The sequence below is a fragment of the Dyadobacter sandarakinus genome (assembly GCF_016894445.1).
Taxonomy (GTDB): Bacteria; Bacteroidota; Bacteroidia; order Cytophagales; family Spirosomataceae; genus Dyadobacter; species Dyadobacter sandarakinus.
The window spans coordinates 5,103,364-5,161,034 of the sequence record NZ_CP056775.1 but is presented as its reverse complement, the minus strand read 5'-3'; the positions used below and the strand labels follow the sequence as shown (position 1 = coordinate 5,161,034).

At 47.3% G+C, this 57,671-nt stretch carries 52 protein-coding genes, 1 tRNA gene and 1 pseudogene (2 of these 54 only partly in view); 38 read left to right on the top strand and 16 right to left on the bottom strand.

The annotated features are described in order from the left end of the window. Together HWI92_RS21295 and HWI92_RS21290 are read left to right on the top strand one after the other, a co-directional pair. Window positions 1-311, top strand: the end of a protein-coding gene (locus tag HWI92_RS21295) for a M4 family metallopeptidase (protein WP_204659042.1). The gene continues 4,171 nt to the left of window position 1, outside the view; 311 of the gene's 4,482 nt are visible here — the last part of the coding sequence; its start codon lies off the left edge, out of view; it ends in the stop codon at window positions 309-311. After that, window positions 308-721, top strand: coding sequence for a T9SS type A sorting domain-containing protein (locus HWI92_RS21290; protein ID WP_204659040.1), 414 nt, complete (start codon window positions 308-310; stop codon window positions 719-721). The genes HWI92_RS21295 and HWI92_RS21290 overlap by 4 nt, the downstream gene beginning before the upstream one ends. Before the next feature lie 431 nt (window positions 722-1,152). Here HWI92_RS21290 and HWI92_RS21285 read toward each other — a convergent pair whose 3' ends face one another. Beyond that, window positions 1,153-1,674: a hypothetical protein gene (locus HWI92_RS21285; RefSeq protein ID WP_204659038.1), complete on the bottom strand. Its 522-nt coding sequence runs from the start codon at window positions 1,672-1,674 to the stop codon at window positions 1,153-1,155. Between the two features lie 192 nt (window positions 1,675-1,866). Here HWI92_RS21285 and HWI92_RS21280 point away from each other — a divergent pair, with 192 nt between their 5' ends. From HWI92_RS21280 to HWI92_RS21250, 7 genes and pseudogenes are all read left to right on the top strand, one after another. Further along, on the top strand, window positions 1,867-2,976 hold the full coding sequence (locus HWI92_RS21280; RefSeq protein ID WP_204659036.1) for a fatty acid desaturase family protein: 1,110 nt from the start codon (window positions 1,867-1,869) through the stop codon (window positions 2,974-2,976). Between the two features lie 230 nt (window positions 2,977-3,206). Further along, window positions 3,207-3,629, top strand: a complete 423-nt coding sequence (locus HWI92_RS21275) for a YsnF/AvaK domain-containing protein (protein ID WP_204659034.1) — start codon at window positions 3,207-3,209, stop codon at window positions 3,627-3,629. 46 nt (window positions 3,630-3,675) lie between these two features. Further along, on the top strand, window positions 3,676-4,533 hold the full coding sequence (locus HWI92_RS21270) for a YsnF/AvaK domain-containing protein (RefSeq protein ID WP_204659032.1): 858 nt from the start codon (window positions 3,676-3,678) through the stop codon (window positions 4,531-4,533). Between the two features lie 356 nt (window positions 4,534-4,889). Further along, a pseudogene (locus HWI92_RS21265) lies at window positions 4,890-5,806 on the top strand (cation diffusion facilitator family transporter). Between the two features lie 101 nt (window positions 5,807-5,907). Further along, window positions 5,908-6,288, top strand: a complete 381-nt coding sequence (locus HWI92_RS21260) for a hypothetical protein (protein ID WP_204659030.1) — start codon at window positions 5,908-5,910, stop codon at window positions 6,286-6,288. A gap of 244 nt (window positions 6,289-6,532) precedes the next feature. Then, complete coding sequence (locus HWI92_RS21255; protein WP_204659027.1) at window positions 6,533-8,329, top strand: ABC transporter permease; 1,797 nt, start codon at window positions 6,533-6,535, stop codon at window positions 8,327-8,329. Then, complete coding sequence (locus HWI92_RS21250; RefSeq protein WP_204659025.1) at window positions 8,330-8,908, top strand: ABC transporter permease; 579 nt, start codon at window positions 8,330-8,332, stop codon at window positions 8,906-8,908. A gap of 25 nt (window positions 8,909-8,933) precedes the next feature. Here the strand turns inward: HWI92_RS21250 and HWI92_RS21245 are convergent, their stop codons facing one another. Then, window positions 8,934-9,377 (bottom strand): TonB family protein, encoded by a 444-nt coding sequence (locus tag HWI92_RS21245; protein ID WP_204659023.1) that lies wholly within the window; start codon window positions 9,375-9,377, stop codon window positions 8,934-8,936. Window positions 9,378-9,590: 213 nt separating this feature from the next. Here HWI92_RS21245 and HWI92_RS21240 point away from each other — a divergent pair, with 213 nt between their 5' ends. Both HWI92_RS21240 and HWI92_RS21235 read left to right on the top strand, forming a co-directional pair. Next, on the top strand, window positions 9,591-10,004 hold the full coding sequence (locus HWI92_RS21240; protein ID WP_204659021.1) for a response regulator: 414 nt from the start codon (window positions 9,591-9,593) through the stop codon (window positions 10,002-10,004). A 131-nt stretch (window positions 10,005-10,135) separates the two neighbouring features. Beyond that, window positions 10,136-11,182 (top strand): chemotaxis protein CheB, encoded by a 1,047-nt coding sequence (locus HWI92_RS21235; protein ID WP_204659019.1) that lies wholly within the window; start codon window positions 10,136-10,138, stop codon window positions 11,180-11,182. 93 nt (window positions 11,183-11,275) lie between these two features. Here the strand turns inward: HWI92_RS21235 and HWI92_RS21230 are convergent, their stop codons facing one another. The 10 genes from HWI92_RS21230 to HWI92_RS21185 form a co-directional block, all read right to left on the bottom strand. Continuing rightward, window positions 11,276-12,907 carry an FAD-dependent oxidoreductase gene (locus tag HWI92_RS21230; protein WP_229249420.1) on the bottom strand — a complete coding sequence of 544 codons (1,632 nt, stop codon included), beginning with the start codon at window positions 12,905-12,907 and terminating at the stop codon, window positions 11,276-11,278. A gap of 42 nt (window positions 12,908-12,949) precedes the next feature. Then, the gene (locus tag HWI92_RS21225) at window positions 12,950-14,965 is read right to left on the bottom strand and encodes an FAD-dependent oxidoreductase (RefSeq protein ID WP_204659015.1); all 2,016 of its coding nucleotides are present in this window, start codon (window positions 14,963-14,965) and stop codon (window positions 12,950-12,952) included. Window positions 14,966-14,999: 34 nt separating this feature from the next. Then, window positions 15,000-16,439 carry a RagB/SusD family nutrient uptake outer membrane protein gene (locus tag HWI92_RS21220; RefSeq protein WP_204659013.1) on the bottom strand — a complete coding sequence of 480 codons (1,440 nt, stop codon included), beginning with the start codon at window positions 16,437-16,439 and terminating at the stop codon, window positions 15,000-15,002. A 33-nt stretch (window positions 16,440-16,472) separates the two neighbouring features. After that, entirely contained in the window at window positions 16,473-19,787 is a 3,315-nt protein-coding gene (locus tag HWI92_RS21215; protein WP_229248413.1) for a TonB-dependent receptor, read from the bottom strand. A 190-nt stretch (window positions 19,788-19,977) separates the two neighbouring features. Then, the gene (locus tag HWI92_RS21210; RefSeq protein WP_204659011.1) at window positions 19,978-21,099 is read right to left on the bottom strand and encodes a FecR family protein; all 1,122 of its coding nucleotides are present in this window, start codon (window positions 21,097-21,099) and stop codon (window positions 19,978-19,980) included. A gap of 98 nt (window positions 21,100-21,197) precedes the next feature. Further along, window positions 21,198-21,800 (bottom strand): RNA polymerase sigma factor, encoded by a 603-nt coding sequence (locus tag HWI92_RS21205; protein WP_204659009.1) that lies wholly within the window; start codon window positions 21,798-21,800, stop codon window positions 21,198-21,200. 276 nt (window positions 21,801-22,076) lie between these two features. Further along, window positions 22,077-22,150 (bottom strand) — tRNA-Asn (locus HWI92_RS21200). 83 nt (window positions 22,151-22,233) lie between these two features. Continuing rightward, complete coding sequence (locus tag HWI92_RS21195; protein ID WP_204659007.1) at window positions 22,234-22,515, bottom strand: hypothetical protein; 282 nt, start codon at window positions 22,513-22,515, stop codon at window positions 22,234-22,236. Window positions 22,516-22,534: 19 nt separating this feature from the next. Then, window positions 22,535-23,155, bottom strand: a complete 621-nt coding sequence (rsmG, locus tag HWI92_RS21190) for a 16S rRNA (guanine(527)-N(7))-methyltransferase RsmG (protein ID WP_204659005.1) — start codon at window positions 23,153-23,155, stop codon at window positions 22,535-22,537. Continuing rightward, window positions 23,146-24,276: a glycosyltransferase gene (locus tag HWI92_RS21185; RefSeq protein WP_204659003.1), complete on the bottom strand. Its 1,131-nt coding sequence runs from the start codon at window positions 24,274-24,276 to the stop codon at window positions 23,146-23,148. The genes rsmG and HWI92_RS21185 overlap by 10 nt, the downstream gene beginning before the upstream one ends. A 113-nt stretch (window positions 24,277-24,389) precedes the next feature. Here HWI92_RS21185 and tgt point away from each other — a divergent pair, with 113 nt between their 5' ends. The 13 genes from tgt to HWI92_RS21120 all read left to right on the top strand — a co-directional run bounded on the left by tgt (window position 24,390) and on the right by HWI92_RS21120 (window position 41,062). After that, on the top strand, window positions 24,390-25,523 hold the full coding sequence (gene tgt, locus HWI92_RS21180) for a tRNA guanosine(34) transglycosylase Tgt (protein WP_204659001.1): 1,134 nt from the start codon (window positions 24,390-24,392) through the stop codon (window positions 25,521-25,523). Between the two features lie 219 nt (window positions 25,524-25,742). Further along, entirely contained in the window at window positions 25,743-27,194 is a 1,452-nt protein-coding gene (locus HWI92_RS21175; protein ID WP_204658999.1) for an OmpA family protein, read from the top strand. A gap of 112 nt (window positions 27,195-27,306) precedes the next feature. Continuing rightward, on the top strand, window positions 27,307-28,410 hold the full coding sequence (gene glf, locus HWI92_RS21170) for a UDP-galactopyranose mutase (protein ID WP_204658997.1): 1,104 nt from the start codon (window positions 27,307-27,309) through the stop codon (window positions 28,408-28,410). Between the two features lie 112 nt (window positions 28,411-28,522). After that, window positions 28,523-30,853: a GumC family protein gene (locus HWI92_RS21165; protein ID WP_204658995.1), complete on the top strand. Its 2,331-nt coding sequence runs from the start codon at window positions 28,523-28,525 to the stop codon at window positions 30,851-30,853. Beyond that, window positions 30,850-31,869, top strand: coding sequence for an N-acetylneuraminate synthase family protein (locus tag HWI92_RS21160; RefSeq protein ID WP_204658993.1), 1,020 nt, complete (start codon window positions 30,850-30,852; stop codon window positions 31,867-31,869). The genes HWI92_RS21165 and HWI92_RS21160 overlap by 4 nt, the downstream gene beginning before the upstream one ends. Continuing rightward, complete coding sequence (gene neuC / locus HWI92_RS21155; RefSeq protein WP_204658991.1) at window positions 31,857-32,996, top strand: UDP-N-acetylglucosamine 2-epimerase; 1,140 nt, start codon at window positions 31,857-31,859, stop codon at window positions 32,994-32,996. The genes HWI92_RS21160 and neuC overlap by 13 nt, the downstream gene beginning before the upstream one ends. 1 nt (window position 32,997) lies before the next feature. Next, on the top strand, window positions 32,998-33,708 hold the full coding sequence (locus HWI92_RS21150) for an acylneuraminate cytidylyltransferase family protein (protein WP_204658989.1): 711 nt from the start codon (window positions 32,998-33,000) through the stop codon (window positions 33,706-33,708). Further along, complete coding sequence (locus tag HWI92_RS21145; protein ID WP_204658987.1) at window positions 33,701-35,062, top strand: CDP-glycerol glycerophosphotransferase family protein; 1,362 nt, start codon at window positions 33,701-33,703, stop codon at window positions 35,060-35,062. Before HWI92_RS21150 ends, HWI92_RS21145 begins: the two co-directional genes overlap by 8 nt. Then, a complete protein-coding gene (locus HWI92_RS21140) occupies window positions 35,050-36,444 on the top strand; it encodes an O-antigen ligase family protein (RefSeq protein ID WP_204658984.1) in 1,395 nt (464 codons plus the stop codon). Before HWI92_RS21145 ends, HWI92_RS21140 begins: the two co-directional genes overlap by 13 nt. Then, window positions 36,441-37,409, top strand: coding sequence for a glycosyltransferase family protein (locus tag HWI92_RS21135; RefSeq protein WP_204658982.1), 969 nt, complete (start codon window positions 36,441-36,443; stop codon window positions 37,407-37,409). Before HWI92_RS21140 ends, HWI92_RS21135 begins: the two co-directional genes overlap by 4 nt. A 338-nt stretch (window positions 37,410-37,747) precedes the next feature. Beyond that, window positions 37,748-38,497: a TerC family protein gene (locus HWI92_RS21130; RefSeq protein ID WP_204658980.1), complete on the top strand. Its 750-nt coding sequence runs from the start codon at window positions 37,748-37,750 to the stop codon at window positions 38,495-38,497. A 6-nt stretch (window positions 38,498-38,503) separates the two neighbouring features. Then, the gene (gene dnaG / locus HWI92_RS21125; RefSeq protein ID WP_204658978.1) at window positions 38,504-40,492 is read left to right on the top strand and encodes a DNA primase; all 1,989 of its coding nucleotides are present in this window, start codon (window positions 38,504-38,506) and stop codon (window positions 40,490-40,492) included. A 24-nt stretch (window positions 40,493-40,516) separates the two neighbouring features. Next, on the top strand, window positions 40,517-41,062 hold the full coding sequence (locus HWI92_RS21120; protein ID WP_204658976.1) for a DUF4136 domain-containing protein: 546 nt from the start codon (window positions 40,517-40,519) through the stop codon (window positions 41,060-41,062). A gap of 64 nt (window positions 41,063-41,126) precedes the next feature. Here the strand turns inward: HWI92_RS21120 and HWI92_RS21115 are convergent, their stop codons facing one another. Beyond that, the gene (locus HWI92_RS21115) at window positions 41,127-41,429 is read right to left on the bottom strand and encodes a YtxH domain-containing protein (protein WP_204658974.1); all 303 of its coding nucleotides are present in this window, start codon (window positions 41,427-41,429) and stop codon (window positions 41,127-41,129) included. Between the two features lie 84 nt (window positions 41,430-41,513). Between HWI92_RS21115 and HWI92_RS21110 the strand changes: the two genes are divergently transcribed. Continuing rightward, entirely contained in the window at window positions 41,514-42,638 is a 1,125-nt protein-coding gene (locus HWI92_RS21110; RefSeq protein WP_204658972.1) for a WD40/YVTN/BNR-like repeat-containing protein, read from the top strand. A 75-nt stretch (window positions 42,639-42,713) separates the two neighbouring features. On the opposite strand, the gene HWI92_RS21105 is transcribed toward HWI92_RS21110, so the two are convergent. Next, the gene (locus HWI92_RS21105; protein WP_204658970.1) at window positions 42,714-43,721 is read right to left on the bottom strand and encodes a YpdA family putative bacillithiol disulfide reductase; all 1,008 of its coding nucleotides are present in this window, start codon (window positions 43,719-43,721) and stop codon (window positions 42,714-42,716) included. Window positions 43,722-43,866: 145 nt separating this feature from the next. Here HWI92_RS21105 and HWI92_RS21100 point away from each other — a divergent pair, with 145 nt between their 5' ends. The 9 genes from HWI92_RS21100 to HWI92_RS21060 all read left to right on the top strand — a co-directional run bounded on the left by HWI92_RS21100 (window position 43,867) and on the right by HWI92_RS21060 (window position 52,744). Further along, window positions 43,867-44,871, top strand: a complete 1,005-nt coding sequence (locus HWI92_RS21100; RefSeq protein ID WP_204658968.1) for an aminodeoxychorismate synthase component I — start codon at window positions 43,867-43,869, stop codon at window positions 44,869-44,871. After that, window positions 44,849-45,457 (top strand): aminotransferase class IV, encoded by a 609-nt coding sequence (locus tag HWI92_RS21095; RefSeq protein WP_204658966.1) that lies wholly within the window; start codon window positions 44,849-44,851, stop codon window positions 45,455-45,457. Before HWI92_RS21100 ends, HWI92_RS21095 begins: the two co-directional genes overlap by 23 nt. 54 nt (window positions 45,458-45,511) lie before the next feature. Continuing rightward, window positions 45,512-45,739, top strand: coding sequence for a hypothetical protein (locus HWI92_RS21090; RefSeq protein WP_204658964.1), 228 nt, complete (start codon window positions 45,512-45,514; stop codon window positions 45,737-45,739). Continuing rightward, entirely contained in the window at window positions 45,739-46,209 is a 471-nt protein-coding gene (locus HWI92_RS21085; RefSeq protein ID WP_204658962.1) for a type II toxin-antitoxin system VapC family toxin, read from the top strand. Before HWI92_RS21090 ends, HWI92_RS21085 begins: the two co-directional genes overlap by 1 nt. Next, entirely contained in the window at window positions 46,209-48,713 is a 2,505-nt protein-coding gene (gene priA, locus HWI92_RS21080) for a replication restart helicase PriA (protein WP_204658960.1), read from the top strand. Before HWI92_RS21085 ends, priA begins: the two co-directional genes overlap by 1 nt. Before the next feature lie 25 nt (window positions 48,714-48,738). Further along, window positions 48,739-50,178 (top strand): pyruvate kinase, encoded by a 1,440-nt coding sequence (gene pyk, locus HWI92_RS21075; protein ID WP_204658958.1) that lies wholly within the window; start codon window positions 48,739-48,741, stop codon window positions 50,176-50,178. 143 nt (window positions 50,179-50,321) lie between these two features. Next, window positions 50,322-50,945, top strand: a complete 624-nt coding sequence (locus tag HWI92_RS21070; protein WP_204658956.1) for a Uma2 family endonuclease — start codon at window positions 50,322-50,324, stop codon at window positions 50,943-50,945. 129 nt (window positions 50,946-51,074) lie between these two features. Then, window positions 51,075-51,698, top strand: a complete 624-nt coding sequence (locus HWI92_RS21065) for a Uma2 family endonuclease (protein WP_204658954.1) — start codon at window positions 51,075-51,077, stop codon at window positions 51,696-51,698. Between the two features lie 11 nt (window positions 51,699-51,709). Continuing rightward, window positions 51,710-52,744, top strand: coding sequence for a Gfo/Idh/MocA family protein (locus HWI92_RS21060; RefSeq protein ID WP_204658952.1), 1,035 nt, complete (start codon window positions 51,710-51,712; stop codon window positions 52,742-52,744). Window positions 52,745-52,874: 130 nt separating this feature from the next. Here HWI92_RS21060 and HWI92_RS21055 read toward each other — a convergent pair whose 3' ends face one another. Next, entirely contained in the window at window positions 52,875-53,267 is a 393-nt protein-coding gene (locus tag HWI92_RS21055; protein WP_056292104.1) for an ExbD/TolR family protein, read from the bottom strand. An 11-nt stretch (window positions 53,268-53,278) separates the two neighbouring features. After that, window positions 53,279-53,959 carry a MotA/TolQ/ExbB proton channel family protein gene (locus HWI92_RS21050; RefSeq protein WP_204658950.1) on the bottom strand — a complete coding sequence of 227 codons (681 nt, stop codon included), beginning with the start codon at window positions 53,957-53,959 and terminating at the stop codon, window positions 53,279-53,281. Window positions 53,960-54,220: 261 nt separating this feature from the next. On the opposite strand from HWI92_RS21050, the gene HWI92_RS21045 reads away from it, so the two are divergent. The 4 genes from HWI92_RS21045 to HWI92_RS21030 form a co-directional block, all read left to right on the top strand. Then, window positions 54,221-54,550: a DUF6787 family protein gene (locus HWI92_RS21045; RefSeq protein WP_204658948.1), complete on the top strand. Its 330-nt coding sequence runs from the start codon at window positions 54,221-54,223 to the stop codon at window positions 54,548-54,550. 129 nt (window positions 54,551-54,679) lie between these two features. After that, on the top strand, window positions 54,680-56,002 hold the full coding sequence (gene ffh / locus HWI92_RS21040; protein ID WP_204658946.1) for a signal recognition particle protein: 1,323 nt from the start codon (window positions 54,680-54,682) through the stop codon (window positions 56,000-56,002). A 13-nt stretch (window positions 56,003-56,015) separates the two neighbouring features. Next, on the top strand, window positions 56,016-56,492 hold the full coding sequence (locus HWI92_RS21035) for a hypothetical protein (protein WP_204658944.1): 477 nt from the start codon (window positions 56,016-56,018) through the stop codon (window positions 56,490-56,492). A 53-nt stretch (window positions 56,493-56,545) separates the two neighbouring features. Further along, window positions 56,546-57,671: the 5' portion of an alkaline phosphatase family protein gene (locus HWI92_RS21030; protein ID WP_204658942.1), read on the top strand. It continues 143 nt past the right edge of the window; 1,126 of the gene's 1,269 nt are visible here — the first part of the coding sequence; it begins with the start codon at window positions 56,546-56,548; the stop codon falls past the right edge of the window.

Genomic DNA, 57,671 nt, shown 5'->3' with positions numbered 1-57,671 from the left:
CCGCGGGTGTCGGAGTTCTTTACCAGCCCTTAGCCCAGTTTCCCAATGATGGAACACTGATTCCCATGGATGGCTGGTACAACATCCACATAGAAATAACCGATGTACTGCAGAAAGATCCAAAATTGAGCGATGGTTCTCCCACATGGTCGGTTGAAGTAAAATCCTTTGACGGAGCTCCTGCCCTGCAATCCAGTAACCAGCCGCAATTAATTGATACCCTGACCGGAAGTGGCGCATTCGGCGGACTTACCGAGGGCTTCTCGGTAGATATACCTTTTCATTACAATCTTAAAAAGCTTTCAAAATGAGCAAGCATTATAAAATTCCGGATTACGTGAAAATTGCGCTTCTCCTGGGTATGTTCGTGAGTTTGCCGGAGGCATATGCTCAGACAGTCACTGGTAAAGACGCGCATTATCCAGGCAAATTGTCGGGACTGACTTACAAATTGAACAACCCGTCAACCATAACAAACGGTCTGGTACTCTCGCCCAATCCTGCATCGGAGCAGGTATCTGTGAGAATTCCGAATGCTTTACAATTCTCTGGTCAGGCGGGATGTTACATGAGCGTGATCAATCAGCACGGGGCAGCAGTAATCAGAAAGTCCTGGCATGGAGAGAAGCTGGATGTTTCGGGACTGGAACCCGGAATTTACATTGTTATCGTTAACAAGGGCCGGCTGACCTGTACGCAAAAGCTTGTCGTTGAGCGCTAGGAAGCCGACGGTGTGCGTCAAGCAGCTCAGATACATCCCCGGTGAAAGAAGATAATCCATGCAGCGGACGGTATGAAGATGCTACGTAATACTCACAATATGAAATTATTGATTATGAGATAGTTATAGTGCTTTGATCTTACTACCTTACATGATGGAAAACAAATATCTTATTGGCTCCAACGTTTCGTTGCTGACCAACCCGAAAAGGAAATTGGTAATACTGAACTACTTGAAGCGAATTTACTACTGTGAAGAGATTGGTGACAGTGAACATAAAATGCTGGCTTTCTACGAAAGAGAGCTGATTCCAGACCAGATTTAAAGAATCGGATTGTTCACCTGAGTCGGCCCGCAAGAGCTGGCTCAGGTTTTTTTCGCTGCATACAAGGATTTTTTCAATCAACATTGCATTCTGTTTGTCCCCAATGCTAGCTGTAAATAACCAGTTCGCCCGGTGAAACCGTGATGCGGATAGCTTTCCCATTCCGGTCCTCTACATTCAGCTCTGCCGGACTATTACTGTCAGAGGCATACAGGCAGAACATCCGGGAACCGGACGCATGCAGCGCATTATCCACTGTAACGTATACAGCACACCGGTCCTCATGATGAAGATTTATTGCACACAGCAATTCCTTGCCATTGTATATTCGTGAAAAGGCAAGTATGCTATGCGGCACCTCCAAAGAAGAAGCAAAATCAATTCCGTTTTCAGAGGTTGTTCGCCAGTAATGATGACCCTGCAACAAGGCAGGCTCCGACTCCAGCAGCTTTTGAAAACGCTGTTTCATAGCAGGCTTTTGCAGGAAAGCCTTGATAAAAGCCGACAAATCGGCTTGTCTGTCTATTGGCACGGATTCAGATTCATTTTTGAGGAAAGCGGCATGTTGTAATGGCTCTATGTGCATGATGTACAGTGTTTCAGAATCGGACAAGTCTGCTATTTTCATGCCACAAACATTTGACAGTCAGTTATCAGCAGTTAAGCGGGACATATTGCCCGTCGAACTTACCGGATTACTTTGTTTGTGAGTCAAATAAAATTCAGATCTTAACGTTCTGATTTGAGGGACTTTCTGAAAATACGCGGGTAAAACTTTGTTTTCTCATCTGGTCATTCACCATAATTTAACCAGAGAAGTATGAGCAATACAGAAAAGATCAAATTCGCTGCACCCGTAAAGAGCCAGTTTTTCCCAACATTGAAAAAGAGGGTAGATCAATATTTTGTTGAAAACAATACTTCCAGGTATGCCAATAAAACCATGGTGATAAAAACCGTGGTGCTACTTTCAATTTACATTTTACCTTTTATCGTAATTCTGGTTGCTGCGCCTTCTTTCTGGGTCAGCATGTTGTTGTGGCTTGTGATGGGAGTGGGCATTTCCGGGATCGGGATGAGCGTGATGCACGATGCGAATCATGGAGCGATTTCACAGAATCCGGTTATTAATAAATGGATGGGATATACCATCAACCTGGCCGGCGCTGGGGTAATGAATTGGAAGTTGCAGCATAACATCTTGCACCACACCTATACAAACGTGGCCGATTTGGATGAAGACATCCGGGACAGGGGCGTGGTCAAGCTTTCGCCGCACGGAAAGCCAGGCTTGTTTAACCGCTTTCAGTGGCTGTATGCCTTCTTTTTCTATGGCATACTTACCTTATACTGGGTGCTGTTAAAGGATTTTATTCAATACGGACAGTTCATTGAGTCGGGGGTAAACCGGCAGAGTAAAGCTGAAAACAGGCGAATGCTGATCGGATTGATCGTTATGAAGGTCGTGTACCTTGGCTTTTTTCTTGCAGTTCCGGTTTTCATTTTTGATTTGGATTTCACCCATATACTGGCTGGATTTTTACTGATGCATTTTGCAGCTGGGCTGGTACTGACCATCATATTCCAGTTGGCGCATTCAGTGGAAGGCACGGAACATCCGCTTCCCAATGAAGCCGGAGTAATCGAAAAAGACTGGGCAATTCATCAGCTCGAAACCACCGTCAACTTTTCTCCCCGCAACAAGTGGCTGAGCTGGTACATCGGCGGGCTGAACTTCCAGATTGAACATCATCTTTTCCCTAAAATCTGCCACGTACACTATCCCCAGATAGCTCCCATTGTTAAAGAAACCGCCAGGGAGTTCGGATTGCATTATCTGGAAAATGAGTCATTTCTTGACGCGCTGCACTCCCACATCAGGAGCCTTAAGCGCTTCGGCATGCCCAGCCTCAATGACGCTATCGTATAGCTTCTAAATTACAATCTCCTTTTATTAACAGATCAGCAGGTTGTCTCCTGCGCATTGCTGCTACCCGCAGGGTTGTACAATGCCTGCATGGGAAACTCATGTGCAACAACCATGAGTTGTGCGCTTCAAAGCCCGGAATGTTTTGAATATTAAAACTCTGAAACCATGCCGTAAATGAAAATGGCACAGTTTTAGCTCACCTGGTGCATACATTTAAACTACCACAACTTATGATAGCCGGGCAAGACCATGATACCGGGAGCTTTCCCGCTTCTGAAAGCCTTAAACTTCCTGTTATTGAAGAAAAGCTTGTTGTCGGCAGCCAATTGGTTGAAACCGGCAAGGTGACCATTACCAAAGAAGTTGTTGAAGAAGAAGTTTCTGTAAATGGCTTGATTTCCAGCGAGGAAGTACTTGTAGAACGGAGGGAAATTAATCAATATGTGGAATACGCACCTGAGCCCATCCGGCAGGAAGGGAATGTAACTATTATATCGGTGGTCAAGGAAGTGCTGGTAGTAGAAAAAAAGCTGATGCTGGTAGAAGAGCTGCACATTACAAAAAGAGAAACACAGGAGGAAAAAACATTTTCTCAAACCCTGAAAAAAGAAATCATCAATGTATCCCGGGAAAATCCGGGCACGGATATTTAACAACCTGCGCGTCAACTTAACAGTAAAACCATAAAACAGGAAAGTCATGTCAAACACAGTTGTTGGAATTTTTGAATATGAAAGGGAAGCACAGCAAGCAAGGGATTTTTTGCTGGCTAGTGGTTTCAGTGATAGCCATGTAGATATCAAAACAGCATCTTATAAGTCTGACGCCACAACTACGGACGAGGACCACGACGTGGTAGATCGTATCGGTAATTTTTTCAGAGACCTGTTTGATTCGGATGAAGAAGAGGCAAATCGCTACACGACTGCCGGAAGAAGGGGTACCATTGTAACGGTACATGCAGCGACTGCCTATGAGGCTGAAAATGCCGCACAAATTCTGGATCAGTATGGTGCCATAGACCTGAATCAAAATGATGGATTGGGATCTTCAAGCCACGGTGTTGCCGACTTGCCTTCCGCCAGTCAGCCATATACTGATGTAACAACAACAAGCCAGTCACTGACAGACCTGCCGGTAATCCCGGAAGTTACCGGTGAAGAAAGCGCATCACTGCCTGTCATCGAAGAGGAACTGCAGGTTGGTAAAAGAGAAATAGAAACCGGTGGAGTACGGTTGAGGAGCCGTATTGTGGAACGTCCCGTTCAGGAAAGTATCCGCTTGCGTCAGGAGCAGGTAACTGTCAACAGAACGCCGGTTGACCGTGTGGCCAGTGAGTCTGACTTTGGTACCTTCCAGGAAGGAACGATTGAAATGAGAGAATATGCCGAGGTTCCGGTGGTTGATAAGGAAGCGCGTGTGGTAGAGGAAATCAGCCTGAGCAAAACAGTGGAAGAGCGGGAAGAGGTCATTCATGAGACACTCCGGAATACTGAAGTGGATGTGGAAAATCTGACCGACGAAGAAAGGCTGCGGAGATCGCGTTTGGATCTCTGACAGAATCAGAAAGTCAAAAACAGTAAAGTATTAAGACTTCTGCTACCAGGCAGGAGTCTTTATTTTTATAGAAAGACGAAGCAATTTACAGATGTTGGGCTGCCTGGCTAAAAATATAAACAGTACGCTCCACCATCACAAACTTCCGGAATTTACATTTTGATAATACTCCATAGCTCCTGACATCGTACGGACGAAGTACATTTGAATGCTGCCGCAAAGCTGAACCCTCCAGCAGCAATCATTTTTGAAACTGCTGCTGTATTTGCATAGCAAAAAACCACGCTGTGGCATTAAAAAACGCATTTTTGTTACAATTTTGCCTGCCATCTGTTTGTTGATTAAAAACGATGTAAATGAACCCCCGGCAACGAAGATTACAAGAACGAAAGCTGATTAAAGTTTCCATTGCAATCGGCTCTGTCCTCACGCTTTGGGCCATAGGCGTCGGCATTGCGGGAGACTCCAAATCCATTATTTTCGATGCGCTTTTTTCTATGGTTGGCCTGACACTTTCCGGTGTTTCGCTTTTCGTCAATAACTTCATCCGCAAACCTGACGATGACAATCTTCCGTTTGGGCGCTCGCAGTTCCAGCCATTTGCGATCTCCCTGCAGTCGTCGGTTATCATTTTTTTGTGTCTTTATTCACTGGCTACCTCCGTCATCGACATATTAATGGCGGTAAAACGGTTGAACTGGCAATCGCACTACCCTATCTGATCTCGTCCATTGTTGTTTGTTTTGGATTGTGGCTTTTTTTCAGGAATAAAGCCGCAGAACTTGGCTCAGAGTACCTCCGGATTGAGTCTACGGAGTGGCAGCTGGATGCTTCCCTGAGTTTGGGCGTGCTGGCCGTACTTTCACTAGGATATTTCCTGAAGGCAGGTCCGGCAGCTTTCCTGATTCCCTACCTGGATCCGGCCATGGTCCTGATCATCTCCCTTGTTTTTCTTCGCATCCCGGCTACCACTTTCTGGAAAAACATCCGCGAGCTGCTTCAGTTTGCGCCGGATGACGAGGTGGAAGACAAGATTCATGATGAATCCGAGCAGATCCGGATCGTTCACGGGTTTGTGGATCACCTGGTAAGGGTTGCGAAGACGGGAAATAGCTATACGGTGGAGATTGACTTTCTTCTACCCAAAAGTATGTCCGCCATGAGTGTTGCCGAACTGGATGGCATCCGGCAAATATTGTATGACCGCATCAAAGGTGAGTACGAAATGTGGCTGACGATTTCTTTTACCACAGAAAGAAAGTGGATGATATAGCTGACCCGCAGGGACTTACCTGTACTTCGAGGATGCTGATTGCAAAGTAAAATACACGAATGCCCCGGAAAAACCAGCTTTAACAAAATGTACGAGCTACTTTGCAGACTACACCTATAAAAGAACTACATCGTTTTTCAGCATTCCGGCAGGACAAAAATGTTAATATTAGAATTGCAGTCCGCTATGTTAGATTTGGATCCGATAATTCCATTCACCAACAAACAACAATGAAAAAGGTACAAAAAGAACTGGCGGCAGATCTGGCAAAGGCAGTCGAGACAAAATTGATTGAAGCAGGCGTACAATCAGCAAAAGCATCTAAAGCGGTTAAAAAAACGACCAAGAAGCTGGTCAAAAAGGTAGTTAAAAACCAAAAGAAAGCAGCGCGGAAAGAGGGCAAGGGCCAGAGTGAACATGCATCCCTCGAAAACCTGAGTCAGCATGTGACTGCGGAGCGCCAAGACTTGTCGGTTAACTGACAGTTTATCTTTTACAAAAAAAGAAAGAAATCAGGCTTACTAAAAGACCGGGAAAGATGTTTCTCCCGGTCTTTTAGTAAGCCTGATTTTGTTTAAAATACACAACCCATATGCTTTGTCCAAAGTGCCCGATTACGGACATGCGGCAAATGCCAATTTTACCATAAGCTTATGATTTACAGGAAGAAGTATTTCAGGTACGTTTATTTTTCAAATTCACATACCAAACCTATACATTGATGAAATGCTTCGTAGCTACCTCACAATCGCGATACGTAATTTATGGAAACACAAGCTGTTTTCAGTAATCCATATCGCCGGGCTGGGATTGGCCATGGCATTCTGTTTTTTGCAGCTCATACAGGTACAGACCAGCTTTGAAAAAGATTCTTTTCACCCCTACCCGGATCGGACCTTCCGTATCATTACGGATGTGACTGCAAAGGATGACAAAATTTATTCACTGGCTTCCTCACCCATGCCCCTGAGTGAAAAACTGGGTACAGGGCAAAGTATCATTGAGCAATCGGTCAGAATCGTCCGCAATTTCAATGGGAGTCTGAATAACGGGATCAAATCCCTGAATGTCGACGGCATGTATGTTGATCCGGGCTACTTTGAAATATTCGGTTTTAAACTGGAAAAAGGAAAACCCTGCATTGAACCCCGCACGGTTGTGCTCACCAAAGAGATGGCAGAGCGGTTTTTTGGTAAAGCAGATCCTGTCGGTAAAACACTCACCAGCCCGGACCGGGGCATTTTCACGGTTTCAGGGGTTTTTGCCTCCATCAAACCCTTCACGACCCACCTGAAATCAGACATGGTCATTTCGATGGCCAGCTTCCGGGAGCTCAATCCAAACGTAGCAGAAGATAACTGGCAGGATTACAATACATACACGTTCGTTCTTCTGACAAAAGGCGGCAATCAGGCCGCGCTGGATGCCGCACTTGATAAAATTGCCGGACAGAATAACAGGCAGGTTGTTTTCAAAGATTTGAAAAAACATGCTTACAGAAGCCAGTACCTGAAAGACATTCCCCTGGATTCGCAGGGGCTACTCAATAACCCGTATGTGGAGCCCTGGTGGAAAATTGGTGTAAGCCTGCTCGTACCATTCATCGTGATCCTGCTGGCGGGATTCAACTACGTCAACCTCACACTGACAAGATCGCTCAGCCGTGGCCGGGAAGTGGGTGTGCGCAAAGTGGCCGGTGCCAGACGCGGGCAGCTGATCTTTCAGTTTATCACCGAAACGATTGTAATTGCCTTTGGCGCTTTGAGTGTGGGTTACCTCGGGTTGCTGTTTTTCCAATCCTATGTGCATGTCGGCTGGCTCAACTATCAGGTTCAGCAAACGGGAGTCCTGTGGTTGATGTTTGTGGTCTTTACCATCCTTACGGGCGTGCTGGCGGGGATTTTACCAGCCCGGATTTTGGCTTCCTATGAGCCCGCACAGGTTATCAAAGGAAAGCTGGGGCCGGCGGCGCTTGGAAGAGTCAGCTTCCGGAAATCGCTGATTGTTGTCCAGTTTGCGGTAGCCCTGATATTTATGACATTCACCGGCATCTCCAACAGCCAGTTTGATTACATGGCAACGGATAATGAGAATTTTAACAGGAAAGGTATTCTCAATATCCCGGTAACTCCCGGCCATGTCGAAGTGCTGGCTGCCGAAATCTCAAAGGTGGCCGGTGTTGAAAAAGTAGGACGTGCGTCGGCAACCCTCAATGAAGGATCAGGAAAAGCCAAAATCAGTAACATAGGCCCGAAAGGGCAGCAAATGACTCCCCAGGATACCTACATCTATGCGGCGGATGGTCGTTTTATCGACAATATGCGGTTAAAGTTTGTTGCCGGAGAAAATTTGCCTGAAACCCTCGAAGATACGTCCGGGCGATTTGTTGTGATCAATGAGCGGGCTGCCAGGGTACTCGGGTTTGACAATCCGAAAGAATCCATTGGACAAATGATCAGGCTCAACGAGCAGAATGTACACGTTTCAGGCGTAGTCAGAAACTTCTGTTTTATGCGTTACTAGTTGCCGGTTGCCCCGCTGGTACTGGCGTACGATCCGGCCGAAATAAAGGTACTATCGGTGAAAGTCGATGAAAATGCAGAAAAGGCACACATAGAAGCATCACTGGCCGGAATATGGAAGCGACTGCATCCGCGGGAATCATTTGTGTACTCCTGGTATGAGGCGCAACTGTACGAGGATTATGCCGAAGATGGTGACCAGCGCTTTACCGGCGTGATCGTATTCATTGTTTTCCTGATTGCCGGAATGGGCTTGCTAGGCATGGTCACCTATACGACTGAACAAAGGATCAGTGAAGTGGGTATCCGTAAAGTATTGGGTGCCAGTGCCGCGCAGATCATTGTACTGCTCAGTGCCGGGTTTGTCAAAATGATCCTGATCGCCTCCGTTATTGCTCTGCCGCTCGGCTACTTCCTGGGAGGACTTTTCCTCAACCTGTTTACCTACCATGTTTCCCTCGGGCCTGGTGTTTTTCTGCGATGCCTGACAAGCCTGCTGCTGACAGGCCTTTCGGCTATCGGCATTCAGACTTACCGTACTGCCATGAGAAATCCCGCTGACACGCTCAGGTCTGAGTAAAAGAGACTGATAATCATTCAAAAGCTTAAAATGCGACGGGCAGAATGTACTTTACACGCACCACCTTACCGGCTTCCCTTCCAGGGTTCCATTTTGGCATCAGGTTCACGACTCTGAGCGCCTCCTCATCATACTTTTTACCCAGGCTTTTGAGAAGTGTCACATCCTGCCAGCTGCCGTCTGTATTTACAACAAAGGAAACAAAAACCTTCCCGCTGGTCTGAGATGCCGTTTTTGGAACCCGCAGATGATCCGCAAAAAACTTTCTTCTGGCCTCTTTCCCACCGAAAAATTCGGGCTGCTGTGCTACTACCAGGAAGATCCGGTCCCCGGGTTCTTCATGCTGATTTTGTACTTTGGAAACTGACTGCTGCACTTGCCCGGATGCAATGCTGCTTAACCCTGTTAGAACCACGGCTGGATACAGGTACATGACCAGCAGGTAAGCCCGTTTATTCATCTTTTTCATTGCTTCATCATGATGGTTACCCATGTCGCAGGGCTGTAATCAGGCTTTGTTTGCCGGAAGAGCATTTATGCAACCTACCTTAGTAAATATATAATTAAATTTTATATAAAGTTAAGTAACCTATTTAAGGTACATTCTTTACCCTGTCAAGTCACCTCTGGCAGGATTTTGGATGAAGAATTGTATTCAGGTTTTTTATTTATTGATGGAGGTATGTCGAAAAATGGTCCTATCATATACGTAGAAGACGATGAAGATGACTTTGTTTTATTTCAGCTGGCCATCCAGGAGTTGAAAATACAGAACACCGTCCATCATTTTTATGATGGCGAGAAGGTTATGGAATACCTGCTCACGACCGGAGATGACCCATTTCTGATCTTGTGTGATGTAAATCTGCCCCGGATTTCAGGCCTGGAACTGCGAGACAAGATAGAAGCATCACCATTTTTAAAGCAGAAATCTATCCCGTTTGTATTTTTCAGTACTGCCAGCAATGCATCGCTGGTTAATAAGGCATTTGCCAATGCAGTACAGGGGTTTTTCCAGAAGCCGCATAGTTACCATGACATGCGGGATGAATTAAGTAAGATCTATAAGTACTGGCAGGCATGTGAAGTTCCTTGAATCCCTGACCATTACCCGATGCGGCAAGCCGGACTCCGTACCTGCAACGTAAATTTTATATAGTCATACATAAAGATCCTGTTCGTATGCTTCTTCGTTAACTTTCCGGATCTTTCCTTAACACTTCAGCAATGACGAACCATAGAACCGGGCAGATAAGGCGTGATATTGTTGTTGTGGGTTCTTCTGCCGGCGGCTTGCCTGCTTTACAGCAGCTGGTAGCCGGTCTGCCCATGGATTTTGATGCGGCTGTTCTGATCGTCCAGCATATGCCCGCTTACTCGCCCAGCAATTTGCACCATATTTTAGGCCGGCAGGGCAATTTGCCGGTCATGGTTGCACGTGACGGAGAAGAAATAGAGTCAGGTAACGTTTACGTTGCTACGCCGGATCATCACCTGCTGGTCGAGAATGGGAAAATGCTGGTAAAACGTGGCCCGAAAGAAAACCGCTTTCGTCCTTCCATCGATGCTTTGTTCCGGTCGGCAGCATACAATTACGGCAGCAGGGTAATAGGCGTCGTCCTGTCAGGTGCTCTCGACGATGGTACGTCAGGATGCTGGACCATTAAGCGGCTGGGCGGAGTGACGATTACGCAAGATCCTGACGACTCCTTGTTTCCTCAGATGCCGCTCAATGCGCAGGAACATGTAGCCATAGACTATTCACTGCCTGCCGCCAAAATTGCTGCCCTGCTATCCCGCCTCATCAATGAGCCGGGTGGAGCAAATCCAAAGCTGACCACCAAAGAAAAGAAGCTTCTGGAAGTAGAGCTTGTTATTGCCAAGACAGGTGGCGCATTTCAGCTGGGCATTATCAATCTCGGCGAACTGTCACCCTTCACATGCCCTGAATGTCATGGTGCGCTGGTTCAGCTTACCGATGGTGAGATCATCCGCTTTCGCTGCCATACCGGCCATGCCTACACCATCAATGCACTGCTGTCTGAGGTAAGTACCAATATTGAAGGCATCCTTACGCAGGCTATGCAAAGTCTTGAAGAAAGTACGATGCTGCTGATCAGGCTGGGAGAGCATTTCGACTCCAAGAAAATGTCGGATATCGCCAGGGTCTTTTATGATAAAGCTTCACAGGTACAAAAACAGTCCCGGAATGTTTACGACGCAGTACAAAGTCAGCAGATCATCAGTGCGGACATACGATACGAGCATGATTAAAGTCCCGCAATGCAGCAGCCGGGGCATCAAAACAAAAGCACTTAGCAATGCATGCCAAGTGCTTTATTAGTTAAAAATCACGCAATCTGAAACTTACTGCGCGGCAAATTCCAATTTCTGCTTGTCTTTCAAAAGCTGTGTCCGTAGTTGTCCATAATCCACATCCTGCACCGCGATTTTCGCATCAATCGCCTGCACAGCGGCGGATGCGGCACTTTGACCCAGGATCATAAATACCGGCTCCATCCGGATTGAACCGTACGCAATATGCGAAGCCGAAAGGCAGACGGGCACGAGCAGATTCTGACATTCCTCTTTTTTCGGCACCAGGGACGCATAGGAAATTGCATAAGGTGTTTTGGGATGTACGCCAATATCGCCCTCATTTTGCACAAAACCATCTTCTTTGACATAACGCTGCGCATTATGTGCGTCCAGTGAATAGGAACCCATACCTACTGACTCACTGACTGCTTTTTTGCCCAGGGTCTCGTTTTCTGTCATTACTTCCTTGCCCAGCATTCGTCGGGCTTCCCGCACGTAAATCTGGTGAGGCCAGCCACCGTTATCTTTGAATTCATCCTTTGGCAAGCCCCATTTCTGCATTTCCGTGCGTACATCCTGCGGTACGTGCTCATCATTTTGCAGGTAATACATGAGGCCTTTTTGGTAAAGCTCGTGCTCCCTGATGATCTGCCTGCGCCGCTCATAGGTAGCATCAGGGTAGTCGTAATTTTGCCCTATAAAATCGGTGCTGAAAGGGCCGTGGTTATTGGTATCCGTCTTTTTGTTCGGGATTGGGTCATATTTGTCAAAAGTCTCCGTCCAGCCCGCCTTGTAAACACGCGCCAGCAGTTCGTACTTAGCAGGATCATAGCCCGCGGGTTTGGCAAACGGAATGCGGTTCTCAGGATTTTGGGAAAGGCACATCCGGAAGCAGTAAGCCTGTATTTTGTTGTCGCCTGTGCCGTTTTTTCCAATTTTTTCAGCATTGACATAAGGCAGCAAGCCACTTTTCGGGTCACCTTCGACTTTATACGGACTGATACTTTTCTTGAAATAATGCCCATGCTGAAAAACACCGGCCTGAATACCATTCCATTCTTCATGATAAACACTGTTAGCTTCCCGCCCTACGTGGTATTTTACGCCTGCTGCTGCCATGAGATCGCCCTCATAAGTGGCATCAATGAACATTTTTCCCGTGAAAGTTTTTCCCTTTAATGTTTTGATAGAAACAATGCGGCCATCCTTTTTCTTAACCCCGCTCTTACGGTCAAGCCATTCATCGCGGTAAATTTTCAGGTTATTTTCTTTGACAAAATCTTCAAAAACCTGTTCGGCAATGCGCGGTTCGAAAATCCACATGGTACGCTCGGCTCCGTCCATGGCAGGCGTGCCCTGACCTTTGTTGCCATACTCTTCCTTCTTTTGCCATTTCCAGGTTTCGGGCTTGTCGTAATACATGTAAACGCGATGGTAAAACTCGCGCGCAAGACCGCCAATGACGGATTTGTTGCCCGTATCTGTAAAACCCAGCCCGCCGGAGGTCAGCCCGCCCAAATGCTTGTCGGGTGAAACAACAATGACCGTCTTACCCTGCTTAACTGTCTGCACAGCTGCTGTGACAGCAGCGGAGGTACCTCCGTAAATGATCACGTCTGCCTGAAATTGATTTGCGTTTTGTGCATTCGCGGCAAAACCGATTGCGCACGAAAACAGCATGAAGATCATTTTTTTCATTCCGAAATAATTAAATGGTTAGGTTTAGTTTGACTGTGGCACCAGCATGACAGCATCCGCCAGGATCTGCCCGTCTGCACCTTTTGTGGAAACTTCGACATAAGCCGCATTGCCTTTGCTCAATGTATAGGTCCCGATAGGAACCCACTCGCCCGAAGTCTGCCCGACAACTACAATATCCGACGTTTTCAGGCTTACATCCTTACTGGTTTTTCCGTCAAAAAAGGTGAGCGGATATTTCGAGGACAGGCCGGGTTGCTTGGGAAAATAATAATAGACGGTATAAGTGCCAGTGGCAGGTACTGCTGGCGTAAACCGTACGGTTTGCACCGTTTTGCCCGTACTATCCGATAACAGCAGCGAAGGTCCGTAACTACCGCGCTTGCCCGACTGCCAGTTACCTGTCACCTTCACATTTCCCTTACTTTCATTATCAACTACCACCTGCTGAATTTGGCCCGTCGCAAGCGGGTCGGCGGCCAACTTTGCAATCAGCTTTTGCGTGTCTACTTGTTGCACAGGCAGTTTCGCATCAATCGCCATTACTGCAGCTGCGGCGGCCGATTGACCCAAAACCATAAACACCGGCTCCATCCGGATTGACCCGTAAGCAATGTGCGTAGCCGAAAGACATACCGGCACCAGCAGGTTTGTGCATTCCTTTTCTTTTGGAATAATAGCACGGTACGACACCGGATAAGGCCATAACGGGCCAATTTCTACATTGCCTTCATTCCGCGCCTGACCATCCACCACGAGGCGCTGAATGTTATGCGAATCCATCTGATAAGCTGCCATACCCACACCGTCTTTTACAATTTCCCTGCCCTGGCAATGCGCCTGTGTCATCACAAGCTCACCAACCATCCTGCGTGCTTCACGAATATAGAGCTGAGGCGACCAGTGGCCCGTTTCCACGTATTCGTCTTTGGGATAGCCCCATTTCAGCATTGACTCGCGCAGGTCCTGCGGCACACGCGGATCATGACCCATAAAGTAAAGCAGCCCTTTTGTATAAACTTCGTGCTCCTTGATAATCTTCCCGCGCGTAGCATAATCCGCATCAGGGTAGGCATGGTTCATGCCAATCATATCTGACGAAAAACCGTTTCTGTTATTGATATCCGTCTTATTATTGGGCATGCCACTCCAGATGAAATAATCATGGAGCGAGGTCCGGTCTGGCTGCTTCTGCATTAATCTGACAAGCAGCTCGAACCGTGTCGAATCATAGTTTTCCGGACGTGTGATATCAATGCGGTTTGCAGGATCGGACGTGAGGCAAATGCGGTAATTGTAGGCCTGCACTTTCTTATCCCCCGAGCCGGCTGGCACCAGCTTTTCACCGGACACGCCCCATAACAATCCGCTCCCGGGCTTGCCGGGCACTTTGTAGGGATCGATGCCGTGCGGGAGCTGGTGCCCTTCCATTACCTGCACACCATTATATGTTTCATTGAAATCCGCATTCGCTTCCCGGCCCACAACATAGGAAACACCCGCTTTCGCCATCAGGTCACCTTCGTAGGAGCAATCGATAAACATTCTGGCATTGATCTGCAGCTGATCCGCCGGCCCGGGTTTTTCACTGTTTTCCAAAATAATGGAAGTAATTGCCTGTTTGCTCTTTCGGGCCGAAACAATCCTGCGGTTGTAAGTCACTTTGATGCCGGCTTCGTCCAGGTACTGCTGCAACTGTTTTTTTGCTGCATGCGGCTCAAAGATCCATTGCTCAAACTTGCCGTAATGCTTGCCGAGCCGCCGGTAAAAATCAAGCGACAGTCCCGTGATCGCATATTTGTTTCCAATGTCCGTCTGCCCGAGACCACCGGAGGTCATCCCGCCCAGGTGCTCGCCCGGCTCGATCAGGATCACCGTTTTTCCCATTTTCTTAGCTGTGTACGCTGCAATCACGCCCGAGGCAGTACCACCGTAAATGCATACATCAGCTTGTTGGATGGCAGCTGGCTTGCTTTCCGGGCGGAACCCGGACAATATGGAGGCCAGTATACAAATACTTAATCCCACTATTTTTTTCATCCTGTTTTTTTTGGAATGTGGACACATTAACATGTTAGTAGCCCGGGTTCTGCTCCGATGCACTAATGGCCTTGTTATACAAAAGCTCCGAATTCGGGATCGGCCACAGCATATGTTTTTCAGCGATTACAATGTTTTTCACTTCCAGAATGCGCTGCTTGGCAATACCCAGTCGTTTCAGATCATTCCAGCGTTTGCCTTCATACATGGTTTCATAACCGCGTTCCTGCACTACTTTGTCAATGAAGGAAGCCAGGGTAGGAAAGTCCGTAAGCTTGAAATCCGTGGCGGATACGGCATTTGAGTTCAGCCCGTACGCACGGCGGTGCACCTTGTTAAGGCTTTCCAATGCCCCGGCAGTAACACCTTTGGCGGCACGTGCATCGGCTTCGGCATGGAACAGGAGCAAATCCGCATAGCGGTACCAGGGATAATCATTCCCGGCACCGGCAGTTGCCAGCGGATCGCGGTATTTGCGGAAGAGCATGGAAGTTGCTCCCAGACCAATGTCTACATTATACAGTATGTGCGGCTTGCGGAGATCTTTGAAATCCCAGTTTCTGATTACTGAGTTGGTGACAGAATCCGTGTATTGTGCATACACGCCCCCCGGTCCATAGTAGTTGTAGGGACCAATTTTCCGGTGCGCATAACTCACCAGTCCGAATCCCTGCTGACGCGAAAATTTGAAATAGAAAATCTCTTCACTTGTCGTGACTACTTCGGGTCCATAAATCTTTTGAAAATCCTCAGCAACAGCTACTTCCACAAGCGCGTATTTTTTTGAATCAATGACTTCCCTGGCCCTTGCTGCGGCCGATGCCCAGTCTTCCTGATACAGGTACACTTCTGAAAGGAGCGTTTTGGCAGCCCACTTAGTCGGCCTGCCAATTTCACCCGGGTTATCTGGCAGGTTTTGCTCAGCTTCGAGGGCATCAGCCAGAATGAGGGCATAAACGTCGGCCACACTTGCACGCGGAACATCCGCGATCGTCATGTTTTCCTCCGTGCGGAGCGGCACACCGGCCCAGTTGCGCACCATTGCAAAGTAGGTCAATGCACGCAGGTACTTGGCCTCAGCGACGAAAGATGCTTTTTCCGCATCGGTCATGGCGGTTCCTTTTGGTACGTTACTGATCACCAGGTTCGCATTCCGGATAGATTGGTAAAAGCTTGTCCAGATGGATCCCACGCGGTTGATGTTGGTGTTATCCAATCCCTGGTACAGGCTTACGGGCGTCTGCGTGCCGCGCGAGTTGCCGTAATCCGCGAGGCCTTCCAGCTGGGCCGGATAGTTGATCCCGACCCCACCATCTGAGCGCATGGGACCATATATGGCATTCACTGCCGCTTTGGCCTCAGCAGCTGTGTTGTAGAAGTTTTCGGAAGCGAGCGACTTGGGCTTTTCTTCCAGGAGATCCGAGCAGGACGAAAGCATGGCCGCCAGCATGAGGCAGGCTATTAATTTGTTCATATAAATATCTGATTCAAGATAAAACAGCTGATTTTAGAACCCGACCCTGATACCGACGGTGGTCGTCTTTGCGGTTGGATAAACATAATGGTCGATCCCCTGCACAAAAGAGTTGGAGCTGCCGTAGGAATTTACTTCCGGGTCATACCACGAATATTTGGTGAATGTGATCAGGTTTTGCCCGCTTACATAAATCTGCGCCTGACGCATCCATTTGATGTTCAGGCTTGACACTGGCAGGTTGTAACTTAGCTGAATGTTGCGGACACGCAGGTAAGAGCCGTCTTCCACAAAGCGGTTTGACATTTGTGCCTGGGACGAAGTTTTAATAATCGGGTACTTCGCATCAGGGTTGGCTGGCGTCCAGTGATCGAGGTAAATGTCGCGCGACATGTTGAGGGCCTGGCCGAAGTCATAACCCTGGCCCTGCGCACTCAGGTTGAAAATATCATTACCCTCCGAACCCTGCACGAAAATCGCCAGATCGAAGTTTTTAAAGGTCATGGACGAGTTGATCCCGTAAGTGAATTTCGGATTGGGATCGCCAATGATTTTCTTATCGCCTGTATCGCGTGTGCCATTGTTGTTAAAGTCCTCATAAGCGATCAGCCCCTTGTCGTCATATCCTTTTTCAACATACCCATAGAAAGAACCCACCGGAAAACCCTCACGAAGGATATTTACATTGTCGCTCACCGCCGCACCAATTTCCCGGCCCAGAATGTCGCTTCCGCCGTAAAGCTTGACAACCCTGTTTCTGTTGATGGAAAGGTTTCCGCCTAGGTTCCATTTGAATGCACCTTCCAGGACTGCCCCGTTGATGCCCAGCTCAAATCCTTTGTTCTGGATTTTGCCAATGTTCTGAACCGTGAAAGTATAGCCCAGCGATGAAGGGAGGGCGACGTTGTTGAGCAGATCACGCGTGTTTTTAATGTAATAATCGGCTGTCAGACTGATGCGGTTGTTCAAAATACCCAGGTCAATGCCGAAATCTGTCTGAGCTGTGGTTTCCCATTTCAATGGTCCTGCAAGGCGCTGGCCCGGCGCATACGATACGGCAAGCGCATCGCCAAAAACGACCTGACCCGATGCCAGCTGGTTCAGGGTAAAGTACGGATTAATGGAAGTATTTCCGGTTTCGCCGTAACCTACCCGCAGTTTAAGGTCTGAAATGAAGGGAATATTCCGGATAAACCGCTCCTCGCTGAGACGCCATGCCAGGGCCGCAGAGGGAAAGTACCCCCATTTCTGCCCTTCACTGTAACGGGAGGAACCATCGGCTCGGAAGCTGATCGTGGCCAGGATCTTGTCATTAAATGTATAATTGACCCGGCCCAGATACGAAAGCAGTTTCCAGTTGAGATAAGAAGAACTTGGCACCCCCTGTGTTGCCGCTGCGCCAATGTCGTAGGTTTCCTGATTATCACTGATAAAACCTGTTGCCGAGGTCCTGAAAGTAGTATTCGTAAAATCCTGGTATGTAAAACCAGCCACCGCGGAAATCCTGTGCTTTCCAAAATCTTTCAGATAGCTCACGGTATTTTCGCTTAGCAAACTCACGATTTCTTCCCGTCCCAATGTAGCAGAGCCTTTTGAATTAACAAACTGCGTGGTCGTGTAGGAATCTGTCCGGTCATTGGTCGTCTCCACACCCGCCAGTGTTTTGATCTGTAAGCCTTTCAAAGGTTCGAAAGTCACAGCCGCATTCGTCAGGATTTTATTGGAGCGTATTTTATCGGAATACCGGTATAAATAATTCAACGGGTTGATGATCACATTGGAACCCCAGGGGTAAGCTTCCGCCAGTTTGCTGTAACTGCCGTCTTCCAGGATGGGAGCAATGGTCGGATAGGCTGAAAGAATACCCGACATGAGCGTGCCGCCACGGTTTCCGCCTTCCGAATTCTTTCGGTCTGAATCAATGCGGCTCAGGATGGAGCTGAGCTCGAATTTGAACATCCTGCTGATATCCGAGCTTAGGTTAACCCGCAATGCATTACGCACATAATCCGATCCTTTGATAATCCCGTCCTGACTAAAATTACTTACAGATGCGGAAAAGCGCGTTTTTTCACTTCCGCCGCTCACGCTCAATGCATGGTTCTGAATGGGCGCGCTCTGGAAAACCTGGTCCTGCCAGTCTGTTCCCTCGCCAAAACTGTTGATTTGTTCCTGCGTAAAATGCGGGGCCAGTCCATCGTTGGCTGCCTGCTCATTATAAAAGTTTGCATATTCGGTGGCGTTCATCAGGTCGAGCTTTTTCCTGATTTTCTGCACTCCATAATAACCGTCGTAGTCCACGGTAATTTTGCCTGCTTTGCCGCGCTTGGTTGTGATCAGAACTACCCCGTTTGCGCCACGCGAGCCGTAAATGGCCGTAGCAGATGCATCTTTCAACACTTCAATGGATTCAATATCGGCATTGTTGAGCAGCGTAGGATTACCTGAATAGGGAAAGCCGTCGACTACATAAAGCGGCTCATTGCTGCCCTGGATAGAGTTGGTTCCACGCACACGCACGCTGATGGGGCTGCCGGGCGCACCTGTATTTTGAGAGACATAAACGCCCGCCGCACGTCCGGCCAATGATTGCACCAGGTTCGTCACCGGATATGCATTCAGCTCAGCCGACTTTATGGATGCCACAGACCCGGTGAGGTCGCTTTTTTTCACCTGACCATAACCAATGACCACAATCTCCTGCAATGATTTGTCTTCCAATGCCATGCTTACCGTCAGTGCTGACTGTGTGCCCAGCACCACTTCCTGCGATTGGTAACCCACAAAGCTGAAAACAAGTACTGCGTCAGATGCTGGATCGGGAATGTCGAGCTGAAAAACTCCTTCCCCATCGGTTGAAGTACCGGTTTGTGTACCTTTCAGTACCACGCTTACGCCCGGGAGGCCTTTCTGGGATTCGTCCAGCACTTTTCCCGTAACCGTTTTCTTCGGGGAGGCAGAAGGAGCTGGAACATCCGGCATACTGCCCTGCCGTTTCAGGATGATAATGTTTCCCGAAACTTCATATTCGAGGGTTAAGGGCGTGAGCACATGGTCAAGTACTTCATATAGCGGCCTGTTTTGCATGTTCAGCGTCACTTTCCGCATCGACTGAATAAGCTTTGAGCTAAATACGAATCTCACTTCGACCTGTTTTTCAATCTGGCTCAGCACTTTCCGGATTTCAGCACCCGAGGCGGATACTGAAATTTTCTGCGATAAAAGTGATTGCGCGCTGCCCTCACGCGCATAACCGGTTCCGAGACATAAGAGGGCGAACATGAGTTGAATGGCTGTTATTCTCATCGTCCACAAGAGCACCTTTCGGTACATCAATGTTTTTTTCATAGATTTGAACGTTTTGTTTTTTAGCAAAAAATTGGCAAAACAAACCCCTGCCTTCTTTTTGAGAAGGTTTATGACGCCAATCATTCAGGGGATTCATGAGCCGGTGATGCGGGAACATCGCCGGTTCTTTTTCAGGCGGGGCGGATCAATCAGTTCGGGCTGTTTGCATATACAAGGTTTATCAGGTTAGTTAATTTTTGCATCCTTTGCTCTGAACGATAATCTGCCCGTCCACGATTTCATAAGTGGCCTCTACGGCCAGGCATATAATCGTCAGCTTTTCGTGTAATGTCTGCGTGTCCAGCTTTGCGGTGAGCGGACAATCTGCAAGCAGGTTTTTATCATAGCGGATTTCGATCCCATAAGCCTTTGCAATGGTATCAAACGCCTCACTGACGGGAACATCCTCAAACTCGAAGTGAAGTGCGGCCACATCAGACGTTACGATCTTGGGGTCGGCGACCAGCGTTTTGACCAGCCTTACCTCATTCTTTTCAAAAATCACTTTCTGATTGGGAGACAATATCATCCCGTTTGCTTCATGGCGGTCGTTCAGCGTCTTGAAAGCCTTTCCGAGTGCAGAAACAGACACCAAACCTGTTTTTACCTCCACTGTCACCTCACGGCTTGACGGGTAGGCTGTAATCAGAAAACTGGTGCCCAGTACTTTGGTAACAAGCTCACCGGCATACACGATAAAGGGCCTTTCAGGCGCTTTTTTAATATCAAAGAAAGCTTCGCCAACCATGGTAACTTCACGCACGGAGGAATTAAAATGCTCGGGATAGGTAATGCGACTGCCTTTCATTAACGTAATGCGGCTGCCATCGGGCAGGGAAATAAGCATAGGAGAAACGCCATGATTGGTCCGCTCCACCATGGCTGTACCTTTGTGGCTGCCGGCAATTCCGGTCGTTTCGCTTACAGGTGTGACGTTATGGCCGGCTATCTGGCGGTTAACGATCCAGCCCACTACCAGCAACAGCAGCACGGATGCAGCAACCCGGATCCAGGCAGTTTGGCCCATGTAATATTTGATGTTCCATTTGCGCCTGTGCGGTTCAAGCGCTTCCGCGCGCTGCAGTGTGGAATCCACGATTGCCTGTATCTCCTGTTCGGAAAGGCTGTGCTCTGTAATTTGAATGGATTGTACGAGCTGACGGGCCTGGTGCACCACCTGCGTCCTCGAAGGATTTTTTGCAAGCCATGCATCCCATTCCGCATGGTTCTCCCGCGTGGGATGAAGCACCCACTGGCGGAAATACTCGTCCCATACAAAGTCGTCAACTTCAAAGTTCTTATAGTGCTCCATTACACGATAAATGCGTCTGAACCACTATAGACAAAATCAGGGGCGGGATACCAAAGGTTTATTAAATTTTTTCTTTAAAAAGAAAAAAACATGAAGCCTTATGCGTAAAAGCAAAATGCAATTAACGCTGACACAAGATGCCAGCTTTTTCGGAGCTGCTTTAAGGCGATCTGAAGCAGATTGGAAACTGTCTGAGGGGAGATGTTCATGATCCGGGCAATCTGGTTGCGGTCGACTTCCTGAAAAAAACGCAGGTAAATCACCTCCTTCTGGCGTGCCGGCAACTGGTCTATAAAGTACTTCGCCCGCTGTGCCATCATCAGCGCAGATTCATTCTCAATGAAGTCTTCTTCCACCGAAAACGAGATGTCAAATTCCACGTCTTCTTCGTAAGCAGTGCTGTCCTGATGGAGACGGGTTTTGCTTGTCCGGTGCATATGACGCCGCAGCGAGGCCATCAGGTAAGGTTTTACAACCACATCTTCGGCCAGGTAAGCACGCCGCTCCCAAAGTGTCAGGAAAATATCCTGAATGCAGTCCTTTATAAATTCCTGGTCGCAGGAGAACTTGTTGCCATAATGAAAAAGAATCTGGAAGTGCCGGGACATGAGTTTGCCAAAAGCAGGCATATCACCTCCCAGAAACAGCTTCCAATCAGATAAGACATCGGGCGGATTAGCGGAGGAGAAGTCCTGCTTCATGAAACCTGCGGGTTAAAGGTTTCAAATTAACTACAATACATATACAAATCACAATAGTTTTTATTCAATTACTTCAAATGATCATTTTGATAATCATTAATCCAAATGAAATGAAAATAATGTACTTGCGAGTTGTATGGAAAATAATGAGATAAGAAGGAGATGGTACCGTAAAAGTTGATGTGGATACCACCTTTATGACAATACGTGCAACTTGTATTTTGTACAAAACAAAAAAGCACCTAGCAAATGAATGCTAAGTGCTTGATTTCACTGCTCCCGAAGCTGGGCTCGAACCAGCGACCCTCTGATTAACAGTCAGATGCTCTAACCGGCTGAGCTATTCGGGAGTGTTATCCGGTTATGTACTCGAATTGTGGTGCAAATCTAAGGAATGACTTTATTCAGTGCAAGCATCTTTTGTAAAAAAGTGTCAGCTCTGAACTTTTTGAAGGATTAACTCCTTGACTTTCTTTGCATCGCCCTTTGTAAAATTATTGATAATAATTTCCGGCCGCATCCTCGGAATGATCCGGATCGTCGCAAAAAAGAGTCCGCTGTCGATTTCCACACCTGAAATATCGCTGTAAAACACAAAATTATCAGAGCTGCGGAAAAGCTTCCGGACCTTAAAGGTCACTCCCTTGTCTCCAAAGGTAATTTCATCAGGAAAAAACGGGTTCATAAGCCCGCTGGCGCTGTATCGCTCGTTCATGTTATTCGATTTAGATATGTTACAAAGGTAAATACACCACCTTTTTCGTTTCAAAGAATTCTTCCCCAAAATAGTCGGAAAGGTTGTACACGTACGACTTCCTGTTTACTTCTGCCAGCTCCTCTTCCAGGTCTCCCCCTTTCAGGTACAGAATGCCGTTTTTCAGATCGTGATAGGAGTTGCGGCTGATGTTGTTTCTCACCCAATCAACAAATGGTGCCATCCGCGTCACGGCCCGGCTTACCACAAACTCATAGTAGTCTGTGAGCTTTTCGGCCCTCACCTGCTCAGCCCTCACATTGTCCAACTGCAAAGCCTGGGCCACTTCCTGCACAACCCTGATTTTTTTGCCGATACTATCTACCAGGTGAAACTGGGCTTCCGGGAAAAGAATGGCCAGCGGTATTCCGGGAAAACCACCCCCTGTACCCACATCCAGAATATTTGTTCCGGGCCGGAATGCCTGCACTTTGGCAATACCCAGCGAATGCAGTACATGCCGCTCATACAATGTTTCAATATCCTGACGGGATATAACGTTGACCTTCGCATTCCAGGAGGTATACAGCTCATCCAGTTGTGCAAACTTATCAAGCTGGGTTGCGGAGAGGTCCGGAAAGTACTTTTTAATCAATTCCATGTTTTCCGGTTTTTTTTCTGGGTGAAGGTTACAAAACCAAATATCAGGTAGTAAACAAACAAGGCAAAATCCATTGCAAAGCAGCTAAACCATTCTACCGTTTTTGCCAGTTTGTTGTTGATTGTCAATAATAAGCTCCATTGCAGGATCCAGCGTATACCCAGGATCGCACCAAGTATTTGCAAGCTGAAAAAATCACGGGTTACAATACCTGCTGCCAGGGTAGCAATCGCCAGGATCCATACGGCAATATGCGCTCCGGAGAGGGCGCCGAGCAATATTTTGTTGGACAACTTATAATACCTGCTGACTGCAAGGTGCCTGCGTTTCTGATTATACCAGGTGCGCCAGGTCAATTTCGGTTTGGAGTAAACAAACGAATCCGCTTCGACGGAAATCGTGGTATTAGAGGAAGTGGATACTTCATTGAGAAACAGATCATCATCCCCGCCGTAAACCGCCTTGTGCGTATAAAAACCTTTGTTTGCAAAAAACAGCGACTTACTGTATGCAATATTGCGCCCCACCCCCATGTAGGTGCGCCCTGCTAGTGCAAATGAAAGATACTGTACAGCGCTATAAAACGTCTCGCACCGGATAAACCAGTTGAGCAGTCCTTTTGATTTGAAGTAAGGGGAAAAGCCCAGTACGATATCCTTTTCACCGGCAAAACAGGAGGTCATGGCGGTGATCCAGTGTGGAGACGCAGGCCGACAGTCGGCATCGGTCATGAGTGTTACCGGATATTTGGCCTGCTTCATACCGACCGTCAATGCATACTTTTTGGGTGTAATATGCGGAAACTGATCATTGATGCGAATGTACCGAATATGTTTCCAGTTGAAAATATTCTCCCGGATATACTCCTCACTGCCATCATCAGACCGGTCGTCGAGCAGGATTACTTCAAATACCGGATACTCCTGAGCGTCCAGCATGGGAAGGAGTTCGGTCAGGTTTTCTCTCTCATTCCAGGCACATACCAGCACCGTAACGCCGGGAGCTGTGCTTCCATAGTTGCTGCTTTTTGTATAAAATGCCAGTCGGGTAAAAAAGTAGAGGTAATAGAATATTTGAATAAGCACAAACGCCGCCAGCGCATACAGTAGATATTCGGCCACAACAGAAGAGAGGTATGTAAAATTATTTCATATTCATGCAAATATAAGGTCATTGCCAGGAATGTTAGAGGGATACCTCCTATTTTTGCAGATCAGCAATTTAAAACCTTTTAATGAAGTTTACCCTAAAAAGTAAAGACCCTCAGTCGAAGGCGAGAGCCGGATTTATTGAAACGGATCACGGGATTATTGAAACCCCCATATTTATGCCTGTGGGTACAGCCGGAACCGTAAAGGCAGTGCACCAGCGTGAGCTGAGGGAGGATATCGGAGCACAGATCATCCTTGGAAATACCTACCACCTGTACCTTCGCCCCGGAACAGAAATCCTTCACAAAGCGGGCGGCCTGCATGCATTCAACGGCTGGGACAGACCTATCCTGACAGACAGCGGAGGCTACCAGGTGTACTCCCTGGCAGGCACGGGGAGGAAAATCAACGAAGAAGGTGTGGTTTTTAAGTCACATATTGACGGAGGCGTTCACACCTTCACGCCCGAGAATGTAATGGATATTCAGCGCGTCATCGGAGCTGATATCATCATGGCTTTTGACGAATGTACCCCGTATCCCTGTGATTTCGGGTACGCGCGGAAATCCATGGAAATGACACACCGGTGGCTGGCAAGATGCTGTGAAAGATTTGACAATACAACGCCACTCTATGGTCACAGCCAAACGCTTTTTCCGATTGTACAGGGTAGTGTCTATAAAGATCTTAGGAAGCAATCTGCAGAAACAATCGCTTCGTTTGGTCGTGAGGGTAATGCCATCGGCGGCCTCTCCGTGGGGGAGCCGGCCGACATTATGTACGAGCTGACGGAAGTGGTTTGTGACATTCTTCCTGCCGACAAGCCCCGGTACCTGATGGGTGTCGGAACACCGGCCAATATCCTCGAATGCATTGCGCTAGGCGTAGATATGTTCGACTGCGTGATGCCTACCAGGAATGCCCGTAATGGCATGATTTTTACAACAGAGGGAATCGTCAACATCAGGAATGAAAAGTGGAAAGATGATTTCTCACCGCTTGATCCGGGGCTCGACGGCTATGCAAGCTCTTTTTATAGTAAGGCATATCTAAGGCACCTGGTTAAATCAGGTGAAATGCTGGGCGCACAAATTGCCAGTATTCACAATCTGACCTTCTATCTCTGGCTGGTACGTACCGCACGGGAGAAGATCATGGAGGGCAACTTTACCTTATGGAAAAAGGAAATTGAAAAAAAGTTGAATCAACGCCTTTGAAAGTTCGGTAAAGGGAGTTTTTTTGAAAAATATTTGGGATGAAATACAGGAAAGTTTTCCATTTGTACCAAATTTGGTTGATTAAGTGATGTGGTTAACATATTTTTGTGCGCACTAGGCATTTGGTTGAACTAAATTTGGCCATGAAATCAAAATAATTTTACTCATAATTGACATAGCTCAATCCTAGTTAATCTTTACAACGCTAACTTGAATAGTATGAAAAAAGTATCCCAGTTGATTGGTTCGTTTGCCTTGGGGGCAATGATGGCACTGCCTTCATTTGCACAACCGCTGGAGCAGCCGAATTCTCCGGATTACAACCCAAAAGCTTCTTATGATGGTCCTTACAAAATGAACACCTGGTCTATATCAGCTCATTTCGGTCCGTCTTTGTTTTTTGGTGATTTGCGGGAGTATGACTTCTGGCCGGTAACCAAAACATCTTCTGACAGCCATAAGGAATCCGGAACTTTTCAGGGAGGTCTGACGATCAACAAACAGCTTTCATACTTGTTCGGTGCACGTCTGGATGGTTCAATCGGTAACCTGAGAGGGATGAAACGCCGGATGTACAATCGCTATTTCGAAGGAAATTATTTCGACGTATCACTCGCCGGTACTGTAAACCTGAAAGGTCTTTTGATGGGACCTAACAAAATGAAGCGCTGGAAAGTGGATGCGTATGTAGGTATAGGGCAGGTATTTTACGATGCGACTGCTTATGATCTGACAGGTGGTATTCCGCTGCGTGAAACTGGTAAAATGAATGACTGGATCGTTCCTACCGGTTTGAACATTAACTATGAGCTGAGCAAAAGATTTGACCTGGGTCTGGATTTCCGTCTGACTCATACCAACTCTGACTACCTGGATGCTACTTACGGCGGTGACTATGACCGTACGCCTAACAGCTTCGTAATTGCTGACCAGAAAACATCCCGCAAAGGAAATTCGGAACTTGACAGCTACGGATACGGTGCTATCCAGCTTACTTACAAGCTTGGTAAAAAAGCATTGAAAGTGGCGAAAGTGGATGGCAAATGGGATTACAAACCAGAAGAAGGATATTATCACCTGCGTTACACAGATCCAAAAGTCCTGATCAAACCGCCTAAGATTCTTACGCTGGAAGAAATGGACTCTGTTGCGAAAGCAAACCGTCCGAAAGACATCGATCCTAAATTGTTGCTTGATACAGATGGTGACGGTGTTTCTGACTTCTTCGATAAAGAGCCTAATTCACCTGCCGGAAGTGTTGTGGACGGTAGCGGCCGCGTACTTGACTTTGATTCTTACGTGAAAAATGCACTGGCAACAGGAGCAGCTTGCAGCGAAATCTTTGCGAACGTTACGTTTGACACAGACAAAAATGCGATCAAACCTGAGTTCCAGGAAATGCTGAAAAACGTAGCAGCCCTGATGAACAAAAACGGATGCCGCCTGCAACTTGCCGGCCACACAGACCGCCGTGCTTCTGACCGCTACAACATTGCACTTTCACGCCGCCGTGTGGATGCAGTTAAAAACTTCCTGATCAACGAAGGTGGTCTGACAGATCCTAGCAAAGTAATCGTTGACTACTTCGGATCATTCAAACCGATAGCTGACAGCGCAAGTCGCCCAGGTCTGCAGAGAAACCGTCGCGTAGAACTGAAATTGCTTCCTTAACCGGAAACAATAAACATACAAGAAGGCCTCCCATCGGAGGCCTTTTTCTTTTTTACATATAATAAAGATGCTTGTGTATTTGAACCAGGCAGTTACCACGTAAGATACATTGATGAAAAAGTACGATTATTTGATAGTTGGTGCAGGATTATGGGGTTCTGTATTCGCCCATGAAGCAAACAAAAGAGGCAAAAAGTGCTTGGTAATTGACCGCAGGAACCATACAGGCGGCAATATTTTTTGCGAGAATGTTGAGGGAATCAATGTGCATAAGTATGGTGCGCATATTTTTCATACCAATGATAAAGACATCTGGGATTACGTAAATTCCTTTGTCGAGTTCAACCGCTACACCAACTCCCCCATCGCGAATTATAATGGCGAGTTGTACAATCTGCCGTTCAATATGAACACTTTTTACCAGCTCTGGAAGATAAAAACACCGGATGAGGCGCGGGAGAAAATCAGGCAGCAGGTTGAAGAAGCCGGTATCAAAGATCCGCAGAACCTGGAAGAGCAGGCCATTTCACTGGTGGGTACCGACATTTACTTTAAACTCATCAAAGCTTATACTGAAAAACAGTGGGGCCGTAAGGCAACAGAGCTACCTGCGTTCATTATCAAACGTTTACCCGTAAGGTTTACTTTTGACAACAATTATTTCAATGACCGTTATCAGGGTATTCCGATTGGTGGATACAACAAGCTTACCGAGGGATTACTGAAAGACATAGAGGTTAGAACGGGTGTCGATTTCTTTGCAGATCGTGTTGAACTGGAAGACCTCGCAGAGACAGTGGTATACACAGGTCCGATTGATGAATATTTTGGCTTCCGGTTTGGGCAGCTTGAATACCGTAGTCTGAGGTTTGAAAACCAACTACTGGATCGCGACAACTACCAGGGTAACGCAGTGGTTAATTATACGGATGGAGAAACACCATTTACCCGGATTATTGAGCACAAGCATTTCGAATTCGGCACTCAGGCGAAAACGGTGATTACGCACGAGTTTCCACAAGAATGGGTAAAAGGCGCTGAGCCCTATTATCCCGTCAATGATGATAAAAATACTGCTGTATTTAACCAATATCGTGATCTGGCAGCTCAGGAAAGCCAGGTTATCTTTGGGGGACGCCTGGCTGAATACAGGTACTACGATATGCACCAGGTTGTAGGATCAGCATTGAAAAGAGTCAAAACCATATTCGACTAAAACAGTTGAAGCATATCAAAATCCGGATTATGAAAATAGTCCGGATTTTTTTTGTCGAATCAGTTACCTAATCCAGATACCCGCGTCTAAATCCTGCACCACCTTTAATGCGATGCAGGAACAGCAACAGACCCAGGTAAAAACGCAATATGCTTTTCATAGCGGAAGACTCCTTCTCTCCGCTATGAAAAGCATGCAGGTACACTGGCGATTGTATCTGGTTTTCACGTGCACCAGTCTGTGCCTGGCATTATTGTACCTTCGCTACGCTACCCCGCGATATATCATTACCAGCTCCATTTTGATTCGTGATGATTCGCGCGGATCTGAATTCGCTGAGTCGGCCTTCATGGAAGAGCTTGGTGGACTTCCACTTCAAAGCAATGTTGATAATGAAATAGAAGTACTGAAGAGCAGGACTTTAATGCAAAGTGTTGTCAATGACCTGCAGTTAAATGTTCGCTATGAGGTCGCCGGAGATATAAAAACGGCTGAACTGCACGAAAAGTCACCCTACCGCCTCACATTGCTTGATTCCGGTGACCAATACAAGGCAACAAGCTATCAAATCACAGAATTACATGGTAGACGTTTTCGCCTGCTAAGTCCCGTCCGGCAGGTGACAGGCAGGTTTGGGGATACAATCCGCCTTGGCAGCGGAAGAGCGGTTCTTAGGAAAACGAGTTTCAAACCCGGTGAGCAATGCATGTATTCTATTACATTGTCACCACATCATACTATTGTAAACCAGTACGCTTCCCGTTTGAAAGTGACTGCCAGTAACAAGCTGGCAAGTATAGTTACCTTATCATTAACGGACATTCTTCCTGAAAAAGGAGAAGCAATCCTGAACAAGCTGCTTGATAATTATCAGAAAATAAATGCTGCCGAACAAAGCCGGCGGGCTGCAAAAACACTGGCTTTTATTGAGCAGCACCTTGTAGTCATTTCAGCACGTCTACAAAAAGATGAAGTCGCCATTCAAAAGTTTAAAAGCCGGCATCAGCTGACTGACATTACTGAACACGCCAAGCTACTCACCCGAAACCGGCAGCTTACCCAACAAGAAGCCAGCAAATACAATGCGCAACTGGATGTACTTACCCATCTCGGAACATTCCTGGTTAGCGGGCCGGAGCAAACCCTGCCTGCGAGCCTTACCTTGCAGGAGCCGACCTTTGCTGCAATCATCAGTCGATACAATGAAGTACTTACCACCAAGGCCAAATACCTTGCAACAACCCGCGCCGGGTACCCGCGCATACGTGAGCTGGAAGATCAGCTGAAAAGTCTGAAAGCAGACTTGCAGGTAAGTATTCAAGCACATCGGCAAGAAATCAGCACATACCTCACCGCGCTGAGAAGTATCAGACTTCAGGAGGAGTCAGAAATGCAGCAGCTGCCGCAATGGGAGCGAACATACCAGGGATTGCTCCGGCAGCAGCAAACAGATCAGGAGCTTTATGTATTACTGCTCAAAAAACGTCTTGAAACCGCACTTTCAAAATCATCCACAATTTCCAATGCACGGATGATTGATCCGCCTCTTGCTGATCCTGAGCCGACGCATCCGGATGCAAGGGTTACTTTAGTGATGGCCGGCTTTACGGGCCTGATGCTTCCATTTCTGCTGCTTCACCTTCGTCAGGCACTTAATACCAGGGTACTTTGCAAATCAGATGTGTCTGAACGGATTGATCTGCCATTTATTGGAGAGCTCACACATGTTTCCAGAAGAAGAAAACAACTGCTTTTTGCACCCAGATCGGCGATCACAGAGCAATTCCGTACATTGCGAACGAACCTGCACTTCTTACCGGATGTACGCAGCCGGCAGGTCATACTTATTACGTCGGGAACCAGTCATGAAGGGAAATCATGGATTGCCATGAACCTTGCTGAAACCCTTTCACGCTCCGGACGGAAAGTTGTACTCGTTGAAATGGATCTCCGAAAGCCGGGCATTACAACCTACCTCGATTTGAACCCATGTGGAGTAACTGAGCTATTGACATCCGGTCAAAACCCATCCACTTTCCTTCAAAAGTCCCCCGGACTAGCTTTCGATATCATTGCAGCAGGCAAACCGCCGCCTGATCCTCTTGCGCTGCTACTGGGTGAGTACATGGGTGATCTATTTGCTTCCCTGAAAGCCATGTATGAGCACATTATTATTGATTCACCGCCTGCCGGCTTATTAGCGGATGCCTTGCTGATAGGGCAATATTCCGACTTATCGCTGTACGTGATCAGACAAGGGTTTACCAGGAAAAGTGATCTGGATAAACTCTGCCAGATAAGTGCGCGCAATCAGCTCCCTTTACTGCATTTGATCCTGAACGATGTACAGGCAGACTCAGATGACCAGTACAATTACTACCAGCAGAAGCGTGAGGGCCATTTAAAATCTCTGTTATCGAAATACTTAAAATACCGGTCATGAACAATGAAGTTTACATCATAGCCGAGGTAGGCATGGCACACGACGGCAGTTTGGGCATGGCGCACAGCTTTATTGATGCGCTCTCAGGTACCGGAGTGAACGCTGTTAAGTTTCAGGTACATATTGCAGCTGCGGAGAGTAGCATGTCCGAACGTTTTCGCATCAATTTCTCCTATGAGGACCGGACAAGAATGGATTACTGGGCCAGGACCGAATTTACAAGGGAACAATGGGCTTGTCTGAAAACGCATTGTGCGGCAAATGGAATGGACTTTGTAGCGAGCCCATTTTCTATTGCTGCTGCCGAGTTGCTGCAAAACATCGGGGCAAAAAAAATTAAGATAGCCTCCGGTGAAGTAACGAATCACTTGCTGTTAAAAAAAATAGCCCGGTTTGCCGACTATGTCCTTCTTTCGAGCGGCATGAGTAACTGGGATGAGCTGGATGGCGCCGCGTCTATCCTCACTAACCGTGAAATCGCTTTTTCAATTCTTCAATGTACTACCGCCTACCCCACTCAACCTTCGCAATGGGGTTTGAATGTCCTGGATGAAATCAGGAATCGTTATGATGTGCCCGCAGGTTTTTCGGACCATTCGGGTGATATCTATGCCGGACTTGCAGCTGCGGCACACGGAGCATCCACAATCGAAGTTCATGCAACATTTGATCAATGCATGTTTGGTCCGGATGCGAGGGCTTCCCTTGATATGCGGCAGATTAGCTCCTTGGTAAAAGGCATCAGGCAAATTGAAAATGCCGTGAGACATCCTGTCAACAAACTCCACAATGAGGATTTCCGGGAACTCAGTAAAATATTCGGCAAGTCGCTGGCACTTAACAAGCATTTGAAAAAAGGGCATATAGTCAGGCTGGAAGACCTTGAAACAAAAAAACCGGCAGGTCAGGGAATGGATGTACGCAATTACCAGCAAGCTGTCGGCCGCATGCTGCTTCGGGATATGCCACAGTGGGAGTTTTTACAAGAACATGACCTTGAACCATGCGAAAAGTAAGTGTGATCGTAACTGCCCGGGCGAGCTACTGCCGTGTTCTGACTTTGCTTCACGCCATTGCTGCACACACATCCTTGTACCTTCAACTGGTGGTGTTTTGTGATAAAACCCATCCAGACTCGTCCTCCATGAAGTACCGGGTACAAAGGGACGGATTTGAAATGGCCGGATGTGTCGAGATCGATACAGCCTGCAATGATTTAGGCAGTGCTGCCATACGTACTGCTCATGCCATCAAACAACTGGTTGCCGTATTTACAAGACTGGCCCCTGACATCGTCATCACCATAGCCGACCGGCACGAAACCATGGCGACGGCGATTGCGGCCTCTTATCTGAATATTCCGCTCGCGCATTTGCAGGGTGGCGAAGTGACCGGAAATATTGATGACAAAGTACGAAATGCCATTACCCGCCTTGCTGACGTGCACTTTGTAGCAACTCGTCAGGCAAAGATACGCCTTGTAAGGTCAGGCGAAGATCAGGCCAAAGTGCATTGGGTGGGCTGCCCGGCAATCGACCTTGCTCACCAGATTGTCAGCAACACGGATGAATCCATTCACGACTTCAAAGGCATTCATTTTCCTTTTGCAAGTGAAAGATTTCTCATTGTAATGCAACATGCTGTGACCACTGAGTTTGGAGAAGCACATTGTCAGGTCAAGCAGACTCTCGAAGCAGTAAGGCAGCTGAATATGCCTGTCCTGTGGTTTAAGCCCAATTACGATCCGGGGCACTGTGATCTGAGTGGTATGATTCCCAGTTCTTTAGATGATGATTTTGGCAATTGTCTTCACATTATGCAAGACCTTTCCCCCCAATCATTCCTTCGCTTGTTAAACCAATCTGCATGCCTGATCGGAAATTCGAGTGCGGGTATCCGTGAAGCTTCTTTTCTGGGTATTCCTGCGGTAAATATCGGCAGTAGACAGGCCGGCAGAGAGCGTGCACACAATGTAGTGGACGTTGATTATCAGGCTTCCGTCATCACCAAAGCAGCTTCTGAACAATTGAAAGTTGGACGCTATCAGCCAAGCTATTTGTATGGAAATGGAAATGCAGCTTCACAGATAGCAGACCTGCTGGCTACCTGTCCTTTATCCATTATCAAAAAGAATACATTTTGACATGCACACACCCAAAGTACTCGGCATTATTCCGGCACGAAAGCAGTCCAGGGAGGTTCCCGGCAAGAACAGCAAGCTGCTCAATAACAAGCCATTGGTAAGTTATACCATTGAAACAGCCCTGCAAAGCCAGCTTCTGGATACGATCCTGGTTTCGACAGACAGCTCTGAAATTCTTGAAATAAGCAGATCATATGATAAGGTAGAGACACCCTTCACGCGTCCGGCCCATTTGGCGACTGACCTTATTCCCTCGATTGCCGTGGTGCAGCATGCGCTGGACTACTATGAAGCAACCGGACAAATATTTGACTTTATATGCCTTCTGCAACCCACCGTGCCTTTCAGAAGTGACCGGATTATTGACAGGAGTATCGAAGAAATCGTCAAATGTAGTGCAGATAGCCTGATTACTGTGGCACCTATACCCGCAAAATACAACCCGCTCTGGGCATACCGGCTTGACGAACATACCATCCGGCCGCTTGTACCCGAAAGTGCCGGGGTATTTCGACGGCAGGACCTCCCTCCTTTTTTCTGCCGTAACGGATCAGTTTATATTACCTCTGCGTACCTGATCAAAGAAGGACTGATAACTGGTGGGAAAATGGCAGTTCTGATGGACGAACACGAAAACCATGTCAACATAGACAGCCTTGCCGACTGGAAAGTCGCCGAGCAGATCGCACTTACCTTTAACGAAAATGCCTGAAAAAAGAATGCTGATCCTCATCACCAACAGCTTTGCAGCGCTGAATGTAGTTCATAGCGGGCTGCTACGGCAATTATGTCGCAAGTACAACATCTATCTGATGTCTGACCTAATCGGGAAAGAAGATATATCAAACTTTTGCAAAACCTACTTTCTTAAAGCTGCGATTGATCCCTGCGAATTTCCGGATGAAAATAGCTTACTGCGGATCCTGCGCCGGCTGGAAAAACTGCTTTTTCTGGTTTATAATGACATTGAAACTTTTCAGGTTAAATATGGCAGTTACCTGCTTACAAAACCGGTTTTCCGGTTTGCCAGGTTGTTGCGGCATAATACCTGGCTGGCAGCAGTATTAGTCATACTCAGGAAATTAATCATTTGGTACGCATTGTACATAGATGCGGGAAAATTGCGATGGGCATGTAAATATGATTTGGTAATCTCTACATCTCCCCTCGACAGCCGCGAAAACCGGGTTGTCAATTTCCTAAAAACGAAAAAGGTAAAGTCTGTGGCTTTGGTAATCAGCTGGGATAACCTTAGTACCAAAGGTGTCATGAATGCTGAACACGATAATATATTCGTCTGGAATCACATCATGGCGGCAGAGTATCGCAGGTTTTACAAACTTTTTGACGGTCGAACCATCATTCGTATTACCGGTATACCCCGATTTGACCTGCATAAAAGCAAGCAATTTGCAGCGCATGATTTTCAGGTAAAATACAGGCAGCAACTGGGCGTCGCCAATGAGCGCATTTTACTTTTTGCAACCAGTCCCGGAAGGCATGTACCGGACCAACAACACTATTTGCAGGATTTGCTCGACTATGCAGAAACGAAAACAGACATCATTGTCCTTCTGCGATGTCACCCGGCTGATTACTTTGACTATTCCGGCTCTTACAAAAAGGATCCTAATCTTAGAATATGGGGCAATTATAACAGTGAAGCAATAGATCATCCATTTGGCAAATGGCTGCCTGCTGCGGACTTCCTTTACAACTTATCAGCCATGCTGCATAGTTGCGCAGTTTGCCTCCATATCGCCTCTACCCTCCGGCTTGATGCCGCTGCCTGCCATAAGCCAGTCATTAATATTGCATATGATCCCACTTTTCAACCTTACCACAGTTCAATTCGGCGATATTACGACTACACACATCAGCTTCCATTGAACAAGTCAAACATCGGAACTACGGTTTACTCAAAAACTGAGCTATACCATGCTTTGGATACCATGCTTACCGGGACTGAACAGACAGACCCTGATGCAGTCAGACCATTTGTTGCTGGCGGGAAGGGCAATGCGGTTGAACGTACACTTTACTACATATCGCAATGCATGCATTGATCGTCTGCTCAGCCCTTCGTTGCATTGCTGCATTAGCAATGATCTTTCTGATCAGTGTAATCGCACCATCTCTGCTAGATACCGGGGAAAGTGAGGTACAAACCATAATTGTTCTGGCTTTTTTCGTGTTTTGTGCCCTTACGCTGGCCAGCAATGAACCTGATCCGGTATTCGGATTCTTATCAATTCCTGTCTTAACCCAGTTTATTCACCTGTTTGAAAAGTATGATTTTCCGGCAGGGGCTATGTCCATCTGGCGGTTGCTGCCTTTCTTGTTAATGCTTGTCTTCCTCTTCGATAAGCTGAGCAAGAGGTCTTTTATATTATCAAAAGAAACCCGAACGGGCATTGCAGCATGGATTTTAATGCATTTGCTCTTTCTGCTCATTACTCCGAAGCCAGGTGAGGTCGTCTTTGCAGGTTGTCTCTTTTATATTTTACTGCTGCCCCTTTCATTTTTGTTTTTGCAAAATGTTTCAGTTGAAAGCAGCTTTCTGATATGGATAGAGAATAGTTTGTGTCTCCTCTTTTTTGTACTTGGTCTTGGAACCATTGGTTTGGTAGTGGCTGGCTCACAATACAAAGGGTCCACCAACCTGCTGGTTACCAGGAACATTGCCGACACAAACGTTACCATGGCATACTTCATCCTCTTATGGCCTTTCGTATTGCTGTATTGCCGGAGGAATAGAGAGCGGCTGGTCAGGCTGGCAGGGATCGTGATGCTCCTGATCATGGTCGTTATTTCATTTTCAAGAGGATCGGTGCTGCTGATGGTACCCTACCTTTTGCTTACCCTCACACTCGACGGTTCATTCCGTTACATTGCTGCATTGTTGTTCGTCATCGGCATCATTGCAATGCTTCGCCCCGACCTAATGCATACTGATGCTGCCGGAGAGCTCGCTTACTCCTGGAAATTGCGAATAGAAGATTTTATGACCGGCACACAGTCTGCGGGCAAGCTGCACCAGATCAGCGGTCGATCCGAAATCCATGCAACTGCCCTGCGTATATTCTATGAAAGTCCGGTTATTGGAAGCGGGATCAGCAGCTTTGAGGTACTGGGACCCGGGTACCGGGAGGCGCACTCGCTTTTTTACACATTGCTCGCCGAAGAAGGAATACTAGGCACTGCTTATTTTTACTTTCTGCTATACATTGTTGCTCAGGAACTTGGCAGCAAAATACTGTATAACACAGCATGTCAGCTCCTTTTTGCCAGTTTTATATTCTATCTCATTTTCAATCATACTGTGGGTAGCGTCTTTGTTATTTTACCACGTAAAAGTTTGACCATCAATTGCATTGCTCCCATTCTCATCCTGGGACAATACTTTTATGCGCAGGATTTAAGAACCTCCGCAAGGTTTACCGGATGAAGCCTGTACTGATCATCGGAAAAGTCCCTCCACCGGTTGGCGGGGTAGCTGTCCATGTGGCCAGGCTGGTCGCTGGGCTGTCTGCTAAAAAGCAAAACTTTTACTTCTGCAACCTTCGCAAAACCACTCCGGTGCACTTGGCATATTACCTTATACGCTACCAGATCATTCACCTGCATACCTCCAATCCATGGTTCCAGCTAAGTGTGGCTGTGTTCTCTCGTATTTTCAGCAAAACACTCATGATTACTTACCATGGCAACTGGGGCCGGTACCATGCATTGAAAAACCTGGCAGTACGACTTTCCGCAAGGCTTTGCCGGTATCCTCTGGTTCAAAATAAAGAAAGTCTGGCACCCGCATTATCTGAAAATCCGAATGCACGATGCATTCCCGTTTACATAGCCAGCGACGACAAGCGTCTCCTGCCCGAAAGTGTGTCCGGGATGCTCACCCGGCTCAGGCTGACTTACAAATATGTTTTCTGTACACATGCCTGGAATGTAGCATTCGACAAATATGGACGGGAAATTTATGGCATTTCTGAGCTTGCAGCCCACTTGCGCCAATTCCCGCGCTCGGTACTGGTAGTAGCTGACCCTTCCGGACGGTACAGGGTATATCTGGAAAAAATCATGGGTAAGGTCCCGGACAATGTGCTGATAATGCAGGGAAGTTTTGACTTTAGAAGCATACTCGACCATTGTGACGGATTTATCCGCAACACCACTACGGATGGTTCATGCATCAGCATTGAGGAAGCATTGGCGCAGCATAAGGTAGTTTTAGCAAGTAATGCAGTGAGCAGGTCACCGGGTTGCCGGTTGTTCAGTGATGTCAGCACGATTAACCTGGAATGGGAGTTGCTGGAAGGAATGCGCGCTGCGGATTGGACAAAAGTGGAAACCGTATCTGCGCTTGATTCGCTGATCACGCTTTATAAAACCACACAGCTGGCAGTGTAAGCCTGATTTTCAGGTTTGTATATAAAAAACAAAGGCATAGAAAAATTTCCATGCCCTGTTTCACACTATACACACACTATATTTTAAATATCTTTTATCATCAATTTGATGAGCGATGTTCGACTTTCAGTACGCAAAAATAACAAACTAAAGTAATTAGAAAAAAACTTTCGAAAGTGAAATTCTTGTTGCGATTATAAAGTAAAGCATAATTTTTTTAAAAAATTTCACCTCCTGCTGAATAACACGACAAAAATACTCAAATAATCTTGAAATATTGGCCGCACTCCACGGCCCGACTATTTTAGTAACATCAACAAAACACCTTAAAACCATTCATGGAAGCATATTTTACAGTTGACGCACTCATCAGCGTACTTACACTTACCTTACTGGAAATCGTACTTGGAATTGACAATGTTATTTTCATCACCATTGTATCGGGCAAGTTGCCTGCCGACCAGCGCAAAAAGGCGCAAAGCAATGGGCTGCTTATTGCACTGGTACTGCGTATTGCGCTTTTGTTTGCCATATCATGGGTGATTGGCCTCAAACAGGACTTGCTGACCCTCTTCGGGCATGGCTTCAGCGGACGCGATCTGATCCTTCTTTCCGGCGGGCTTTTCCTATTATATAGTACCACTAAGGAAATCCACCACAAGCTGGAAGGCGAAAACGAGGAAACGCCTGCTATCGGCTCCGGAAAGCAGTCAATGACATTTGGAAGTGCCCTCATTCAGATCGCCCTGCTCAATATTATCTTTTCTTTTGACTCGGTACTGACTGCCGTGGGGTTGGTGAAGGAAGTACCTATTATGATCCTGGCGGTGATTGCCTCGACCTTCATTATGATTGCATTTGCGGGTAAAATTGGCGACTTTGTAAATAATCATCCTTCCATTAAAATACTTGCGCTATCATTTTTGTTGATGATAGGTACCCTGCTCGTAGCCGAAGCATTCCATTATGAAATTCCGAAAGGCTATGCTTACTTCGCTATGGCATTTTCATTTTTCGTGGAATTGCTGAATATGAAGCTGGACAAAACCACCAAGGAACCGGTTAAGCTGCATAACCGGGTAAACTGATTAACCATGCGAATAAACCCCGATACTATTGACCGGATCAAGCAAGCTGCGGACATCGTAGAGGTGGTCGGGGACTTTGTATCACTTAAGAAAAAGGGCGCTAACTATTCTGCCTGCTGCCCTTTTCACAATGAAAAAACGCCTTCTTTCAATGTAAATCCGTCTCGGCAGATCTTCAAGTGCTTTGGCTGCGGCGCTGCCGGGGATGCCATCAAGTTTGTGATGGATATTGATGGTATCGGCTATGGTGAGGCCCTGCGGTACCTGGCCGCCAAGTATAACATTGAAATTGAGGAAGAGCAGGTTACCGATGAGGAGGCGCTCCGCCAAAACGAACGGGAGAGCCTGTACATCATTCTTAATTTCGCCAAGAATTTTTATGTCAATCAGTTACATGACACTGAAGAGGGGCAGGCGATCGGATTAAGCTACTTCCGGGAACGTGGCTTTTCACAGGAGACGCGTCAGAAATTTGAGCTGGGATACAGCCTGGATACCTGGGATGCGCTATCCAGGGAAGCCCTGGCAAAGGGATTTTCTGTTGATATACTTGAAAAAGCAGGTTTGCTCATTCATCGTGAAGGAAGCCAGACGGCTGGTTACGACCGTTTTCGTGGCCGCGTCATATTTCCCATCCACAATGTAGCCGGCAAGGTCATTGCATTTGGCGCCCGCATCCTGAAAGCCGATAAGCATGGCCGTGGTAACCAGCCCAAATACCTCAACTCGCCGGAAACGGAAGTTTACCATAAAAGTGATGTACTCTACGGTATTTATCAGGCCAAAAATGCGATCAGGCAAAAAGAGCACTGCTACCTGGTTGAGGGATATACGGATGTTATTTCGCTCCATCAGGCTGGAATAGAAAACGTGGTCGCCTCCTCGGGAACTTCGCTGACAGTGGAGCAGATCAGGCTGATTGGCAGGTTTACCCCCAATATCACCATTCTTTACGACGGTGACGTGGCAGGTGTGAAAGCCGCTTTGCGGGGGCTGGATCTGGTATTGGAAGAGGGGCTTAATGTCAGTGTTGTACTGTTTCCTGATGGGGACGATCCCGACAGCTTTGTGAGGAAAGTAGGCGCTGAGGCATTCAAGGAGCATATCCGGAAGGCTTCCAGGGACTTTATTTCCTTCAAAACCGAAATCCTCTTACAGGATGCAGGTAATGATCCTTTCAAACTGGCTGCTGTAATCAGCGAGGTGGTCAATAGCGTTGTCAAGATTCCGGATGCGATTAAAAGGCAGGTTTTCTTTCACCGCATCTCAGAAATGATGAAGGTGGATGAGCAGATGCTGATTTCAGAAGGAAACAAGCTGCTGCGGAAAACCCATACGCAAAAACAGGCTGAAAAGCCGGGAAGATCGAATATCCCGGAAGGTCCGGATGAGCTGGACGCAGGTGGCCCGGGATACGAAATGGAAGAGCGCGCGCTTGCCGGTGACCTCGCCCAGCGCGACACCCAAAAGCCTCAGCATAACAAGTTACGGTATCAGGAAGAAGCATTTGTGCGGCTGCTGGTACTCTTCGGCTCCCGGGAGCTCGAACCGGACATTACAGTTTGCCAGTATGTACTTGGTGAGATCGACGGCATTGATTTTCAGGATCCGGTTTTCCGTCACCTGCTCACCCTGTTCCGTGAAAATTACGCACGAAGCATAGTGCTGCCCACAGATTACTTTCTGCAGCATCGTGAGCCCGAAATCCGGGACCTGACCATTGGCTGGCTTACGACAAAGTACGAGCTGAGCGATCAATGGTCGGAGAAATATGAAATTTACGTCCCACAGGAAGCGGATGTACTGGATAAAACCGCATTTGTTAACATCCTTCGGTTAAAAAAGGTATTTATCGAAGAAAAGATGAAGGAATGCCTGCAACGTGCTGTACATGCCGTGACAGAAGAGGAGCAGGTTGCAGTAATGAACGAGTTCATGTTTTATAAAGGTGTGAGTATGGCTGCTGCAAAGGAGCTCGGAAGTGTTATCGGTTGATTCTAAAAATAACGTATGAATGCTATGAAGACCTTGCAACCGGCATTGCTGCTATGCCTGGCTTTGGCCATGCTTGCCTGCGGACCATCCTACAAAACGCTTAAAACGAAGAAAGAAGCCGGCTTTCACCTTTCTGACTTTACTACATTCGGTTTTTACGATATCGAGGCAACGGGCGATACCATTCCGGAGAACTTTGAAAAGAATATCGGTATCATCAGAAATGAGATCTCCAAGAATCTGCAGGCAAAAGGACTTGACGAAGCACGTGACCCGGGTTTGAAAATCAACATTGCCATTTCAGTAGAGGAAAAGCTGCAAACCCGCCAGACCGACTACCGCACCGACGGCTATCCAAGGTACATGGGCCAGCGGCGGTATTCGTGGAAAAGCCAGGAAGTGGTAGTGGGAAAGTACCGGGAGGGAACAATTATTCTGGACCTGGTGGATGCGGCAAACAACAAGCTGATGTGGCAGGGTGGCGCAGAGGGGATACTGTCCGGCAAGGATGAACAATTTCAAGATCGCATCAGTCCGGTAATTAAAAAGATCATCGATGAAATTCCGTAATGAATTTCATAAAAAAGGGTTGCTCCGGTAAAGAAGCAACCCCGATATGGTCATACGATGGTAGCTATGCGTTGTTGTTGGCAACATTGCGAACCTTATCATTCACATTATCAGCAACTGACGTCGCTTTTTCCTTTACATTATTCACATTTTTAACAAAACCTTCTTTCAGTTTTTCAGCAAGTGCGGTCAGTTCATCAAGGCTTTGTTCGTATTTGTCTTTGGCTGTACCACCCAGGTCACCTGCTTTGTCTTTAAGCAGCTTACGGGTTTCTTTTCCATTTTTAGGAGCAACAAGCAGGCCTATTGCAAGCCCTGTCAGTAATGCGCCCACAGCGCCGATCAAAAATTTCTCGTCCTTGTTCATACGAATTTCCTATTTTGTGTTAATAATCATCAGATAAACTCCACAGGTAAAATAACCGTGCCATCAAACATCGGCTTACACCGGATGAAATCTCCCCGTTTTCTCAGCATCGTAACATCTTTCCTGATCTGCATTGCTCCGTTTTTTGCCTCAGCCCAATGGAAAATCCTGGATATTAAAACGGGCATTCACATGCGCGCGGTACATGCAGTATCGTCCAATACCTGCTGGATAGGCGGTACAAAAGGAACTGTTTTGAAAACGGCAGACAGCGGACGATCATGGAGGACGTTCAGGCTACCGGATGCCGACTCGCTGGATTTCCGGGATGTGCACGCGTTCGATAAGGACGTAGCGGTTGCCATGAGCGCAGGAGAATCCGACAAAGACAAGGCAAGAATTTACCGTACCGAAGACGGAGGAAGCACCTGGTCGCTTGTGTACCGGTCTACACAAGCTGGGGTTTTTCTGGATGGAATCGATTTCTGGGATAAAAACAGGGGTATTTGCCTGGGTGACCCGGTGGATGGCAGGCTGCTGATCCTGACTACGGAGGATGGTGGAAAAACCTGGCAGGAGCTGCCGCAGGAAGCACGTCCCCAGGCGGAACCGGGCGAGGCTTGCTTTGCAGCCAGCGGTACGTCCATCTTTGCCACCGGCAAGGGCGTGGTTTACATTGGTACTGGCGGAAGCAGGTTTGCCAGGGTTTTCAGGTCGGAAGATTATGGGCGAACCTGGCAGGTGTCCGCTACCCCACTACCTGCCGGCTCTACGAGCGGTATCTTTGGATTGCATTTTTGGTCCAGAAAAAATGGTATTGCTGTGGGTGGAGATTACAAGAGGACTACGGATTCTGCACAAAATGTACTGCTCACCACAGATGGGGGAATTACATGGAAACTTTCAGGTATGACGCGCCCGGCAGGCCTGAAAGAGGCAGTGGGTATTTATCATAAAACCAATGCAACCTGGAACGGGGACACGCAGATCCGGGCAGATAACTATACGCTGGTCGCTACCGGTCCTTCCGGCAGCAGCTACTCGCTCGACCGGGGCAAGTCGTGGCATGTGCTGGGTAAGGAAGGCTTTCATGCCGTAAGCTTTGCAGGAAACGTGGGCTACGCAGTCGGCGCAAACGGCTTAATCGGGAAGATTGAAAAGATATCTACCAAAAAAGGCAAGAGAAAGCTGGTTATTGTTGATGAATAGCCGGTAACAGCCGGAATGCTGTGTTTATGGTAAACATCTTTCCTTTGCTTTTTCCTGAATAAGCTTTTTGAAAGATCAGATACGATCAATCAGCTCCTTTACTTTCCTGACTTCCCTTCCGCTCAGGTGATCGGCAATGGCTGCGGCATGCTCCCGGCCGTTTTCAATGAAAACTTTTTCCGTAAAAACGCCCGCCATCACGGTACCACACAGGTAGAGCCCGGGTACATTGGTTTCGTAATGTTCAGGATTGAATACCGGAACCTTCGTGACAGGATCCAGCGTAACCCCGCATCGCGCAAGCAAATGTTCGTCGGGAAGGTAGCCTACGAGCAGGAACACAAAATCAGCCGGAAGCCACTCGGTTTCGCCGGTTTCAATGTTTTCGATCAGCATACGCCCAGGCTCGATGGCCTTTGTGATGCTGTTGAAGCGCGTATGGATTTTACCTTCCTTCACGCGGTTTTTAACATCAGGCACCAGCCAGTACTTGACCTTAGTCCTGAAATCCGCCTCTTTGTGCACAATGGTGACGTGTGCATCGTGGCGATACAATTCCAGCGCAGCCTCTACCGAGGAGTTGGACCCTCCTACCAGCACTACATTGGTATATGAATATTTGAACGGCTCATCATAGTAATGTGAAACGTGCGGCAGGTTTTCACCGGGCACATTCAGCATTCTTGGTACATCGAAATAGCCCGTTGCCAGTACCACATTCCTGGAATGGAACGTCTGACCGTCATGAGTGTACACGTGGAAAGTACCGTCGGACTGCTTTTCAGCCCGGTCTACATCAACAAAGAGCTTGAAATTCAGATGATAGTAGCCTGCTACTTTACGGTAATATTGCAAGGCTTCGTTCCGGTTGGCTTTCACTTCCGAAATAGCAAAGGGAATACCTCCGATTTCGATGTTTTCAGCCGTTGAAAAAAAACGCATGCGCCTCGGGTAGCGCCGGATAGACTCTGTCAGGTTGCCTTTTTCGAGAATGAGGTAGTCGAGGCCGCTCTTTGCCAGCTCCACACCCATGGCCAGCCCGCACGGACCGCCACCGATCACAATAACATCGTATATATGCATTTTTCGAAAGAATAATCACGCAAAACGAACCGGAAATGACCGGTTCTTATCCCTCCATTTTAACCCTCCAATTTAGATATTGGTTTCTGAACTTTGTAAATTAGCTCAGCGTTGCACGAATTCACCGCACAGCCATTTAGCAAACTTGACGAGCTCCAAAGATATTTTCAGGCAAAACCTTAATGAATGGGGCAGGAGACGAATTCCTTTTGTGTTTCTGATTGACTATCTGGCTGAAAAACCGCTGGCATGGCAGGTAGCCGATGCGGATGCTGCAATGGTTCGTTTTGATCTGAACGGATTCAGCAATGATGCAGTGAAAATGCCTGCTGAGCCTCCTGGCAGCTTTTATTTTCACAAGAAGCCGCAAAGCCTGGACGATTATCTACCCAAATTCAACCAGGTCAAAGCACGGCTTAAAGCGGGTGACTCTTTCCTCGTCAACCTTTCGCAGCCGACGCATATTGAAACCAATCTGACACTTTCAGAAATTTACGACTACAGCGATGCGCCTTACCGCATGTGGTACCGCGATCAGTTTGTTTGTTTTTCTCCCGAAATCTTTATCAAAATCACGGGAAGCCGCATCTCTGCATTCCCGATGAAAGGAACGATTGATGCCGCCATTCCTGATGCCGCACAGGTGATCCTAAACGATTTCAAGGAAGCTGCCGAGCATGCGACTATTGTGGACCTGATTCGAAACGACCTGAGCATGGTGGCGCAAAAGGTGTGGGTAGAACGTTACCGTTACATTGACCAGCTGAATACGTCTGAAAAGACATTGTTACAGGTTAGCTCTAAAATTGCGGGTGCACTGCCGGATGATTTTGAAAGGAATTTCGGCGATTTGCTGCTCAGACTACTGCCTGCCGGCTCCATCACCGGAGCACCAAAGCCCAGTACCATGCGCATCATCAGGGAAGCCGAAGGGTACGAGCGCGGTTATTACACCGGAGTGATGGGGTATTTTGACGGGGAAAACTTTGAAAGTGCCGTGATGATCCGTTTTATTGAAAAAGAAAGTGAAAAGCTGGTTTTTAAAAGCGGAGGCGGCATTACTGCCCTTAGCAAAGCTGCCGACGAATACCAGGAAATGATAGACAAAGTTTACTTACCATTTCGTCATGCCCCACACCCTGTGCATTGAGACCATCTGTATCGAAAACCGGCAGTTCAGAAACCTCCCCTACCATGAAGCCCGCCTCAACCGGACGCGGCGTGAGTTATGGGGGTACCATGATATGTGGAACCTTGCGGAGCTTGTAAGCATTCCCGATACAGTGGACCATACATTGCATAAATGCCGCATTGCCTATGGAAAAGAAATTGATGATGTCCGGTGGGAAACCTATACTTTCAGGCAGATCAGGCAAATCAGGCGGATGTATAGTGACACGATCGATTATCGTTATAAATATGATGACCGCATGGAGCTAAATGCACTTTTTTCAGCCCGCCGCAATGCAGATGAAATTTTAATCATCAAAAATGGCCTAGTTACCGATTCACTGTATTGCAATGTGGCCTTTTACGACGGGAATACATGGCTAACGCCTTCCACACCCCTGCTGCCCGGTACCCAGAGAGCTGCCCTGCTCAATCGTGGTATGATCCGGGAAGCGATAATCCGGGAAGCAGACATAGGGCAATACAGCCGCATCAAACTGTTCAATGCGATGATCGACTGGGATAACGCGCCGGAGCTGGATGTGTGTGAGATACTGCAAAGCTGATCCGGCTGTTTTTAGCTCTAAAATTTATATATTTGATTATAAGCAAGTCTGATCATGAAGCTAAAAACCCCAACATACAATAGTAAATCTGAGAACTTAAATCCTGATTTTACGCACGCTCCAGAGGAAGTTCTTTTAGCTGGCGGAGCTATGGTCTTTGGTAAAAAGACTGGTAAGAATAATGCAAGCATGATCAATGCACTGCAAAATAACCCCTCTACTGAGCCATTTTCATCCGCTGAGTGGGATGCATTAATGCATCAGCTTGATCAAACAAAATAATGAATGTTCTTTTTGACACCAATATCATCCTGAGCATTGTCAGAGCTGTGGATTATGCGGGATTAATAAACTTTCTGAATCCCAAAGACTATCCGATTTATAGTTCAGTTGTTTGTGAAGGAGAAATAAAATCGCTGGCCTTACAAAACAAATGTGGTACCGGCCGCATGAACCTGCTCGAAAATATTCTGGATCAGATCAATATCATAGATATTAGCAGGCTATGCATAAACATTTACACCGAAATAGATGCTTTTTCCCAGTTGAGAAATCCTGATTTTAAAGACTATGGATTTCTGACGCCAAGGAACATGGGGAAAAATGACCTTTGGATTGCTTCCCTGTCAGCCTTACTTGGCTTGCAGCTCGTTACCACTGATTCCGATTTTGACCATTTACACAGTGTGTTCTTTGAGGTAAGAAAAATTGATCAGGGATTACTTTTGCCGTTTTTTCAGCCTTCAACTTAATGTTATCTTCAACTTCCCTCTTCGAGGAAGAAACCACGCTCTTTGCCGATCTGATTTTGCCGGTACCCATACCTTCGCTGTTTACTTACAGGGTTCCGCGGGAAATGAGCAGCATGATCAAAGTAGGCGCACGGGTCATTGTTCAGTTTGGACAAAAAAGGGTAATTACGGCCGTAGTAGCCCAGATCCACAGCAACCCGCCCGTCAAATACCAGGCAAAATATATTCTGGAACTGCTCGACGATGAGCCCATCGTTACGGCCCGGCAGCTTGACCTCTTCTACTGGGTCGCGGATTACTATCTCTGCAATATCGGAGAAGTGCTGAACGTGGCACTGCCTGCGGGACTGAAAATTACCAGCCAGTCGAGGATACAGCTTAATCCCGAGTTCGAGCATGAAGACCTGCTGACAGACGAAGAGCGCGTGGTGATTGACGAAATCCGGAAGCATCAGACTTTGTCTTACGAGGAAGTAGAGCGGCTCACCGCACGTACCAACATTACCAAACTGATCAAGTCACTGGTAGGCAAGCGCGCAGTTATTTTATTTGAAGAAGTAAAAGAACGGTACAAGCCGAAGGTAGTGAGGAAAGTGCGGCTTGCGCAGGGCTACCTGTCCAATGATGCACTGGTAAAGCTCACGTCTTCCCTCGAAAAAAATCCGCGGCAGCAGGAAATCCTGCTGAAATACCTCAGCTTCGTACCCGTTTACAACAACCCCGACCTGAACCTTGGCGGGCTTGATAAAACGGTTTTTTCTCAGGATAAAAGTCTTTCTGACGCCGCTCTGCAAACCCTCGTTAAAAAGGGCATTTTTGAGCAGTTCGAGATTTTTATTTCCAGGTTTGATGAAATTCCCGCGGCTGCAAACGGCCCCATAGCATTGACGGAGCATCAGCAGGAAGCATCCCGACAGATACACGAACATTTTCAACAAAAAGAAGTTGTACTTCTTCACGGTATTACCGGCAGCGGCAAAACGGAGGTTTACATTGAAATGATCCGCCAGGTACTGGCCAGCGGCTCGCAGGTATTGTTTCTCCTGCCCGAAATTGCGCTTACCGCCCAGATCGTCGTGCGGCTGCGTAAGGTTTTCGGAGATGTCATGGGGATTTATCATTCCAAATTCTCGGACAATGAGCGCGTAGAAGTCTGGAAAGGCATTCTCGACGGCAAGTTTCAGTTTGTCGTAGGCGTACGCTCGGCCATATTCCTGCCCTTTGACAACCTGGGACTGATCATTGTTGACGAAGAACACGAAACATCCTACAAGCAGCATGACCCCGCCCCGCGCTACAATGCGCGCGATGTGGCGGTGATCCTGGCTTATATGCACAAGGGAAAAACACTGCTTGGATCGGCTACCCCTTCTCTCGAAAGCTATTTTCATGCAAAAAACGGCAGATACGGACTGGTTGAGATGAAAGAGCGGTTTGGCAATGCAGTACTGCCTGCATTTGAACTGATTGATATCAAAAAGGAAAAGAAGTCGCGCAAGATGAAAAACGAATTTTCATCCGTACTGCTCGACCATTTACGCTACAACCTGGAACATAAGGAACAAACCATTCTTTTTCAGAACCGCCGCGGGTATTCTCCTTACCTGCAATGTGAAGAGTGCAACTGGATCTCGCAATGCACCAACTGCGACGTGAGTCTTACCTATTACATGCGGATGAATGAACTCCGGTGCCACTATTGCGGGCACAAGGAAGAGGTACCGCGCACCTGTCCCAACTGCGGCTCCATACGCGTAAAAACAATGGGTTACGGGACGGAAAAGATTGAAGATGAGCTCCACGTCCTGTTTCCGGAAGCGCGTGTGCAGCGGATGGACCTGGACACTACCCGCGCCAAAAACGCCTATCAGCAGATCATACAGGATTTTGAAGAAGGCGGTACGGATATTCTGGTGGGGACCCAGATGGTCAGCAAGGGTCTTGACTTCGATAATGTAAGCATTGTAGGTATTTTCGACGCCGACCGGATCATTCACTTTCCCGAATTCAGGGCGTCGGAGCGGGCATTCCAAATGCTGACACAGGTAAGCGGGCGCGCAGGCAGGCGGGCCGGACGACCTGGAAAGGTGCTCATACAAACCAACAATCCCGGACAGCCTCTGCTGGAAAAGGTTGTTAATAATGACTATGAAGGCATGTATGAAGCTGAAATTGCTGAAAGGGAGAAGTTTGGCTATCCGCCTTTTACAAGACTGATCAAAGTGACCGTCAAACATCCGGATGAACAGGTATCTGCAAAAGCCGCCCGGGCACTGGCCGACAAGTTGCTGCCAAACCTGGGTTTGAGCCGCGTTCTCGGGCCGCAGCCGCCCCTTGTAGAAAGGGTGAGAAATCAGTTTTTGTTCGACATTCTGATCAAACTTGAAAGAGAAAAGATTAATTTTAAGGCGGCAAAGTCATTTATTCAGGAAAAAGTAACTGACATTCTGACCGACAAGACGCTTAAAAGCATACAGGTCGTGATCGACGTAGACTGTCTATAAATCATTTCTTACCGCATTTCACATTATGTCTCCCAAAAAAACCAGAATTGTTGCAACCGTTGGCCCCACTTCGGAATCGAAAGAAACACTATATGCATTGGCGAAAGCAGGAGTTAATGTTTTTCGTCTCAATTTCTCACATGGTACCCACGCTGACCATCTTTTAAGACTTAATACCATCAGGGCAATTAATGAGGAGTATGGTTTGAATCTGGCCATTTTGCAGGATTTGCAGGGACCGAAAATCCGTATCGGTCTGGTAGCGGAAAAAGATGGTGTCCTGATCGAGCCGGGCCACAAGCTGATTCTTTCCAACACAGAAGTACTGGGAACTGCTGAAAAAGTGAGCACACCGTATGATGGGATGTACAATGATGTAAAAATCGGTGACCGTATCCTGATGGATGACGGAAAGCTGGAAGTACTGGTTACCGGCATTGATGGCAGCGATGTGATTACGGAAGTGATTTACGGCGGTTATCTGAAATCCAAAAAAGGCGTTAACCTCCCGAATACGCGCGTTTCAATGCCTTCGGTAACACAGAAAGATTACGAAGATCTGGATTTTGGACTGGAAAATGATGTGGAATGGGTTGCGTTATCCTTTGTACGGACAGCCGCTGAGGTAATCAAGGTTAAAGAATATATTGCCAATAAAGGAAAATCTGCAAAGCTGGTAGCCAAGATCGAAAAGCCGGAAGCTATTCTGAATATCGACGAAATTATCGAAGCTACCGACGCGATCATGGTGGCGCGTGGTGATTTGGGAGTGGAGCTTCCGGCTGAGGAAGTACCGATGATTCAGAAAATGATCGTTGACAAATGCAACAGGGCCGGTAAGCCGGTGATTGTAGCTACGCAGATGCTGGAAAGCATGATTGAAAGTCCGCGTGCTACCCGCGCCGAGCTCAACGACGTAGCCAACTCCGTACTTGACGGTGCCGATGCCGTGATGCTCAGTGCTGAAACAGCTTCCGGAAAATACCCGCTTCTTGCCGTGGAAAGTATGACTCGTACCATTGAGAAGGTAGAATCGTCGACAAACAGCATTTACTTCAAGCACCATGCATTTGTCAATGAAAGTCCGGGTGTAAACAAGTTGAATGACAATGTGGTTATGAGTGCGTGCCGCCTTGCCCGTGATACACAGGCAAGCGCGATCATCGGCATCACGCGTTCCGGATATACGTCCTTCCGCTTGTCACATCACCGTCCGAAGGCAAGCCTGCTGATTTTCACATCGAACAAGACGCTGATGAACCAACTTGCACTTTACTGGGGCACAAAGGTTTATTATTACGACAAAGATCAGGACATTTCTACCGACGATTTGATTGAGGATATCAAGACTTTCCTTCTTGAAAAAGGTGAGTTGCAAAAAGGCGATGTGTTTATCAACACGCTGAGTATGCCGGTATCGCGCCAGCGGAAAACAAACACCGTGAAGTTGAGTGTTGTAGAATAACAAAATGTATAGAAAATGAAAGAGCAATCATCCCGGTTGCTCTTTTTTTATGCCCGCTCATTTGCCCGGTGCAGGCGCAGGAAAACCCGGCAGCATCGGCTCTGCAAAATTTGTATATTTGAAAACATGCAATTTCAAAGACTATGATAGCGACGCCATATCCGAGTAACGCCTCTCATAAGATCGGCGGACAAACTGTACCCAACGTTTTAATCCATGAAGTAATCGACGGTAAGCCCCTGTATCGCAAAGGCTACCGCGAAGTTCTTGCAAAAACGAAAGCAGTTGAGGATATAATGGGTTCAAGTTCATTGCAGGCATTTATCATTACCTATCTTACCATTTGGATAGGGAGGCACATGGATGATAATAAGTATACAATTTTATCCAATGAAGCAGGATTGCACCTGGACAAAGGCAACAACCTCGCCGCTGATTTGCTGATATTTGACAATCATCAACTTACCATTGATAAGATTAACAAGCGCTACGCTGGCGTTTGTCCTAAAATCTGCATTGAAGTAGATATCAGTATAGCACTGGAAGATCAATCTGAAAATGCCTACATCAATCTGAAAACCAAAAAGCTCCTGGACTTCGGTACCGAGAAGGTGATCTGGTTTCTGACAGAATCCAGAAAAGTGATTATCGCGCAGCTAAACGAAGAATGGACCATCAGCAACTGGGATGTGCCGGTTCACATACTGGATGATATCACCTGCAATGTAGGAGCATACCTGAAAGAAAAAGGCTCCGAATTTGCCTGAACTGAAAGAGCAATCATCCCGGTTGCTCTTTTTTTATGCCCGCTCATCTGCCCGGTGCAGGCGCAGGAAAACCCGGCAGCATCGGCTCTGCAAAATTTGTATATTTGAAAACATGCAATTTCAAAGACTATGATAGCGACGCCATATCCGAGTACCGCCACTCATAAGATCGGCGGACAAACTGTACCCAACGTTTTAATTCATGAAGTAATCGACGGTAAGCCACTTTACCGCAAAGGCTACCGCGAAGTTCTTGCAAAAACGAAAGCAGTTGAGGATATAATGGGTTCAAGTTCATTGCAGTTTTACATCATTGAATATCTGTTGCGGATTTTGTTCAAAAACCTGGAAGAAGAACGTTTTATTATCGCAACAAATGAGGCAGGCATTCATATTGACAAGCGCAACAACATTGCAGGCGATATCCTGATTTATGAAAAAGATGTTCTTACGATTGATAAAATCAACAAAAGCTATGCGCAGGTACCTCCCAAAATTTCACTGGAAGTTGACCTGAGCATTGAGCTGGAAGACATCTCAGAAAATGCTTACATTAACCTGAAAACCAAAAAACTCCTCGACTTCGGTACCGAGAAGGTGATCTGGTTTCTGACAGAATCCAGAAAAGTGATTATCGCCCGGCCAAACGAGGAATGGATCATCAGCAACTGGGATGTGCCGGTTCACATACTGGATGATATCACCTGCAATATAGGCGCTTACCTTAAAGAAAAAGGCTCGGAATTTGCGTGAGCCATATTTACATGACAAAATTCAAAGCAGCGATCATCGGCGGGGGCCATATTGCCGAGCAAAACCACATTCCTGCGCTAAAAACACTTTCGGACAGGGTCGAGATCATTGCCATTTGCGGACGTGATCTGGAAAAGACAAAGCTGCTGACGGCTAAGTACGGCATTCCGCACGCATTTGACCAACCGGATGAAATGTATGCAGCAGCAGCACCGGACATCATTATCAATGCCACGGCCAACAACCTGCATTATCCCTTCACCATACAGGCACTTAACAACAACTGCCACGTACTTTGTGAAAAGCCACCCGCATTGCATGCCGATCAGGCGCGGGAAATGGCAGATCTTGCCAGCAGTAAAAACAAAGTCCTTGCCTACAACTTTCAACTGCGGCAGACACCCGAGTACGCATTATTATCCAGATTGAAACAGGAAGGTCAGCTTGGGCAGATTTACCATATCAAAGCCCACTTTCTAAGGCGAAGAGGAATACCCGGCTGGGGCAATTTTACCAATAAGGAAATTCAGGGAGGAGGCGCGCTCATGGATTTGGGCGTGCATGTACTTGACCTGGCGCTGGGCTTGCTCGACTACCCGATACCCGCCAAGGTGCTTGCCAATACGTATGATTACATTGGAAAAAAGGGCGGCAAGGGATTAATGGGTACATGGGACCCGGCTACTTTTGAAGTGGAGGATGCATGCTTTGCACATCTGTCATTCGCAGACAATGCCAGTATCATGCTATCGGCCGCATTTGCATTGAACACGAAACTGGAAAAGAGCGTCAACCTCGAAGTGTTTGGTACCAGAGGAGGTGCAACGCTGCATCCACCTGCATTGTATACGGACATGGGTGATGAGCTGACTGACATGCACTTCAACCATCTGGAAGAAACCGACATTCAACTTAAAAACACGATGGCATTCTTGGATGCCTGCGAAGGAAAACCCTCCAACATCTGCCAGGCCGAAGAAGGTGCGATTTTGCAGGGAATAGTGGAAAGGATTTATAATAGTGCGGATAAAGGAGGAAGGGAATAAAGGGGAAAAGGAGGATGGGAGTAAAGGAAAAAGGGAGAAAAAGTGCGGTATCAGCCACCCACCTTTTCTCCCTTACTCCTTTATTCCCTTTCTCCTTTACTTTACTCCCCTCTCCCTTTTTCCATAAAAACTACTTTGCAGTAGCCATCACCATCTTGATATCATTTTTGGCACCCAGTTCCAGTACATCCACCAGATCCTGTACGGCCAGATTTTTATCAACCCGCAGTACTACCGTACGTTCTTCCACATTGGCAAAAATACTCTGCAGTTCGGCTTCCAGCCTGTCAAACGGGATAGGCTCCTTGTCAATAAAGTAACCTTTGTTTTCATCTACCGATAAGGTAATCTGCTTCTTATACATCTGCTGCGTAGCCGATGCTTTGGGCAGCATCAGCTTGATTACGTTCGGATTGGACATCGTGGAGATGATCAAAAAGAACAGTAGCAGGAAAAACATAATATCGTTGAGGGAGTGCGTAAAAACTTCGGGCGCAAACCGGCTCTTTCGACGTATTTTCATGATACTCTGGATTATTTAGCTGCAACGGGTTTCTGTAATACATCAAGAAAGTCCGACGCCGCCATCTGCAGTCTTAACGCAAAACGGTCGATCTTCATGTTCAGGAGGTGATACCCTGCATAAGCGATCAGACCGATGATCAGACCGGATCCGGATGTGATCATTTTCTCATACATACCACCTGCGATGGTACTGATATTAAAGTCGTTGGAAATAGAAATGTCGTAAAAAATACGGATGATACCCGAAATTGTACCCACAAAACCAAGCATAGGCGCAATACCCGCGATCACACCCAGGTAAGGAAGGTTACCTTCCATCCGCTGAATCTCGATCTGGCTTGCATTTTCAATGGTTGTTTCAATGTCTTTGATCGGGTATCCGATGCGCCCGATTGCCCTTTCCAGAATACGGCCGGCAGCATTGCGCTGGTTACGGCACAGTGACTCGGCCGATTTCAGGTTTCCCTGCTGAATAAAATCTTTTACATTATCGACAAACTGATGCTCTATCTTTCCATTGGCACCAATCCCGAGAAAACGCTCAATGATCAGGAAAAGAGTAGCCAGAAACAGCAATCCAAGCGGAAGCATTACCCACCCGCCTTTGGCAAGAAGGTCAATAACGGAAAGCCCCTGGTCAGCTACAGGCGCTGCCACGGTAGAGTCAGTAAGTGCTTGAAGAAGCATCATATTCGGGAAAAATGTGAATGGAAACAGCGGTTAATTCAGTGCCAAAAAGCTTTGATTCTAAACGGAGGGGGTTAACCCTTATTGTTTAAAGGGCAAATATAGAAGTTTTTAATGATCGGGGTTACTATTTACCTTTCGTATATACCCCGGCCGGCGCGCCTATCTTCCGCCCACCCTCCCCATTAAACCTCTATTAAATCTAAGGAAATCTGCCGATCGCATTGTTTCTTTGCAGAAAATTAAGTGCTACTACCAAATACTATGCAAACCGGACAAAAAAACGCACAGCCCTGGTTGGGTAAAATGCAGGAAAAATGGGGATTGGAAACAACCAGGCAGGTTCTTCTTGTACTTGCAGTGTTCAGCTTGTCGGGCTCGTCAGTCGTCTGGCTGAGAAAAGGGCTCTTTCATTTGCTGGGCTATGATGAAACGACGCCCATGTGGCTCAAAACCATTACTTACATTCTCTTCATTTTCCCTACTTACCAGAGCCTGCTGCTGCTGTACGGTTTTCTGCTGGGCCAGTTCTCGTTTTTCTGGGAAAAAGAAAAGAAAATGTTCCGCTGGATCGCTGCAAAATTCAAAGGATAACAATAACCGGATCACCTGATCGTACGGATCTGATACAAGGAGTATGGGGACACTTCCCGTACTCCTTCTTTATTTATACCTTTGTGACCTGATACAATTCAGGTTCAGAACCATACCGACTATTACTCCATGTTTGAAAACTTACAGGATAAGCTTAATAACGCCTTTCGCACACTAAAAGGAAAGGACCGGATTTCAGATATCAACGTCGCCGCCACTACCAAGGAAGTTCGTAAAGCCCTGGTGGACGCGGATGTTAACTTTAAGGTTGCCAAGGAAATTACCGACCGCATCCGGGAAAAAGCCCTCGACCGCAAAATCCTGATCTCGGTGGAGCCCGGCCAAATGTTTGTCAAGATTGTTCAGGAGGAGCTTACCGACCTGATGGGCGGGCAGGCCGAGGGAATCAATATTAAGGGAGACCCGGCAGTTATCCTGATTGCTGGTTTACAGGGGTCAGGTAAAACAACTTTTTCGGGTAAACTGGCCACATTGCTCAAAAAGCAGGGCCGGCAGGTGCTTCTTACTGCCTGCGACGTGTACCGCCCTGCGGCCATCGACCAGCTGAAAGTACTGGGTGAGCAGGTAGGCGTGGAAGTATATTCAGAGCCGGAAAACAAAAATGCGGTTCAGATCGCACAGAATGCGGTTTCATATGCCCGCAAAATCGGGAAGAAGATCGTAATCGTCGATACTGCCGGTCGTCTGGCTGTGGATGAGGTGATGATGAAAGAGGTGGAAGACATCAAGTCTGCCGTAAAACCTTCGGAAATCCTGTTTGTGGTAGACTCCATGACGGGCCAGGATGCGGTGAATACCGCCCGTACCTTCAACGAAAGACTGGATTTTGACGGGGTTGTCCTTACCAAACTCGACGGTGATGCCCGTGGTGGTGCGGCTTTGTCGATCCGGCAGGTGGTTGAAAAGCCGATCAAATACATCAGTACCGGGGAGAAAATGGAGGCACTCGACTCCTTTTACCCTGATCGTATGGCCAGCCGGATCCTGGGTATGGGTGATGTGATCTCCCTCGTGGAGCGCGCCCAGCAGGCTTTCGACGAAGACGAGGCCAAGCGGATCAATGCCAAAATGCGTCAGAATAAGTTTGATTTTGACGATTTCCTCGGCCAGCTGCAGCAGATTAAAAAGATGGGTAATGTAAAAGACCTGATTGGTATGATACCTGGAATGGGTAATGCCATGAAGGACCTGGATATCAGCAATGAGTCCTTCAAACCCATTGAGGCAATTATCCAGTCGATGACCAAAAAAGAGCGTGAAAATCCGGATATGATTGACGGAAGCCGCAAAAAGCGCATTGCAGCAGGTAGCGGCACCACCATCCTGCAAGTCAACAACCTCATCAAACAGTTTGATGAAATGCGCAGGATGATGAAAAAAATGAATACCATGCAAGCTGCCGGCAAGCTCGGCAAAGCAGTGCGCCGCTAATTGCTTCCTTTTTATGAAGAAACTTGCCGCTGCATTCGGTATCCTGTTTTTATTAAACCATACCCATTTACAGGCACAGGGCTCCGTGGGCTACTATCCATGGAGCAGCCTGCTTTCCATCAGTACCAACCCGCAAAAGCAGGTATGGCTTGACGCGCGATTTCAGACCAACTCCCTGTTCAGCAGTCTGAGCATCGACATTCTGCCGATGATCACTTTCAAGAAAACAGAAATTGTTCAATGGTATGCAGGGGGCGGGATCAGGGTCAATCCTTTATACCGCATTGCCGATGCCAATGCAAGCCTCATTACGGTAGACGGGTATTCCGTCAACGTAGGTGCACGCATTGCACCTCTGCCTCAAAACCGTCGCATTCAGCTTGCCATAGAGCTTAATCCTTATGTAAAAGACGATTTTGCCAGCGGCGTACTCAAGAGCCACTTCGGCGTGGTTTACGTTTTTGGAAAAAATAAGAAAGACACCCCCTAGTGAATGCGCTGACACCGCCCCGCTCCACTTTCCATTTTTATCCTTTTAAAAAAATGCTGCTTAAAAAACTGATGCTCAGCAAGGCGCTGCTTCTGGTTGCCTGTACCACGCTTTTTGCCCAAAACAAACCCAAAAAGGCAGTTTTTATAATCGTTGATGGTATATCTGCGGATACCAAAGAGTCTGTAAAAACCCCGAACCTTGACCTGATTGCCAAAACCGGAGGATACTCCCGTGCATATGTAGGGGGTGGAAAAGGTACTTACTCCGAGACACCTACCATTTCGGCAGTAGGTTATAACAGCCTGCTTACCGGTACCTGGGCCAACAAGCACAATGTATGGGACAACAAAATCGACAAGCCCAATTATCATTACTGGACCATTTTCCGACTTTTTTCTGAACAGTACCCTGCCCGCAAAACCGCCGTTTTCTCCTCCTGGCTCGATAACCGCACCAAGCTTGTAGGCGAAGGTCTGACGGAGACGGGCAAGCTGAGGCTTACCTATTCCTTCGACGGGCTCGAACTGGATACTGTTAACCGACCGCACGACAAAGATGCGGCGTACATGCACCAGATCGACGAAAAAGTAGTGGACGAAGCAGCGGCTTACCTGGAAAATACAGGTCCGGACCTTACCTGGGTTTACCTGGAATATACCGATGACATGGGCCACAAGTATGGGGACAGCGAGCAGTTTCACAAAGCTGTGGGAATGATGGACGCGCAGATCGGGAGGTTATGGAAGTCCATTCAGCTCCGTGAAAAGCAGTTTAATGAAGACTGGCAGATTTTTATCACCACCGATCACGGCCGCGATGCGCAAACGGGTAAAGGCCATGGCGGACAGTCCGACCGGGAGAGAAGTACCTGGATCGTTACAAATGCAAAAGGGTTGAATACCCGCTTTAAAGCCGGAGTACCTCAAACAACCCCGCAAATTACCTTACCGGCCATTGTGGACATCATGCCTACCATGGCTCGCCACCTTGACCTCAACATTCCAAAAGAACAGCTGTTTGAGCTGGATGGTGTTCCGCTGACGGGCAAGATATCCATTGCGGAACCTGTGCTCAAAAAAGAAAACAATCAGATCAGCATCAGCTGGACCGCGCGAGACACAGAAGGTGGCGTGAAGATCTGGGCGGCCACAACCAACCATTTCCGTGAAGGCGGCC

What these genes read in the sequence shown, in the direction of transcription:
- HWI92_RS21115 (WP_204658974.1), bottom strand. Translation starts at nt 41,429, where the DNA reads ATGAACAAGGACGAGAAATTTTTGATCGGCGCTGTGGGCGCATTACTG.
- HWI92_RS21225 (WP_204659015.1), bottom strand. Translation starts at nt 14,965, where the DNA reads ATGAAAAAAATAGTGGGATTAAGTATTTGTATACTGGCCTCCATATTG.
- HWI92_RS21065 (WP_204658954.1), top strand. Translation starts at nt 51,075, where the DNA reads ATGATAGCGACGCCATATCCGAGTACCGCCACTCATAAGATCGGCGGA.
- HWI92_RS21255 (WP_204659027.1), top strand. Translation starts at nt 6,533, where the DNA reads ATGCTTCGTAGCTACCTCACAATCGCGATACGTAATTTATGGAAACAC.
- dnaG (WP_204658978.1), top strand. Translation starts at nt 38,504, where the DNA reads ATGCGAATAAACCCCGATACTATTGACCGGATCAAGCAAGCTGCGGAC.
- HWI92_RS21290 (WP_204659040.1), top strand. Translation starts at nt 308, where the DNA reads ATGAGCAAGCATTATAAAATTCCGGATTACGTGAAAATTGCGCTTCTC.
- rsmG (WP_204659005.1), bottom strand. Translation starts at nt 23,155, where the DNA reads ATGGAATTGATTAAAAAGTACTTTCCGGACCTCTCCGCAACCCAGCTT.
- HWI92_RS21130 (WP_204658980.1), top strand. Translation starts at nt 37,748, where the DNA reads ATGGAAGCATATTTTACAGTTGACGCACTCATCAGCGTACTTACACTT.
- HWI92_RS21035 (WP_204658944.1), top strand. Translation starts at nt 56,016, where the DNA reads ATGAAGAAACTTGCCGCTGCATTCGGTATCCTGTTTTTATTAAACCAT.
- HWI92_RS21165 (WP_204658995.1), top strand. Translation starts at nt 28,523, where the DNA reads ATGCAGGAACAGCAACAGACCCAGGTAAAAACGCAATATGCTTTTCAT.
- HWI92_RS21285 (WP_204659038.1), bottom strand. Translation starts at nt 1,674, where the DNA reads ATGAAAATAGCAGACTTGTCCGATTCTGAAACACTGTACATCATGCAC.
- neuC (WP_204658991.1), top strand. Translation starts at nt 31,857, where the DNA reads ATGCGAAAAGTAAGTGTGATCGTAACTGCCCGGGCGAGCTACTGCCGT.
- HWI92_RS21120 (WP_204658976.1), top strand. Translation starts at nt 40,517, where the DNA reads ATGAAGACCTTGCAACCGGCATTGCTGCTATGCCTGGCTTTGGCCATG.
- HWI92_RS21090 (WP_204658964.1), top strand. Translation starts at nt 45,512, where the DNA reads ATGAAGCTAAAAACCCCAACATACAATAGTAAATCTGAGAACTTAAAT.
- HWI92_RS21275 (WP_204659034.1), top strand. Translation starts at nt 3,207, where the DNA reads ATGATAGCCGGGCAAGACCATGATACCGGGAGCTTTCCCGCTTCTGAA.
- HWI92_RS21230 (WP_229249420.1), bottom strand. Translation starts at nt 12,907, where the DNA reads ATGCTGTTTTCGTGCGCAATCGGTTTTGCCGCGAATGCACAAAACGCA.
- HWI92_RS21060 (WP_204658952.1), top strand. Translation starts at nt 51,710, where the DNA reads ATGACAAAATTCAAAGCAGCGATCATCGGCGGGGGCCATATTGCCGAG.
- HWI92_RS21235 (WP_204659019.1), top strand. Translation starts at nt 10,136, where the DNA reads ATGACGAACCATAGAACCGGGCAGATAAGGCGTGATATTGTTGTTGTG.
- HWI92_RS21110 (WP_204658972.1), top strand. Translation starts at nt 41,514, where the DNA reads ATGAAATCTCCCCGTTTTCTCAGCATCGTAACATCTTTCCTGATCTGC.
- HWI92_RS21280 (WP_204659036.1), top strand. Translation starts at nt 1,867, where the DNA reads ATGAGCAATACAGAAAAGATCAAATTCGCTGCACCCGTAAAGAGCCAG.
- tgt (WP_204659001.1), top strand. Translation starts at nt 24,390, where the DNA reads ATGAAGTTTACCCTAAAAAGTAAAGACCCTCAGTCGAAGGCGAGAGCC.
- HWI92_RS21045 (WP_204658948.1), top strand. Translation starts at nt 54,221, where the DNA reads ATGCAAACCGGACAAAAAAACGCACAGCCCTGGTTGGGTAAAATGCAG.
- priA (WP_204658960.1), top strand. Translation starts at nt 46,209, where the DNA reads ATGTTATCTTCAACTTCCCTCTTCGAGGAAGAAACCACGCTCTTTGCC.
- HWI92_RS21050 (WP_204658950.1), bottom strand. Translation starts at nt 53,959, where the DNA reads ATGATGCTTCTTCAAGCACTTACTGACTCTACCGTGGCAGCGCCTGTA.
- HWI92_RS21175 (WP_204658999.1), top strand. Translation starts at nt 25,743, where the DNA reads ATGAAAAAAGTATCCCAGTTGATTGGTTCGTTTGCCTTGGGGGCAATG.
- HWI92_RS21245 (WP_204659023.1), bottom strand. Translation starts at nt 9,377, where the DNA reads ATGAAAAAGATGAATAAACGGGCTTACCTGCTGGTCATGTACCTGTAT.
- HWI92_RS21270 (WP_204659032.1), top strand. Translation starts at nt 3,676, where the DNA reads ATGTCAAACACAGTTGTTGGAATTTTTGAATATGAAAGGGAAGCACAG.
- HWI92_RS21135 (WP_204658982.1), top strand. Translation starts at nt 36,441, where the DNA reads ATGAAGCCTGTACTGATCATCGGAAAAGTCCCTCCACCGGTTGGCGGG.
- HWI92_RS21070 (WP_204658956.1), top strand. Translation starts at nt 50,322, where the DNA reads ATGATAGCGACGCCATATCCGAGTAACGCCTCTCATAAGATCGGCGGA.
- HWI92_RS21140 (WP_204658984.1), top strand. Translation starts at nt 35,050, where the DNA reads ATGCATGCATTGATCGTCTGCTCAGCCCTTCGTTGCATTGCTGCATTA.
- HWI92_RS21145 (WP_204658987.1), top strand. Translation starts at nt 33,701, where the DNA reads ATGCCTGAAAAAAGAATGCTGATCCTCATCACCAACAGCTTTGCAGCG.
- glf (WP_204658997.1), top strand. Translation starts at nt 27,307, where the DNA reads ATGAAAAAGTACGATTATTTGATAGTTGGTGCAGGATTATGGGGTTCT.
- HWI92_RS21055 (WP_056292104.1), bottom strand. Translation starts at nt 53,267, where the DNA reads ATGAAAATACGTCGAAAGAGCCGGTTTGCGCCCGAAGTTTTTACGCAC.
- HWI92_RS21220 (WP_204659013.1), bottom strand. Translation starts at nt 16,439, where the DNA reads ATGAACAAATTAATAGCCTGCCTCATGCTGGCGGCCATGCTTTCGTCC.
- HWI92_RS21215 (WP_229248413.1), bottom strand. Translation starts at nt 19,787, where the DNA reads ATGAAAAAAACATTGATGTACCGAAAGGTGCTCTTGTGGACGATGAGA.
- HWI92_RS21085 (WP_204658962.1), top strand. Translation starts at nt 45,739, where the DNA reads ATGAATGTTCTTTTTGACACCAATATCATCCTGAGCATTGTCAGAGCT.
- HWI92_RS21195 (WP_204659007.1), bottom strand. Translation starts at nt 22,515, where the DNA reads ATGAACGAGCGATACAGCGCCAGCGGGCTTATGAACCCGTTTTTTCCT.
- ffh (WP_204658946.1), top strand. Translation starts at nt 54,680, where the DNA reads ATGTTTGAAAACTTACAGGATAAGCTTAATAACGCCTTTCGCACACTA.
- HWI92_RS21095 (WP_204658966.1), top strand. Translation starts at nt 44,849, where the DNA reads ATGCCCCACACCCTGTGCATTGAGACCATCTGTATCGAAAACCGGCAG.
- HWI92_RS21205 (WP_204659009.1), bottom strand. Translation starts at nt 21,800, where the DNA reads ATGAAGCAGGACTTCTCCTCCGCTAATCCGCCCGATGTCTTATCTGAT.
- pyk (WP_204658958.1), top strand. Translation starts at nt 48,739, where the DNA reads ATGTCTCCCAAAAAAACCAGAATTGTTGCAACCGTTGGCCCCACTTCG.
- HWI92_RS21150 (WP_204658989.1), top strand. Translation starts at nt 32,998, where the DNA reads ATGCACACACCCAAAGTACTCGGCATTATTCCGGCACGAAAGCAGTCC.
- HWI92_RS21210 (WP_204659011.1), bottom strand. Translation starts at nt 21,099, where the DNA reads ATGGAGCACTATAAGAACTTTGAAGTTGACGACTTTGTATGGGACGAG.
- HWI92_RS21160 (WP_204658993.1), top strand. Translation starts at nt 30,850, where the DNA reads ATGAACAATGAAGTTTACATCATAGCCGAGGTAGGCATGGCACACGAC.
- HWI92_RS21240 (WP_204659021.1), top strand. Translation starts at nt 9,591, where the DNA reads ATGTCGAAAAATGGTCCTATCATATACGTAGAAGACGATGAAGATGAC.
- HWI92_RS21105 (WP_204658970.1), bottom strand. Translation starts at nt 43,721, where the DNA reads ATGCATATATACGATGTTATTGTGATCGGTGGCGGTCCGTGCGGGCTG.